Here is a 50733-nt window from a genome sequence, read left to right on the forward strand (position 1 = left end):
ACCGTTGTTGAATTTTAAAATTCCTCTTGAATTTTTTTCTGCCATGATTTGTAAATTTTAATGGTTAATATTTTTATGATTTTGTTTTTCTATATCACCAAATATAGATGTAATTACAGAACGTAAATGAAATTTATTATTAAATTTAAAAAAGTGTAGTAATTCTACGACTAACACTTGTTAGGTTTATTACATACTACAAATCAAGCGCTTGCAATTTATTTCAATTGCAAATTTTGTTATTTTACTGCTTGTTTAAGATCTTTTAAAACGGGAAAATAATTTTTATAATTTATCAGATCAAAGTAATTTTTCTATCATTAATAGAGTGTGACAGCAGTTTTTAGGACAGAAAATGAGTTTCAGTACTGAAAATACAATTATAGAAAGGCGTTAAAAATAATATTTTGAAAAAAATAAAAAAAATAAAAGCTACCAAATTACTGATGAACAAAGTATTGAAACTAAAAACAACTGACATCAGAAGGTTTCATCAAAAAAATAAAACAAAATACTTGCGTGGTATTATAAAATATTATACTTTTGCATCACTTTAAAACAACGAAGTAATAAACGAAAACATAAATGGTTTCTTAGCTCAGTTGGTAGAGCAATGGATTGAAAATCCATGTGTCCCTGGTTCGATTCCTGGAGAAACCACTTAAAACCTCTAATTCATTTTAGAGGTTTTTTTGTTGTTATATTACATGCCCCTTACCGATAAGAATCAAAAAATAACGTAAAGATTAGTATTTAGGTTAAAATTTTAAGAAAGCTTAGATAGGAATCAACTTCATTGATTCTTTCTAGGTATGTATTTCTATGCAGTTTTATTACTTGTTCAGCCAATTCAGGCACTCGGTAATCTGCATTTTACTGATAAAAATTTCGGCATTTACTTCCGGTTCTGGAGAAAGCCTAAGTTCTACTTTTTGACTGGAATGCTTGATAATTTCAGAAACAGCTTCTTTATTAATGATAAACTTACGGTTTATTTTAAAGAAAATCTCAGGATTCAGCTTCTGAATAATATCTTTAATGGTATCATCAAAAATATAGGTCTGATGATCTTTTGTGGTAAGGAAAAGGTATTTCCCGGAGGCAAAAAAATAAGCCGTGTTATGCTCGTCTATTGATTTGAGTTTATTTCCTTCTCTCACCATAAAACGTTTCATCACCTCATCTTCTGTCTGGCGCAGTGAGGAAATTGATTTGAGCACCGGTTCGGGATCAAAATTGTTTCTTATGGAAATAAATTTCTGTAAAGCTTTATGCAAATCCTCTTGTTCGAAAGGTTTCAGAAGGTAATCAATGGTAAAATGCCTGAAGACTCTCATGGCATATTCATCAAATGCAGTAATGAAAATAATAGGGGTAAAAAGCTCTACCTGCTCGAAAATTTCAAGGCTCATCCCATCACCAAGATGAATATCCATAAAGATAAGATCTGCCGAATCTTTCTCAAAAAAATCAATTGCCTGCTTTTTGGAACGAAGAATAACAGTCTCTGTAACAGGGACAATGCTCTGTGTATCCAAAAGATTTTTCAGATAATTCACAGCCAGCAGCTCATCTTCTATAATGGCAATTTTCATAACGGTGCAAAAGTACAAAAAAACCGCTAGAACGATTAAGTTCAAGCGGTTTCATCTGTATTGAATTTGATATGAAGTTCTATAGATTAGGGTTATTCTTCTTCGCACTCATTGGATATTCAATGGTATATCGCGGATCATTCTGCTGAAGAATATACTCTTTACCACTGATGGTGTGGCTAATTTTTTTCTGATTTGCTCTTCTTAAGTCGAACCATCTTTGTCCTTCCAAAGCAAATTCTCTGAATCTTTCATCCAGGATAAAGTTCATAAATGCTGCAGAATCCATTGAATTCACTGCATTTTGTACTGAAGTATATCCATCCGGAGTGTATCTGTTTTTTAATACTTTCAGAAGGGTTTCTTTAGCTTCATTAAGTTTATTCAACTTTAATAATGCTTCAGATTTTATAAAGTACTGCTCTGCTGTTCTGAAAGAAACTTTGAACTCTAAGCTTCCTCCTTTAATAACTTTATACTTACTTCCATTTTTCTCAAAATACATGCCAAACCTCTTGTCTGTAATATTATTGTATGAAGAAATCAATTCCGGTGCTGCAAAAGATAAATTCTTTATAGAGTTATCCCATGTATTATCCAAAGCCATGATAGATTCCGGAGAAGCATAATGGTTTGGGGGGGTATTTACCGTGTTTAAATTGCTCAAATCTCCTTTTACCACCAGTACCTGATCTGCATAGTTTAAAGCTTTATTCCAGTCTCCTTCATATAGAGCTGCTCTTGCTTCAAAAGCCAGCAATGCTATTTTTGAGAATCTGTAGTTGACTCCTATTGCCTGCTTCTGTTCTATCATCAGATCTTCTGCTTTCTTAAGGTCTGCATGAACCTGATTGTATACTTCCTGTACTGAAGATGGTTTCAAAACCTGTTCCAGATCAATTTCAAGACTAATTGGAACTCCTCTGTCTGTAGAAGCTGTTGCACTGTTGTAGGGTTTTCCATATAGATTCACCATATCGAAATACAGGTAAGCACGAAGAGCATATGCTTCTGCTAAAATCTGATTCTTCTCCGGAGAATCCTGCATTGTTTTGCTTCCTTCATTGATGATCTGATTCAGATAGAAGTTTACGGAATAAAAGCTTAACCAGGGAAGCTCCGCAGAGTTAGAGTCATAGTTCGAATCTTTCCACATCGCAATTTCACGATAAGAAATAAAATCTACTCCATTATCATCAATACTGGTCTCATCGGTACGAAGGGCTACCAGCGACTTGTGAACGGGATATTTTGAATAGGCAGATGTAAGTACTTTCCGGTAATCTTCAGTGGTAACAGGAATGATTTTTCCTTCAGGCTGAATATCTAAAAATCTATCACATCCGATATTGATAAAGCTGATTGCTGTAAGCGCTATGATTGCTGTAATTTTTCTCATTTTTCTCAAGTTTTAAAAAGAAACATTAAATCCTACGGTCACCGACTTGGTGATAGGCTGTGCATAAATATTACCATACGTTTCCGGATCAAAATATCCTTTATATCCGTTACTGAATACAAACAGGTTACGCCCTTCAACGCTTAGTCTCAAACTACTGATTCCCATAGGATTTGTAAATTCTTTCGGAAGTGTATAGCCTAAACGGATGCTGCTGATTCTGATATAGCTGATCTCTTTTGCCCATATATCAAGCAGATTGTATGCGCTTGAGCGGTTTCCGGCAAACCATTTATTCGCCATCCATCCGTCCGGATTAGCATCCATATCAGGACTTGTAATTCCCGGAAGCGAACCCCCTGCTTCATAGATATCTCTTGTATAATTTCTTCCTCTGTCCAGCTCCATTCCGCGGTAAGAAGGTGTTCTCATTACGGTTTGCTTCAGATTGAATGTTGCCGAGATTGTAAGATCAAAATTACTTACCTTAAATGTGTTGATAATCCCTCCGGTAAACTTCGGATCTCTGTCTCCCACATAAGTAAACAGGCTTCTAAGTTCAGCGTTTGAGAGTTTCGTATCTACAAGCTGCCCTGGAAGGAAATCTGCATATACATCATACAATTTAAAGAATTCTGCTGCGGAAATCTTTTGATCCCCTTTCCAGAACAATGGATTTCCGTGTTCATCCATTCCTGCAGTTTTCAAAGCAAAAACCGCATTCACAGGCAGACCTTCTCTTGAAGGAAGGAAAGCATTCTCACGGGGCTGCTCGCTCAATACTCTACTCTTGTTGTGAGCAAAGTTGATGGTAGTCGTCCATTTGAAATTATCATGATTGATGTTTCTGGTAGACAATGCCAGTTCAAAACCTTTGTTGGTCAAACTTCCCCAGTTCATCATTGTATATTCAAAACCTGTTTCAAGGGGAGTTTCTCTCATACTGATCATATCCGTTCCTTTTCTGCTATAGACATCAGCGGTAAGGCTTACACGGTTATTGAACAATCCTAAGTCTAGTCCTAAGTTGGTATTGGTTGTTTTCTCCCATCTCAGTTTATCGTTCGGAGGACTGATAACATTGATAACTCCTTCTTTTACACCTGGAAGAATCGTTGTATCATTATATTCCCCGATAAAGAATGGCGATGTATTTCTGTCAATATTTCCCTGAAGACCATAAGAGGCTCTCAGTCTAAGGTTAGATACCGCAGAAATATTTTTCATAAAATCTTCCTTCGTTACCAGCCATGATCCTGAAACTGCCCATATCGGAAGATATTTATACTTTTTATTCACCCCAAAAAGGTTGGTTCCGTCATATCTCACACTTCCGAAGAATGTATATTTCTGATCATAAGTATAAGATGCTGTAGCAAACATAGAAGCATATGCATTCTCTATAGGAGCTGCTTCACGATACGTTTCATATCTTTTATCTGCTGCAAAACCTGAATTCGGGAAAACAATTGCCGTAGCTCTTCTGGTCTTTGGATCGTACCCAAAGGCTCTGGTAACGGTAGTATTATCCTCTGTTTTACGGATTTCAGTTCCAGCCATCAAATCAATTTCATGTTTTGAATTGATCTTCGTGCTATACGCCGCCTGCAATTTCCAGTTGTACTGGAAGAAATCATTATCCCAGTTTTGTTTCACAGCACCAGCCGGTAGAAAATAATTGTATTTACCGTCTTTGTAATAACGGGTATTTTCTTTCATTTTTCTGGTGAAATACGTATTCTCTGCAGCAAATTTTTCTGTTTTATTGGTATCATACTGGATCCCTAACTGAGAGGTAAATTTTAAACTTTTTGAAGCTTTATATTCTAAATCTAAAATCGCTTTCAAAGAGTTATTTTTCAGCGAATAGTTTGTATTTTCTCTTTCTTCAAGGAAATTGAAAGGAATATAGCGGTCCTCAAAACCATCCATATCTTTATCATAATTGTAGCTTCCGTCTGCATTGAAAGGTTTCAGATAAGGATTGGCATTTCTTGAATAATTAACAGGGTTTATTGAAGCATCAGCATCCGTTACAAAAGATTCACGTTCACTTTGCGTTCCGAAAATAGAGATTCCTGCATTTAACTTATCGCTTAATTTATAGTTGTTTTTTAAAGTCAGGTTATAACGTTTAAAACCTGTCCCGATAGTTGTTCCTTCTTCATCATAATATCCCAGGGAGAAATAATAATCTGCACGATCGCTTCCTCCGGAAACACTTAATCCATATTGTTTGTTGATAGCATTTCTGTACAACAGTTTGCCCCAGTCTGTGTTATTGTTTCTTAAACCGTTGATTTGCTGTCGTGTGAATGAATTCAGCGCATCAAAACCTCCGTTTCTGAAAGCATCAAGCTGACTATTCTGAGTCAGAATTCTCATTACTTCTCCTTTATCAGTACGGTAAGTAAGATCGGTACGCTTGGCAAGCATCAGTTCCAGATCTACTTTTTCAGAAGCATTCAGAAGATTCAGTTTATCAAAATCAGGTCGTGATGTCACGAAAGTATCTGCTGAGAAGTTCAGTCTAAGACTCCCCTTTTTTCCTTTTTTCGTGGTAATGGAGATTACTCCATTTGCTGCTCTTGCTCCATAAATGGCTGTTGCAGCTGCATCTTTAAGAATGGTAATATCTTCAATATCATTAGGGTTGAGCCCTGCAATAGAGAAGTTCTGAAGCTGGTCAATATTATCTTTATCTGTAAAGTTCGGAACATCATTTCCTTCTAACGGAAGACCGTCGATTACCCATAGCGGATCCTGAGGACCGGAAAGAGAAGCTGTACCTCTGATTCTGATCTTTGCCGGGCTTCCCGGAGCCCCTGTTTCAGGAGTTACTGCCACACCGGCAATCTGACCTGCCAACATTTGGTCTACACTGGCAACACCAGCCTGGCTGATGTTGTCCATTTTTACTGTAGAAACTGCTGAGGTCTGCTTACGTTTTTCAATTTTCTGATATCCAGTGATGATTACTTCCTGGATTTTATTTTTGTCTGTAACTTCAGAAGTTAGTCTTATTGTATAGTTGGTCTGTCCTTCATTCAACTGAATTACCCGGGATTCATAACCTGGATAGCTTACTGATACAGATTTGGTATCTGCAGGAATTTCTAATATAAATTTCCCGTCCTTATCGGCTACTGTACCTACAGATACACTTTCGATAATTCCTTCCAATTCTGTTTTTGTTGAAACAGATTGCGTCTCTATTTTTATAGATGCACCGGCAATTATATGAGAAGTATTTCCGTCTTCTATTTTCCCGGTGATGGTTTTCTTTTGCTGGGCCATTGCTATATTAGCAGCCAAAAGAGGTAAAAGTATTAGAGTTTTTTTCATTGCCGTTTATTTGTTTAAAGCCTCTTGTATACGAATGATTAAATCTGTGTAATGTGCTCTGGAAGCATCATCACCTCTGTATCTTGTCCTGTTTAGTAAGTCCAGAACCTTCTGAAGTTCCGCTCTCTTGTACGTAGTGACTTCAGATACTCTTTTCATGGATGAATAATTGATATTCCTCAAACCGTGATCATCTTCATGGAAATTACAGATGGTTGGAATATTCAGGGTATCGTCAACTTTCAATCCTTTCACTGCTGTTTTCTCAAATAACTTGTTCACAGAGACAATCAAGGCATCCACATAGTTTTTCTGAGTCATTTTTTCAAGCATTGTAAGGCTTCCTTTTTTACTGAAAATAGGAGTTCTTACCTGATCAAATAATTTCTCAACAGTATAGATCTCTTCTTTTGAACCTGACATCTGATGCTTCAGCTCATTTTCAAGCAACCTCAATAATCGGTCATCCATAAACAGGGAATAGATATTTGCATACTGCATTCCTCTCGCCATGGTATATGGTGTCTGCTCAAATGGTCCCATTGGTGAATCTTTAACCGGATACGTTTTTTCTGTAATCGGATTGAAGAATAACCATTCCGGAAGGTTGATTGCATTTTTAACAAGATAATCAACAGCTCTTGTCTGTATTTCAACAGGAACTGCTTCGTAAGCTTTCTTCTTGTTGCCAAAAACAGTATTGTTCAGATAAATTCCTCCCACATTCGCCATCACATGACCTGTGTACAGATCCCATTGTCCGATAGCTCCCATATACAGTTTTCCAGCATCCGTATATTCCTTACCATCTTCATAGGTCCATTTCAAAAGGTTGTTGAGAACTACTTTCAGGTTTTTCATTCCGTACTCACTGGCTTTCATGGCATCATCTCCTAAATCTTCAGACTGTGAGCGTGGATCAATAGTTTCCAGGTAGCTCTGCTGCTCGCCATAGAAATACATCGGGTCATCCTCATGTTTTTCAATTAAATTTCTCAGCGCTTTTTTCTCAACAAATTCATCCGGATACCAACGGTAACCCCAGTCTATAGCATATTTGTCATAAAGACCAATTTTCGGAGTGATGGCTGTAACCCCATCTTCCGGCTGTGCTACGTAGTTGTAACGTGCATAATCCATAATGGAAGGTGCTGTACCACCCATTTTGTCTGTAAATTCTTTGGAACGAAGCGACTCTACAGGGAATGCAAAGGATGCTCCCATATTGTGCTTCAGTCCGAAAGTGTGTCCAACTTCATGAGATGAAACAAAACGAATCGCTTCCCCCATGTGCTCATCACTGAATTTATTTCCTCTTGCTTTCGGGTCGATAGGCCCTGTCTGAATTCTCATCCAGTCATGAAGAGAAGTCATGACATTATGCCACCAGATGATATCTGCTTCGATAATTTCACCACTTCTCGGGTCTACTACAGAGGGTCCCATTGCATTTGACTTTGGCGAAGCGGCGTAAGTAATCACAGAATATCTTACATCATCAATATCAAAATCTTCATCTTTTTCGTCCGGCATTTTCGCAATCACTGCATTTTTGAATCCTGCCTGCTCAAACGCCGCCTGCCAGTCATGTACTCCGGCAATGATTTTTTCACGCCATTGTTTTGGTGTTGCCGGATCGATATAATAAACAATCGGTTTCTTAGGCTCTACCAGCTCACCTCTTAAGTATTTTTCTTTATCCTCGTCCTTCGGTTCAAGATTCCATTTGGTAATGAAGAATTTTTCATCCATTTTCTGCTGATTGTCATTAAACGACCAGTGCTTTTCGGAGAAAAATCCTACTCTTGAATCTGCGACTCTCGGTTTCATCGGTATTTTAGAAAGCAGTACCAGATTTGTAGTAACACCAAGGGTTACCGGAAGATCTACCCCACCTTCATTTACAGAAGTAGACAATTGAGACTTCACCACAAGGTTCCTGGGGAAAGTTTTCACTCCTTCTATATAAGAAAGGCTTGATTTCACAGATCCTCCCAATCCTACATTGGCCAGAACATCATTGAAGCTCTTCTGATTTCCATCAAAAACTTTATTGACTTTAATGGCTACTGCTGTAGAATCGCTATTTTGTGCTTCAATATCAAAGACTTCAATCACAGATTCCGAAAAGTTGTCTTTCACCGATTTTGTAATCGCATCATTTTTTGGGGATGATACTTTAGGCACCACCGTTTTTACCCATACTTTTTTAGCTACGGGATCACGATGGAAAGAAATGACCTTATTTTCATAATTCATTCCTTTGTTCAAACCTGCCTCATTCACCTGCATTGGTACCTGAGAAAGTTTGTTCACCACCAAAAACTGACGTCCCATCAGACTGTCAGGAATTTCAAAATAAATATCCGTTTTTACCTGTATCGTATTAAAAAGTCCTTTTTTATAAGTCCCTTTTTTGATCAGATCTTCAATTTTCTTTGTTTTCTTTGATGAGGAAGTCTCTGTCTTATCAGTTTTGTCTTTGTTGACCTTTACTGTATCTTTTTTCTGTGCTATTGCCATTGGTGAGGCCATAGCAAGACCTAAATACAGTGCCAGCCTGTAATTCTTCATTAAAATAGTCCGATTCATTCCAAATAGTAAATATCTTAGTTTCAGCCAGCAAAGCTATAGGTATCGTGAATCATATATATAATATTAGGGAGTGAATGGTGATTTTTCGGGAGTGAATGGATTTTTATTTTCACTTCATTAATGGTAAAAAACATATGAAATATTCACCATCTACAGAAATATGAAGAAGATTATTCTTAAAATACTCATAAACTTGATTCAAATAATCAATTCCGAATTTTTCTCCCTGCACTGGTTCAGTTTTTGGCTGCCAGGTGTTCTTCACAGTAATCCCATTTTCGTCAATAATAATGATAATTTCCAAAGGCTGATCTATGGTCGCAATATTGTGTTTGATTGCATTCTCAGTAACAATCTGCAGTGATAAATACGGAATGCGCTTTTCCAGACTTGCAGAATCATTAATAATCAGTTCAAAACTCATTTCTTCATCAAACCTGCTTTTCAGGAGTTCCATATACTGCTGTATAAATTTTACTTCCTGCAAAACCGGAACTATATTCTCCTTCGGAGGTACTATAAGATACCTATAAATCTTGGAGAGATTCATGGTAAACTTCTGCGCATTTTCTTTATTGATCCCAATCAGCATGTAAAGGGAATTCAAAGAATTGAAGAGAAAATGTGGATTGATGTTATTCTTAAGTTGCTGCAGCTGGTTGATCACTTCTGCTTTGTGCATCTTTTCGTTCTCTACTAACAATAAATTCTTTTCAGACTGTATTTTTTCTTTTTCCTGATAAGCCAGATTGGTCGCCCTCTGGAATAAGATAAAAACCGTTACAATAAGAAACAGAGCTGCCAGAAAAATATACACAGTATAGGTTTTTATCTTGCTTATATTTTCATCAATGATGAAATTAACATGGTTCACAACCGTATATCCGTCAAAATTGTCTGTTTTTAATGGTTTTATGAAGCGGGTTACTTCAACTCCAAGATATTCCGAGACCGCTGTTCCTTTGGTATATCCTGCTTCAGAGCTGCCAGACAACGTATCTTTAGCCTTAATATCTGTAAAATCAAAAATATTCTTTCCGATGTATTTTTTCTCCGGATGGGTAATACAAATTCCTTCTTTGGTAAAGACATACGCATACGTATTAGAACTTTTATCTACATTGATAAAGTACTGATGGAGATCATCCAGGCTTACAGTAGAACCATAATACAATTTGTTTTTATCAGGCAGCATCAGGGAATCATAACTCACCCAATACATACTGTCTTTTTTAGTTATCAAAAGATCCCTGAAATGTCCGGACCCGTTGTTTTTTAAAACAATAGCTTTCTCTTTATGATCTGTATTTTTGAAGATATCGGATAACGGATTATTACTTTCTGTTTTTCCGGAAGCAGTATTTTCATAATAATACCAGCTGTAAGGCAGCAGATTTCTTTTTTTGTTTAAATCATTTAAAACCAAAGAATAATCTTTATAATTCTTCAGACCGTCTTTCTGAATCAATGCGCGAAGCAGATACTGATAGTCCTCAATATTTCTGAATTCATGTTCCACAGATTCATATTTACGGAAGAAGGTTTTCTTTGCAAAATCATCAGTGTTTTTACGGCTGTCTTCAGTAATTAAAAGGCTCAGAACAGCAAATGCTGCCACTGCAATCAAGCAGGCAGATAGAGCGGTGATGTAAATGTATTTTTGGGATAAGGTGTGTTTAAAATTAATACTCAAGTCTCTCTGAATTGTTGTTCTCCTACATATAAATTATTCGTTTGCAAAGATATAACAAAGATTCCAGTACCATAAAGTGAATTATTTTTATATTTAAAACCATCGATAAACAAGCCTATTTTTTGAACCAAAACATATATTATTAACTATATGTAATAAAAAAACCACCAAAAATATGACAGTTTCAATATGTTCAGATTATCGTTCTTCTACAACTTTTTTAATAATTCTTCAGTATTCAGTATCGTGGCAAATTCTTCACTCAGATTGGCCAATGCCATGAGATGAACCAGTTCTGCTTCATATTTTTCTCCGTGTATCCCTACTCTGTCAAAAGCTGCTGTAGCATCAGAAATCACGTAGGTTTCAAATCCAAAGTTTCCAGCCATTCTTGCCGTAGTTGAAACACAATGATTGGTCGTAATTCCCAGAATCACCAGAGTATCTATTTTTTGAAGATCTAATTTTTCTTTTAAATCAGTTCCAATAAAAGCGCTGTTCACATTTTTTGTAATAATAGGTTCATTATTTTGAGGTAAAACATTTTCATTAAATTCAAATCCCGGATCAGATTCATGCAGTTTTGAATTAATGTCTGTTGAGCTATGTCGGATGTGAAATATAGGCAAATTCAAGCTTCTCCATTTTTGCAGTATTTTTCCGCTTAATTTTTCTGCTTCCTTATTATTTCTGTTTCCTCCCCAATAGTTTTCATCAAGAAATCCTTTTTGAATATCAATAAGAAGCAATGCCGATTTTTTGTTTTGTAATTTCATCTGTTTTTATTTTATCATTATTTGAAAAGTCTGTTCATAAGAAACGTATTATATTCATCCTTTACAGGAGAATCGAAGAGATCAAATACATGCAGTGCACCGGGAATTACCCACAATTCAGTTTTCACTCCTGCTTTATATAAAAGCTGAGCATATTCTACATCCTCATCTCTTAAAGGATCCAACTCACAGGCAACAATGGTGGTTTGCGGTAACCTTGAAAAAGCATTATAACAGGTAAGATCCGAATATTGAATGCTTTTATCCTCATTTCCTTCACCCAGAAAATGCAGCCACGCTATCTTTGCGTAGCTTTTATTCCATAGTGGAATATCAGTAAACTCTTCCATTGAAGGAGTATTCAGCCTGTTGTGAATCACAGGATATAGTAAGAACTGATGTTCTATATTTTTAATATTATGGTGTGCTGCCATTTGAGTTACAGCCGCTGCAAGATGTCCACCTGCACTTGCTCCAAAAACGGTAATACGGTCAGAATTAATTCCCAACTTTGACTCACCGTGTTCAATAGTCCATCGTAGAGCATCAAAACCATCTAAAACAGGAATAGGAAACCGATATTGGGGAGAAAGCCTGTAATCAACAGAAATAATGATTGCTTTGAGTGTATCTGCTATTCCAAACATCTGGTCATCCACCTGTTCCGGTAACCCGAAAACATATCCTCCTCCATGAAAGTAAAGCAGAATCCTGTCCCGGTTGAAACCTTCAGGTTGATAAATGTGAAGTCTGATCTCATATCCATCTTCTGAACTTGGTATAAAAATATCTTTTACAGCAATATGATCAGGCTTTTTAAAAGGATTCGCTTTCGTAAATTCTATTCTTTCCTGTTGAATAATTTCCGGGGCATTCAAAAATAAATTTTCATCAATTTCTAATGAATAAGGAACATTTTCAATACTATTTTTTAAATCAATGTTAATTCTATTAAAATCCATTTTTTTCTAAATATTTTATTCTACATCGGCGATAAAACCATTTTCCGACAGGATATTTCCTGTTTTTATTTGTAAATTTAACCTATCAACATCGTCCTTTCCAAGTTGACAAATGATTGTCTGGAACGAACAAAAATGTAAGTATGAGTATTAAAGAATCATCCACCAATAATGAAAATAAGAAAACGCTGGAGTACAGCTGTTCTGAAATATATGCTGTAAATCTGATCAGTGGCCGCTGGATTCTTTCCATCTGTTACCATCTTAAACATGGGAAACTTAGATTTTTTGAACTGAAAGATAAAATCCACAATATTTCTGAAAGAATGCTTACCCTGCAGCTGAAAAAAATGGAACAGGAGGGGCTCATCGCCAAGAAAGTATATGCAGAAGTACCTATAAAAGTAGAATATGAGCTTACAGAAATTGGCAGAAAGCTGATTCCGGTTTTGAATCAGCTGGAAGTATGGGGTAACGAACATAAACAGATGAAGAAAAAATAATCTAAATTCTCACTCATTTAAAAAAAGCCCAAAGGATAACTCTTTTTTTTTACATAAACTGAAAGATCAGAAAAATAGGTATAAATCTTAAAATTAGTTAATATCAACGTTCAATCAGCAGATTCAGTATTTTATATTTTTGAAATTAATTATCTTCGCCTACAAATCTTATTTGAAAATGAAGAAGATCATCTCCGGGATATCTATATTTTGTGCCATTGCTATCTCAGCTCAGGAAGCCATCCAGTTTCAGGAGCTCCCTTTCAAGGACATTATTGCTAAAGCCAAGAAGGAAAAGAAATTGGTTTTTATTGATGCATATGCTTCCTGGTGTGGTCCATGTAAAATGATGGAGAGAAATGTTTTCACCCAAAAATCTGTCAGTGATTATTACAATACCAACTTCATCAATGCAAGATTTGATATGGAAAAAGGAGAAGGCAGAGACATCGCTTCTAAATTCGGAGTACGTTCCTATCCTACTTATCTTTTCCTGAACGGTGAAGGAGAACTTGTTTCCAGAAATACCGGTTATATGGAAGAGAGCATGTTTGTGGCTATGGCTCAGGATATCAATTCACCAGGAAACAAAAAAGGATCCCTGAAAGATCGTTTTGCCAGTGGTGATAAAGATCCGGAATTCCTGATCAATATTATGAAGCTGAACGCCAATACAGATTATGATTTTGCTAAAAAGGCTTCCGAAAGATATTTTCAGAATAAAAAGAAAACCGAGGAACTTACAAAAGATGAAATCGGCTTTCTTCTCTATTTCGTAAAGTCGTCAGAAGATATCAATTATACTGTTTTCGCATCCAGAAAAGCAGAGATCATTAAATTTCTTCCTGAAGAAACCTACAACGAATTTGATGCTCAGCTGAAATTAGGAAAAATAGTAGAACAGTCTATTGATGATAAAAATAAAAAGATCAACGATGACTATTTTTTAAAAACAGCTGAACCATTGGTAGGAAAAGAAGCTGCTCTTAAAAAACTGAATCAGACTAAACTCAGCTATTATGAGCAGAACAGTAATTTTCCTGAATACGAAAAAGCCGCTTTAGAATATTATAAAAATTCTGATTCATTTGACCCTAATGAGCTTTTAAGAGCTGCCTGGGTATTTGTAGATCATGTGAAAACCCCATCTTCATTAAAAAAAGCGACAGAATGGGCAGAAAAATCTGTCATGAGAAGCGAAACCTCAGAAAACACTTACATTCTTGCTAAACTCTATTACCTTACCGGAAATAAAGAAATGGCAAAAAACTATGCTGAAATGGCAAAAAATATAGCAGTTCAGGGCAATAAAGATTCTCAACTTGCAGATGAATTATTAAAGCAAATAAAATAAACATTACATACCGGATGAAATATAAATTATTAGCAGCAGGCATTTTAGCTTTCCTGTCAGCAAGCACAGTAAGTGCTCAGGAACAGGAACAAGGAGGACAGGAGAAAAGTTTATACATAAAGGGAAATGCTTTATTTGCTCCGATAGGAATTTTAAACCTGGGAATAGAAAAACAGATCAGTCCAAGATATACCCTTCAGGGCGATGTTTTCATTTCACCATGGAAATCTTTTGCAGGTCACAAATTACAGTTTTATTCCGTATCCGCTGAAGGAAGATACTATTTCGACGAAGCTTTCAAACATTGGTATGTAGGGGCAAACGTTTCCGTTGCCGCTTACAATGCATCAAAATGGAGCTATTGGAATGACAATACCACCGAAAACTGGAATAAGGAAATTCTTGTTAATTCCAATCTTTATCAGAAAGGATATTCTATAATGCTGGGTGTTACGGCAGGATATCAATTCCAGCTATCTGAACGATGGAATCTTGATATTTATGGAACAATAGGAACCTCTCAGGGATTTTATAAAGGCTATGATAAATCCACTGGGAGACGTTATGATCGTGCAGAAAAATTCAATAAAAGTGGCGAGATCATCCCATACAGAGGAGGCGTAATGATTTCCTATAAATTAAAATAAGACAATGAAGCTATTCGGAAAAAATCATATTATCATTTTAGTGATCACTTTTGTGATTCTTTTTTTAATGAACTATATCGGAAACGATCTGCCTGATAAACTGCAGAGAGCTTTATTAACTGCTTTTGCGGGAGTTGTTGGATTAACAATCGGGCTCTTTATATTAAATAAGGGCAGAAATGATAAAAATCCGCCCCAAAATTTTGATTAAATTAATCTTTATATACCACATACCGGGTTCTGATCTTTTCGAAACTTTCCAGATCTTTTTTCCAGGAATCTTTAATTTCCTGAATTGATTTTCCGGCTATAATCTGTTTTCTGAAATCATCAGTTCCTGACAAGGTATCAAACCAAAGATTTTTAAGGAAGAAATCCTGCTGAGGATTCTTATAATTCTGATAAGCTTTGATCACCCATTCAAGGTTAAGCGCTCTTAAGTCTTTAGGATATTCTGAAAGATTTTCACCATAACACAATTTCCCGTTCAGAAACGGATCTTTAGCACCATAACTTGGCTTCGGCGTAAACTGGTAAGGAAGATTTTCCGTCCATGGGGAACCATAAATCTGAAAAGGAAGATCTGTTCCTCTTCCTACAGAAACCTGAGTTCCTTCAAAAAAGCACAGACTTGGATATAAATTGATTGCTTTATCATTGGGTAAATTCGGGGAAGGTTTATCAAGTATTGAATAGCGCTGCTTTTTATGATAATTCTTCATCTGAATAAGCGTATATTTAACCTGGATGCCATTTTTCAGCCATTTTTCTCCGTTCACCATCTTTCCATACTCTCCTATGGTAAGCCCATAAACTACAGGAACTTCATGCATCCCTACAAAGCTGGCCCATTTTTTTCTCAATACAGGTCCATCAGTATATCCGTCATGCGGATTGGGACGATCCAATACCATGATCTCGATATTATTTTCAGCACCTGCTTCCATCAGATAAGACAGAGTGGAAATATAGGTATAGAATCTCACCCCAACATCCTGGATATCAAAAACAACAATATCAATTCCTGCCAGTTGCTCCGACTTTGGTTTTTTATTATTGCCATACAGGGAAACAATTGGGATTCCTGTTTTTATGTCTACACCATTTTTCACTTTTGCACCCGCATCTGCATCTCCTCTGAAACCATGTTCAGGAGCAAAAATCGACTTGATCTTTATTCCGTTTTTTACCAGAAAATCTACCAAATGAGTTCTGTCACTCATCAAACCCGTCTGATTGGTTACTACCCCTATTGTCTTATCTTTTAAGAGTGGCAAATACATTTCAGGCTGGTCTGCCCCGGTTTTAAAATCCGATTGAACATGAGTCTGAGAATAATATTGATTGAATACTCCTAAAAAAATTAGGCAAATCAGAAGTAAATTTTTAATTTTGAAATCTAAATTCATAAGCTTGAAATTTCCTTTATATTTCTCTAGAAAAATAGCATTTTCCAAAGATAACAAAAATAACCTTTCAAGGGTTATCATCTTCATTGGCAGGCTTTCCGTAGCATTGGGGATTATTGTTTCCTTAATTACTGTAGCCACCGGTTTTGGTTCAAAAAAAGCTATCAAAGAGAGGCTGGCAGATTTCAGCGGACATATTACTGTAAGATCAACACGTTCAAATTCCTCTTATAATACTTCCGTACTTGATAATCAGGGACTCAATATCGCAAAAATAAAAGAACTTCCCGATGTGGAAAGTATTCAGAAATATGTGATGGTTACCGGAATTATGCGTAATGAGCACAATTTTGCGGGAATTATATTTAAGGGAATCGGAAAAGATTTTGACAGTTTAAGGTTTAAAAAATTCCTTATTGCCGGCACCACCCCGAAAGTTACCGAGAAAGGCTTCAACAATGATGTTGCTATTTCGCAAAAAGTAGCCAATGATCTTCATCTTAAGGTGAATGACAGTATTGTTACCGTATTTTTAAAGGCTGATCAAAAACCACTTTATCGTAAATTCAAGATTATAGGGATTTACAGAACTGATATTAAGTTGATTGATGAACAGTTTGTTATCGGTGGAATCAACCATGCCAGAAAAATTCAGGATATGAAGTCTGATGAAATTGGCGGAATAGATATCTTTCTGAAAAATGTAAACGATATCGACAAGGATTTTCCTGAAATTGAAAAACAGATCGGCTATAAAAATTATGCTGAAAAAGCTACTGAAAAATTTCCGCAGATTACGGACTGGATCAGTATTTTTGATACCAATATAGCATTGATCATTATCATCATGCTGATTGTAGTGGTTATTAATATCATCATGGTTCTTCTGATTCTTATTATTGAAAGAACAAATTCCATCGGTCTCCTTAAAACATTGGGTGCAAGCAATTCACAGATAAGAGCCACCTTCATCAATTATACCCTGATTATTATGATTCCGGGACTTTTGTATGGAAATGCTATCGGATTGGGACTTATTTTAATTCAGAAATTCTTTGGAATAATAAAACTTAACCCGGAAAACTATTATGTAAGTACAGTTCCGGTAGACCTTAATCCTATCGCAATTATTTCTATCTCATTGGGAATTCTTCTTATTTCAGGATTGGCTTTAATTATTCCCAGCTACCTGATCAGTAAGATCTCTCCTGTGAAAGTTATTAAGTACAACTAAATTGATAATTGACAGGTATTCGTTTTTTTTCAAGGGATTTTTAATTTTACCCACAACTTATCCACATGTTATCCACAGCGCAGATAATTTTAAAAGCCTTATCTTTGCGCCGCATATAAAACATTTATGAAATACGCAAAAAATATCCTTGAAACTATAGGTAACACGCCGCTGGTAAAGCTTAACAAAGTATTAGGCGAAGATTTCCCAGCATTAGTATTAGCAAAAGTAGAGACCTTCAATCCTGGAAACTCAGTAAAGGACAGAATGGCTCTTAAAATGATAGAAGATGCCGAAAAAGACGGCAGATTAAAACCTGGAGGTACTATTATTGAAGGTACTTCCGGAAATACAGGAATGGGATTAGCATTGGCAGCGATCATCAAAGGCTACAAATGTATTTTTGTAACCAATTCTAAGCAGTCAAAAGAAAAATGTGATATCCTTCGTGCTGTAGGGGCTGAAGTAATCGTTTGTCCTACAGACGTAAAACCTACCGACCCACGTTCTTATTATTCAGTATCTAAAAGACTGGCAAAAGAAACGGAAAACGGATGGTATGTCAACCAATACGACAACTTATCCAACAGAGCGGCTCATTATGAATCTACAGCTCCGGAAATCTGGGAACAGACTGAAGGAAACCTGACGCACTTTGTCGTAGGAGCCGGAACAGGAGGTACAATCACGGGATGCGGAACGTTCTTTAAAGAAAAAAATCCGAACATCAAAGTAATTGGTGTTGATACATATGGTTCTATTCTGAAGGAATTCCACGAAACCGGAGAGCTGCACTACGACCATGCTTACACCTATATCACAGAAGGTATCGGGGAAGATATCATTCCTGAGAATTATGACATGTCTGTAATTGACCATTTTGAAAAGGTAACTGATAAAGACGGTGCTATCTATGCCAGAAAACTGGCTAAGGAAGAGGGAATTTTCTGTGGATATTCTGCAGGAAGCGCTATTGCTTCTTTGATCCAAATGAAAGATCAGTTTACTAAAGATGATGTGATAGTCGTTTTACTTCATGACCATGGTTCAAGATATGTAGGAAAAATTTACAATGACGAGTGGATGAAAGAAATGGGTTGGCTGGAAGAAAATAAAGAAGGTTAATAAACCACTTTACAGATCATAAAAAAACGGAGCAAAATTTTGTTCCGTTTTTTATTTTTATTGTTTGATATTTTCTTTTAATCTACTTTTAAGAATGCTGTATTCTTTCTCACTCATTGCTTTTCTGGGAAACATATAGCTGTATTTTCCTTCAAGGGAAATAAATTCATTATTGCTGTCAAAATATTCAAAATCTTTCCACTCACTGGTTTCTTTTTCTCCATCAATATTCACAGTGAAAAAATTCTGATCAAACCTGATTTCGTACACTTTACACTTTTCCAGAACATTTAAATAATGATTCACCTGTTTTTTCCATCTTGAAACTTTATTGACACTTACAGACAAAAAAATAGCACAAAGCAAAAATATAAAACTCAAAAAGTATAAAATACCTACACTTTCTTTGCTCAGATTATCTTTCAAAAGAAAAACAATAAAAACAATGATTGCTGCTGCAATGGTGACAATGGTTTTACTCTTCGTTGTAGGTGAAAAAAGCAGACTTCCCTGATTACCGCTAAAATAAATATCTTCAAAAATCTTTCTGTCCGGTTTTAATGTAATCACCTTTTCTTCATTCATAATTATAAAGTTTGCTTTAAAAAGCTACAAAACTAAACTAAATATCTTCATATTGATCACTTATTGCAGAAAGTTTATTCATCAGCTCCCTGTTTCTGCGGTTCAGTGCATCCAGCTTTTTCAGCATATTGTGGATCACTTCAAGACCGGGAAGATTGACTTCAAGATCATAATACCAGTTAGCAAATTTTTCTAGTTCTGGCAGATCATCATACATCAGATAATGGATATTGTCTTCAATATGTATATTCAACAGCCCATAGTCTACAAGCTCATCAAAAAAAGTGATTTCTATATTATAGATTCTTACGAGTTCTTCCCGTGATATTCTTTCACTCATAGCTTAGGAATTTTTTAGTTGTTCAAAAAGTTCTTTCTGCTTCTCGGTAAGGTTCGTTGGCAGTTTCACTTCATAGGTTACAAAAAGATCTCCATGTTCTCCTTCTTTTTTATAGACAGGAAAACCTTTTCCTTTCAGTCTTACAGTGATTCCCGTTTGGGTTTCCGGTTTTACTTTAAGCTTTACACTTCCTTCCAGGATATTAACGTTCACTTCTCCTCCTAAAACAGCAGTGTACAAATCGATCACGACTTTGGTTTTCAGATCATCCCCGATTCTTTCAAAATTCGGATCGGCCGGGATATTGAAAGTGATATACAAATCCCCGTGAGGGCCGCCATTGACACCTGGATTTCCATGTCCTTTCAGTTTGATTTGCTGCCCGTCATATACTCCTGCCGGAATAGTGATTCTGACTTTCTTCCCATTGATATCAAAGGTTTGCGGATGGGTTTTTGCAGCATCTCTCAGATTCAGATTCAATTCTGCTTTGATATCCTGCCCTTTGAATTTTCCGGAAGCTCTTCCTCGTGAGCTTTTACCAAACCCACTACCTGCTCCACCGAACATATTCTGGAAGAAATCTGAAAAATCTTCCCCTTCACCAAAATCAGCACCGGAGAATCCTCCGCCATAATTTTGTTGTTGATATTGTCTTTGCTGCTGCTGTTGGGCCTTTTCGTATTCTTCGCCGTGTTTCCAGTGTTCTCCGTACTTGTCGTATTTAGATCTGTTTTCCGGATTGCTGAGCACTTCGTTGGCTTCATTCAATTCTTTGAACTGTCTTTCTGCTTCCTTATCATCAGGATTCAGATCGGGATGAAGTTTCCTGGCCAGTTTTCGATAGGCCTTTTTAATATCATCCTGTGTTGCGCTTTTATCTACGCCTAAAATTTTATAGTAATCTATATAAGCCATAGAAATGAGGTTTACCCAAATTTATGAAATTTAGGTCTGAAAATTGTATAACAAAATGTTAAAAATAAACCTATCTTTGATAAAAAGCACCACATGAAAGAGGTACTGAAAAACTACTCCGGAATCATATTTTTACTTTTGGGAATCACTATTGGAAGCATCATTGGAATTGTTGCTCCCGGTTTTGTGGACTATATAAAACCTTTGGGAGATATTTTTCTTAATCTTCTTTTTGTAAGTGTAGTTCCTTTGGTATTTTTTGCCGTATCCAATTCTATTGCTTCTTTGGAACAGCAATCCAAATTTGGAAAAATCATCCTTGTGATGTCCCTTACCTTTTTATTCTTTATTCTCACAGCAGCTGTTTTTACCATCTGTGCAGTATATCTTTTCCCGGTTTCGGGAGTCTCAGGGAGTTCTGAGATCATTTCTGAAGCGGCGAGTGATGATACGTGGGGCAACAGGATTGTAAGCTTCTTTACGGTAGGTGAATTCACTGAGCTTTTCTCGAGAAGGAATATGCTGGCTCTTCTGGTATTTGCATTTCTGACAGGGTTTGCGGCCAGAAAAACAGGTGAAAAAGGGCAGCCTTTCAGGGTTTTTATTGCTTCAGGATATGAAGTGATGAAAGAACTTCTTTTACTGGTCATGAAACTGGCTCCCATTGGTTTGGGTGCTTACTTTGCCTATCAGGTAGCAACTTTAGGACCTCAGCTTTTTGGATTTTATGCTAAACCTTTAGGATTGTATTATGTTGCAGGAATCATTTACTTTCTGGTCTTCTTTTCTATCTATGCTTTTATGGCGAACGGGCAAAAAGGAGTTAAAAGTTTCTGGACCAACGCTATCTACCCAACTCTTACTGCAATAAGTACCTGCAGCAGCTTTGCAACCATGCCTGCTAATTTACAGGCAGCATCAAAAATAGGAATTCCCAACTCTATTGCCAATCTGGTCATTCCTATTGGGACTACTCTGCATAAAAACGGATCTTCCATGTCTTCAATCATCAAGATCTATGTAGCATTTTTAATCATTGGAAAAGATTTCTTTGATCCTGCCAACCTGCTTTTGGCATTGGGAATTACTGTATTTGTGAGCATTGTGGCTGGTGGTATTCCTAATGGTGGGTATATTGGTGAAATGCTGATGATTTCTGTTTATAAATTACCTCAGGAAGCAATCCCTGCTGTAATGATTATCGGAACTTTGGTAGATCCTTTAGCCACCGTATTGAATGCTGTAGGAGATATAGTTGCCGCCATGTTTGTCAACCGGTTTGTAAAGGTCTGATGGTCATTTAACTATTTTCTTTAAAAGATGAACTCATTTTTCAAAAGCATTGGCTTATATAACACCATTACTATTGATCTCAATATCAACAGTGCAGAGCTTATACAAAGACTATGGAAGGTAACTTACAAAACCAATACTACTTTCATATCCCTGGAAAAAGATTCTTCAATTCCTACCCGGTTTGAATATCGGGGAATGATTGCTGCAAACACTTTCACCATCAAAAGAAGAGCGAGGCTATTTGATATGAACAGAAATAATCCTGTCTTTCATGGAACTATTTCTGATAAAAATGGGCAATCTTCTGTCTCTGTAGAATTTTTCCCATCAGGATTTCAGATTTTTAATTGGGTGATGATTCTGTGTTTTTGCTTCGTGGCAGCTTTTGTCAATATACAAGGTGATCAAAAAGATCTTATGTTCGCAGGAGTAGCTTTGGTAATTGCTGTTGCTCAATATTTTATTTTAAAAAGAGGAATTTCAAGAGGCAAATACGAATTTGAAAGAGAGCTTATTTATATTGCACAAAAGCCTTAAGCCTATCTTAAATCCAATATTCTATTCACTGCGTTTTACAGATTCAAGGTTTTCATATTCTTCGGGAGTGAAAAGTCTGTAGTGAACTTTAAAGGTTTTTCCCAAAGGAGTTTCCAGAGAGAAACCGCCAGGTCCGAAACCGTCTGTAACATCTAATGTAAAATGTGAATATTTCCAGTATTCAAAAAGATCACGGTCTATCCAGAACTCATATCCATTGATGGTTCCGATCATTGCATCATTCATTCTGGGAAAAAATCCTCCTTTTTCAAAGCATTGTGGCTGTGTGCCTTCACAACATCCTCCTGCCTGATAAAACATAAGGGGGCCATATTGGTCTTCAAGTTTCCGGATCACTTCAAGAGCCTGCTCTGTTGCGGAGAGTCTGGATATTTTTGCTTCCATTGTTTTTATTTTAGCTTATTGCAAACTTTATCGTTATAAAAGATCCCGGCAAGTAATTCTAACCGGGATCAGCAACACATCATCAATTAATTTGAACCGGCAATATCCAAAACGATTCTGCCGTCAATCTGTCCTTTTTTCATTTTATCGAATACCTCATTGATATCTTCTAATTTCGCGGAAGTAACTGTGGCTTTTACCAATCCTTCATTGGCAAAATCCAACGCTTCCTGCATGTCTTTTCGGGTTCCTACGATAGAACCTCTCACCGTGATCCTTTTTAAAACCGTTTCAAAAATCGGAAGTTCAAAAGAGCCGGGAGGAAGTCCATTCAGAGCAATAGTACCTTTTCTTCTTAAAACGTCTATTCCCTGTTTGAAAGCAATAGGTGAAACAGCCGTAATCAATGCACCATGCATCCCACCGACTTCTTTATGTAAATATTTTCCGGGATCGGTATCTTTTGCATTGACAACAAGGTCTGCTCCTAATTTTTTTGCTAATTCAAGCTTATCATCTGCTACATCAATAGCAGCGACATGCATTCCCATTGCTTTGGCATACTGAACTGCTACGTGTCCCAACCCACCGATGCCTGAAATGGCTACCCATTCTCCAGGTTTCGTTTCCGTTTCCTTCAATCCTTTATAAACAGTTACTCCGGCACATAAAATAGGAGCAATTTCCAAAAAGTTGACATCAGACTTCAAATGACCTACGTATCTTGAGTCTGCGATAACGTATTCTGCAAAACCGCCGTCTACACTGTAACCTCCATTTTTCTGTGCTTCACAAAGGGTTTCCCATCCTGTGATACAGTAATCACAACATCCACATGCACTGTACAGCCAGGGAACTCCTACTGCATCTCCTTCTTTTACGAAAGCTTCAGGTCCGCAGGCTACCACAATACCTACTCCTTCATGTCCTGGAATAAGAGGCATCTTGGGTTTTGCCGGCCAATCGCCATCTACAGCATGTAGGTCTGTATGACAAACCCCGCAGGCGATTACTTTAACAAGGACTTCATATCTTCCGGGTTCTCTTACGGGTACCTCTTCTATTTTTAGAGGCTGGCCGTAGCCCTGAACTACTGCCGCTTTCATTGTTTTTGGAATCATATTTTATTTTTTGGATAGAGTTATCTGGGATTATTAGTTTTTATCTCCACATCTGAAAAGGTAATTTCTCTGCGTGAGGGATAGTAAGGGCGGCGAGGAACGAGCCGGTGCGAAATGCAATGAAGCACCGAAACGAAGTGCAGCCCTGCATAGCCCGACCGTTGCCCTGGATAAAGCCAAGGCAATCGGGCACGTCCTAAATAATATTAAAAGAAACCTAACTTATTCTTGTTATAAGAAATCAGCATGTTTTTGGTTTGGCGGTAATGATCAAGCATCATTTTATGATTTTCTCTTCCGATTCCGGATTGTTTGTAACCTCCGAAAGGCGCTCCTGCAGGGTAAGAGTGATATTGGTTTACCCATACTCTTCCCGCTTCTATCTGACGGGGAATATTGTACAGTTGGTGTGCATCTCTTGTCCACACTCCTGCGCCAAGCCCATAGATGGTATCATTGGCAATCTTCACTGCGTCTTCTTCATCCTTGAAAGTGGTAAATGCCAGCACCGGACCGAAAATTTCTTCCTGGAAGATTCTCATTCGGTTGTTTCCTTTGAAAATCGTCGGCTGAATGTAGTATCCGTCTTCCAGATCTTCTCCAAGATGGTTGACTTCTCCTCCTACCAGAACTTCAGCTCCTTCTTCTATTCCCAACTGGATATAGGAAAGGATTTTATCTTTCTGAATCTTTGAAGCCTGCGCTCCCATCATCACGGTTTTGTCCAGTGGATTTCCTACTTTGATCGCTTTTACTCTTTCGACTACCTTCTCAATAAAGGCATCTGCGATATCTTCCTGAACGAGTAATCTTGAGGGACATGTACAAATTTCTCCTTGATTGAGGGCAAAAAGAACGGCTCCTTCTATCGCTTTATCTAAAAACTCATCATCGGCATCCATTACAGAATTGAAGAAAACATTCGGGGATTTCCCACCCAATTCCAATGTCACAGGAATGATATTTTCTGTTGCATACTGCATCACCAGACGTCCTGTAGCGGTAGATCCTGTAAATGCGGCTTTTGCTACTTTCGGATTGGTAACCAAAGCTCTTCCAAGTTCTGCTCCAAATCCGTTAACAATATTGATAACGCCAGCTGGTAACAGATCTCCAATAAGCTCCATCAAAACCATGATGGAAACAGGAGTACTTTCTGCGGGTTTCAAAACCACACAGTTTCCTGCTGCCAATGCCGGAGCCAGTTTCCAGACAGCCATGAGTATCGGGAAATTCCATGGGATGATTTGTGCGATTACTCCAAGAGGTTCATGAACGATCAGCGATACGGTATCTTTATCCAGTTCGTTATGAGACCCTTCATCTGCCCGGATTACGGAGGCAAAATACCTGAAATGGTCAATTGCCAAAGGTAAATCTGCAGCCAGCGTTTCTCTCACTGCTTTTCCGTTATCTATCGTTTCTACGGTAGCAAGATATTCCAGATTCTGCTCTATTCTGTCGGCAATTTTATTCAGGATGATACTTCTTTCCGTAGAGGAAGTATTTTTCCAGGTTCGGAATGCTTTTTCTGCGGCATCTACAGCCAGTTCCAAATCTTCTTTGGAAGAATGGGCAACCTGAGTAAAGTTCTTCCCATCTACGGGCGAGACAACGTCAAAATACTTCCCTTTAACGGGTGGCGTGAATTTCCCGTCGATATAGTTATCATATCTGCTTTTGAACTCCGGACGCTGTAAAAGCGTAGTTGATCTTGGTTCTGTAATAGTGCTCATATTAGTATTGTTTTTATTTTTCGATAAAGCCAAATTACACTGAGATGTCCAAAAGAGTATAGCACAATCCTATAAAAAAAGTGTAAAATAGTGCAAAGTGTTCAATTTTAGTATTTTATTAACAGCAACGTACTCTCAAATTTTCTATATTTGAGTTACCTCCTTTTCAAAAAAAATTAGAAATGAATAACAATAGTAAGATTTTATTAAATACTCCTGAATTACGTAAGGAAAGCCAACTATTGAGTCTTGTTGAACACCAGACGAAATTCAATCTAAACAACTGTGAATTCAGTATTTATGAGACTCACAAGGCTGCTTTTGATGTAAAACTTCATTTTGAAAACATTGCATTTACAGCCATGCTGAGAGGTAAGAAACATATGAAGCTGGATAATAAGACCAATTATTTTGATTATTATCCGGGAGAAAGTATTCTGGTAGCGCCGGGGGAAACGATGGTTATTGATTTTCCTGAAGCGGATGAAACCCCTACCCAATGTATTTCTTTAAGTCTTAACCCTGATTTTATAGAAGATTCTCTTAATTATCTCAATTATCATCTTCCAAAAGTGGATGAAACTTCGCAATGGAATATTCAGCTGGATGAATATTTTCTGTTTAATAATAAAGCGCTGGCTTCAGCGACCAATAATATTATGAGAATTGCCATGGATGATAATTCTCAAAAGGATATTATGGCTGATTTTGCATTGAAAGAGCTTCTGATAAGACTGATGCAGACCCAGGCAAGAAGCATGGTAGAAAAAAATATTGTTAAAAATAAATCCAGAATAGGTTTTGTAGTAGATTACATTAAAAGAAACCTGCATCAGAAATTGTCTATTGATAGTATCGCAAAGCTGGCTTATGTAAGCAAGTCGAATTTCTTTAAAATGTTCAAAGACGAGCTGGGAACTTCACCGAATGATTTTATTCTGCAGGAAAGGATCACCCGTGCGAAAGAATTATTAGCCAGTCAGATCAGCATTAAGGAAACGGCTTTTCAAACCGGGTTTTCAGATACAAACTATTTCACCAGAGTATTTAAACAATTGGAAGGGGTAACTCCAAAAAGTTATCAGGACAGAATGGTTCTGAGATAATCTATCTATAAATTTATATAAAAAAAGAGCCCCATTTCTGGGACTCTTCTTAAAAAATATATTAAAATTAAATCTTAATACTTGTCATTCTGCTTAATATTCGGATTTGCCTGAATAGCAGTAATAGGAATTGGCCATTGCCATTTGAAATTTCCAGCTGGAAGATTCTGTGCTACGGGAGGTGTACCTGTACCGTCAAAAAGATCTCCTTTACCTGATCTCTGAACAGCAAGCCCCAATCTCTTCAAGGTATACCATCTGTCATTTTCAAATGCAAGCTCAAGTCTTCTCTCTTTCAGGATAGCATCTAAAAGTGCCTGTCCTGTTTCTGTACCAGGAGTAAATGAAGAATGTCTTTCTGCTCTTAATTTGTTTAATAAAACAAGAGCTTGTGCACCATTGCCTGATCTGTAATAAGCTTCTGCAACGTTTAACAGTACTTCAGCTCCTCTTAAATATCTTACTGGAACTATATTAGATGGCAAACCAGTAATACCTGCATATTTTGTAACGTGGTTATATTTTTGTCCGCTATACGTACCCGTAGTGAAGTAAGCCCCTTTTCTAACGTCATCTGATGTATAGGCTGTATATAAATCGTAATCTACAACAAATTCTGATCTTAATGCTGGAACAGATTGATTGTAAGCAACTCCTACAGTATTTTGCTCAGCTGCAGAATTCGATACCTGAAATAAAACTCCATCATTAATGTCTCCTTCTTTTTCTTTCCAGATCTTGTAGAAATTAGATTTTTGAGTAATACTTGGTGAAATTCCCAATGCCAATTCACCATATTTGATAGTATTCGCATAGTCACCTTTATAAAGGTTTACTCTTGATAATAATCCATATATAGCAGCTTTGCTTAATCTCCCTTTATCAACATCGTTCTGAGTGATATTATCAACAGCAAATAATAGATCCGCTATAATTTTATCATATACCTGATCAACCGTCAGGTTTCGGGATGATGTATTATTTAAAGGAGCATATGTTTCTGAATAATAAATCCCGATAGAGTTTTTAGCTTCTGCAGATTGAGTTGGGATTTGTGAATATGCTCTTACGATATCAAAATGAGCAATTGCTCTAAGCGCTCTTGCCTCAGCTTCAATGTTTGCTTTCTCTGTTCCAGATAATACACCGTTATTGATATATTTCAAAACAAAGTTAGCTCTGCTAACTACAAGATAAGCTGCACTAAACAAACCTGTTGTTTGTGAGTTATCTGATGAGAATTCGAAGTTTGATGCAGCAAAATTGGTATTTCTTCCTGTTGTTGTACGAACCAGGTTATCAGTGGTAAGATCACCCATGATAAGTTGGTTTCCTGTATCACTTGTATAATACCCACCTCCTTTAAGAGCTGTATAGGCACCATCCATAGCCTGTCTGAAGGTCTCAGGTCTAGTCATTGCCTGCTCCTGATCTTCATTGATTGATGAGATTTGATCTAAATTTCTGTCGCAAGACGTTAACGAAACAAACATGGTTAACGCAGCTAAACTTATTTTTATTATATTCTTTTTCATAAAGCTATTCAATATTAAAATTCTAATTGCAATCCTACCAGGATTGTTCTTACAGCAGGGTAAGTATAAAGATTGTATGATCCAGGAACAAATAGAGATGTTGAATCAGCAGATCCTACAGAAACTTCAGGTTCTCCGTGGAATTTAGTTACTGTAAATAAATTCTGTCCCTGTACATATGCTCTAAGCTTATTGATAGGTGATCCTTCTCCAAGAAATGCTTTATCAAATGTATATCCTAATGTAAGTGATCTTAATCTTAAATAATCTGATTTTTCAATCCATTGATCGGAATCACGCATCCCATTTGAATCAACTTTCTGGAATACTCCTGTGTCTCCTGGATTTTGCCAAACCTGAGCTGCAGACTGAGCCATATTTCTACCTGCAACAGCCAAAGTTGGGTCAACAGCAGCAGCATACATGTTGTTATAAGTATATCCACCTAACTTGAATGCGAAATCAGCACTGAAATCAAGCCCTTTGTATTGAACTGTAGTTCCAAATCCACCAAAGCTCTTTGGGAAAGGAGATTTATCTGTTAAAGGAACAGCATTTGAAGCACTGTAAACATCAGTAACATTTCCTGCTTTATCATAATATAATGCTTTTCCGTTACTTGGATCTACTCCAGCAAATCTAACATTATAGAATACATAAGGAGTTTCTCCTACTTTTAGATAAGTATCCCCTAAGTTTCTTTCAGTCTGGCTATCTGCTAATCTATCAAGAATTGACTTCTGGAAAGATATATTAGCATGTAAATTCCACTGGAAATCTTTCTGTTTGATTACATCTACACTAAGTTCAACCTCAAGACCTTTCTGAGACATATCTCCTGCATTGATATACTGATAGTATCCTCCTTCTTGTTTATCCAAAGGCACAAGCTGTACGAAATCTTTTCTCTTATTCTTATATACTTCTACGGATCCACGAACTCTTCTGTTCCACATAGTGAAATCTACCCCTAGGTTGGTAATTGCATTAGATTCCCATTTCAGATTACTGTTACCAATAATATAATTACCTAGTGAAGCTGTTCCAGGGTAAGAAGTACCATTAGGACCATATAATCCATAGCTGATATTATTAACATTATAATAATCCGGTAAAGTACCATCATTACCTGTTGTACCGTAAGATCCTCTAAGTTTTAAATCATTAATAAAACCACCTTTCATAAAGTCTTCCTTCGCGATATTCCAAGCTGCACTTGCAGACCAGAAGACACCACTTTGGTTATTGGCACCAAACCTTGATGAAGCATCTCTTCTCAATGATCCTGTTACCAAATATCTACCTTCATAGTCATAGTTTAGTAAACCTGCTAAACTGAACAAAGTATTTCTTACTTTAACCCCAGTAAATGTATTTCTGTCAGATGGTGTCGTAATAGATGGAACATTTATTACCGGAGATTTCAAACCGTAAGCCCCACCGTTCATTGTTTCGTTATAGTTATCGTTATATTCAATAAATCCTAAGAAATCGAAGTTGTGGCTTCCGAATGACTTTTTATAATTAATGGAGTTATTCCAAGTATAATTAAATGTGTAGAATGAATTTTTATTCAATGAACCGGTTGGAACTTTGTTAACTGTAATATCAAGGTTTGAACCTTTTTTCAACCACTGAGTTCCCATGTACCAATCATAAAGACCATTGAAATTAGTTTTAAATTTCAGTCCATCAATAATTTTATATTCAGCGAATAGAGTTACCGGAATTCTCAGTCTCTGATCATCTAGTCTATAAGTATTGATCTGCTCAACAACGTTAGATCCAGCTCTCATTGTCTGATTATAACTTCCGTCAGCATTATAAATCGGCTCATATGGAGCATATTTATACATTGCTCCAAATGGGTTCTGAGTATTGTTTCGGTCTCTAAAATTCTGTGTGACCTGGTACTGGAATCCAAGATTGATTCCAACGTTCAGTTTTTCACTCAACTTATTGGTAAATCCGAAGTTACCTGTGTATCTCTTAAGGCCATCTATATCTCTGATAATCCCATTGTCAGAGTCATAACCTAATGAGTAATAGAAAGTACTTTCTCTGGATCCACCTTGAGCACTGAATAAGTAAGACTGGATACTTGAAGGCTTCAACAGATCTTTCTGCCAATTGTGATCATAGGCAGCAAGCCTATCCATTTCCTGTTGAGATCTTGGCTTAAATCCAAGGTATCCCAACTGATTCTGGAAGTTCATTAACTCCCTAGAGTTCATCATGGTATAGTTGTTGTCCTTCAATCTCTCACTGAAACCGAATTTGGTCTCAAATGAGTAATGAGTTTTACCGGCTTTTCCGGCTTTAGTAGTAACTACCACGACTCCGTTCGCTCCTCTAGCACCATATTGTGCAGTAGCAGCAGCATCTTTAAGAATTGAAATAGATTCTACATCTGCAGGGTTGATTGCACTAAACTGTCTTGCAGTCATATACATTCCATTTACTACATAAGTAGGTTCTGAAGAACCACCAACACCGGCAACACCTCTTACCTGAATTGTAGCAGCAGCACCTGGCTGCCCAGTAGTACTTTGTACAAATACCCCTGAAGCTCTACCTTGTAAAGAGTTACCAATAGATGTTGTAGGAGAGTTTCTTCTGATTTCATCACCACCAACAACAGCCTGAGCCTGGGTAATTTCATCTGCTTTTTTCTTCTGGTATCCAGTAACGATTACTTCATCGATCTTATTCTCCTTCAGAACAGAATCATTCTTAGATTTTTGTGCAAAAGCAGCTTGTCCTAAAAAAAACAAAGCTCCAGCACTTAATACATGTAACTTCACATTCATATTAACAGATTTTAATATATTCAAGGGACAAATATGTCGATAAATATCTATAACATCAATTTGCTAAACGCTGAAAACAGGCTTCCAGAAAGGAGAGATTCACATTCATACTCAAAAAATGATGGAGAATCATTTTAATTGTATTTAAAAAATTAACAAAAAATAAGTCAATTTAAACATTAACGGAATTTTAATAAATTTTAAAATTAAAATCAATTTAAACTCATTTAAAACAAATAGTTAAAAAAATAAACATAAAACATTATTATCAACGAAAATAATAAAAGAAATAAATTCTTAATTGTATTGAAAATGGAGAAAAAAACACCTTATTTTCTTAAATTTTACATAAAAAAGGCACTTTAAAAGGCAGACAACCCCTATTTCAAGACAGGGTTATTCAGATTAAAATAAAAAACCGTTAATATACCATATAGAGAATTCGATTAAAACCAGTAAAATTTTCTATGATAATACATGTAATTTATTAACCATTTCTCACTTAAAATTAAAAATAATTCAACCTCATAAATTTTAAAAACATTCCCCCGTTTTTTGCATTTATAAAAAAGTAAAGCACCCCAAAAGAGAGGTGCTTTGTATGATAAATAAGGATAATCTTACTTCTGATAACTGTAATATCTCGCTCCGACTAAAACCGGATTTTCAGTCTCAACAGAGACAAGCCCAAAACCATTATACTGTTTGTTTACAGATTCCTTCTTCTGTTTTCTGTGAAGTTTCTCATAAGTATCAAAGTCTACAGCGGTTCTTTGATTCAAATTTTCAAATAAGTTCCATTTCTCCACTATCTTGTTCCAGTTTCCGGATACTTTTCCAGCAAAAACTTTTGATTTTGAACCGCTTCCATATCCTATAAAACCAATTTCTTTCCCAGATAAGTCTTCATTTTCATTAAAAGAGGTTTGTAATGCCGAAAGAAATGCCATAAAGACAGAAGCTGTATACATATTTCCTATTTCGGAAGAAGCTCTCTGTGTCTTTTCTATCTTATCATTGATTAATTTTAGATAGTCTTCAGATTTTGCAACAGCTTTCTGTTCCTCTGCTGTTTCATAGGACAGACCATTCTCCAAACTGTAGATTTCAGTAAAAACCCTTTTCCCATGAAATGCATAAGGAAGGTGGAAGATAATATACTTCCAGTCTTCGTAAGGTTTTTCCTTGCCTGTGATCTCTTTATAATGATGATAAGCTTCTTTTATTCTATCCTGATAACATTGGTTAGAATATTGTCCATCAAATACAGGTTCATCTGTAAAAATTTCAATTTTTTCAGGATATGTTTCCGGAGCACCATTCAGATCTTCCTTATTATAAGTTCTTCTTGGTTTGAAAAAATCAAAAACACTTTCTGAAGCTACTCCCCAGTTATTTTCAATTTCAAGAAGGTCCGGCTGTGAAGAAATCAAAAGAGCTACCGCTCCTCCACCCTGCGTATATTCACCTGAAGAAGCCAATTCATATTTAGCATAGTCACTGGCAATCACTACTGCTTTTTTATCAGGATTCACCCTTACAAAATCCAGGGCATTATGCAGTGCGTCTACACCTCCTACACACGCAAAAGTCATATCCAGCACATCACAATTTCTGAAACATCTTGCTCCAAATTTTTCTTCCAACACCTGTTCTACCATCTGAACAGCATAAGATGCCGTAGGTTTTGCTGCATCCACCGCACTTTCTGTTCCCAGATATACTCTTGCTATTTCCTTAGGATTGATATTATAATCTTGTATAAGCTTCAGTAATGCTTCTGCGGCAAAGGTTGCTGCATCTTCGTGAACATCAGAAAGCCCCATTTTATGAAGACCTAAACCTTTTTCCAACTTCGCCGGTTCTATTCCTCTTTTTTCTGCTAAATCCTTAATCTCCAAATATAAACCAGGCACATAATAGCCCGCTGCCTCAATTCCAAAACTCATAATTGTCTAAATTTTAAACGAATTTATGAAAGATAATGCAAAAAACAGTGGTAAAAAATGCTGATTTTTGTAATATTATTAAAACCCAATCTACTTTATATTATATTTTGACAAATTGGTATTCAGTCATGATAAAATAAAGCCGGCAGATTTGCCGGCTTTATTTATTATTTATAGTTTTCAATTGCTTTATTGATCACATCAATCTGCTTATTAATACTTGCAGCATTTTGTGGATTCTGTTTCAGCAGTTCCATTTTTTTGCTCAAGCCATCTTTCAGCATCTGGACGATCATCATTTTAGCCTGTGGATTATCTGCCATCTGATTCTTGGCATATCCTGCTATTTTCGTAATGCTTTCCGTAGCTTTCAGATTATCGGAAGTCATGATCCAGTTGAAACCATCTTCTGCTGCTTTTCCTAATTCCGGGTTCTGGAATTTAATAAATGGATAAAAGGTGGCAAGAGGAGCAATATTCTCTATCTGAGAGGTAATTTTATTCTTTACAATAATCGGAAGCAATTGTGCCTGCAATTCATCTGAAGCGCCCTTCATATCAATTTTATCGGCCAGATTGTTTGCTTTTGATGGATCAATGGAAAGAAGTGCACCCATAGAACTTCCTTTCACGGCATTTGAAACGGCATTTACTCCTTTTTCAAATAACGGAAGGTATTTTTTGTCTTTTGTTTTTCCTAAAGCAGCAATAGCAGCTGCCTGAGTTAATGTTTTAGGATCGCTAGATGCCAGCTTTTCAACATCAGCGCCTAATGCCTTCATTTGTTCAGGATTAGCGAGGTCTATTAAATTCAAAGCTTTTATTCTTACTCTGAAGAAAGGATCTTTCAATGCAGCAGCCAATAATTTTACTGCTGCTGGACTTTTCCCAGCCTGATCTTTGATTCCGGTTAGAGCCAGGTATCTGCTTTTAAACTCCTTAGAATTTGTAAACTGCATCAGGTTCTGTTCAGGAGTTTTGGTCTCTGTAATATCTGCCAGTAAAACTCCATCAGCATTGATATTAACCAGATCAGGAGTTTTGGAAACATCAAAACTAAATGTATTTTTTGCTTCTGCATTTACCCAGACACTGTATCTTTTAGGTTTTCCGTTGTCATATACATCTATAACCAGAGGAAATTCAAATGGCTTTTCCTGAGTTTGATTAATGGTTACCGCCACTTGTTTTTTAACAGGCTCAAATGTAAATGAATAATTAAGTTTCGGATTTCCGCTACCAAAATACCATTGGTTGAAGAACCAGTTTAAATCTTTACCAGATACTTTTTCAAAAGATAGTCTTAGTTGATGTGCTTCAGCATTCTGATATTCGTTGGTTTTAAGATAGTCGTTCATTCCTGCAAAGAAGGCATCATCTCCAAGATAATTTCTCAGCATATTTAAAATTCCACCTCCTTTCTGGTACGTTACCAGATCAAAAACATCTTCACGGGATTCATAATTGAACCTTACCAGATTTTTATTAAAGTCGGATGGGTTGTGAAGGTAGTTATTCACATCGGTCATCAGGTGATAATCTGCCTGATCTTTCCCGTATTTATATTCATTCCAAAGGTATTCGGAATAGTTGGCGAAGGATTCATTGACTGTAAGATTGCTCCAGCTTTCTGCTGTAACCAGATCTCCAAACCAGTGATGGAACAATTCATGCGCAATAGTATCTTCCCATGTATTTTCATCAATAAGCTGGCCCGGCTTCTGAAGAATATCACTCCCATGAAGTGTTGCTGTGGTATTCTCCATCGCTCCACTTACATAATCTCTACCGGAAATCTGAGCATATTTAGCCCATGGATAATCATAGTTCAGTTTTTTGGAGAAAAAATCGATCATTTCCGGAGTATTTCCGTAGATCTGCTTAGCATAAGGTTCGTATTCTTTTTCAATATAATAATCAACCGGAATGTTTTTCCATTTGTCTTTTACAATGGCATATTCTCCTACTCCCATGAAGAAAAGATAGGTAGAATGTCTTTTGTCCATCACCCAGTGATCCGTTCTAAGCCCGTTAGATTCTTTTTTAGATTCTTTCAGAAGGCCATTGGAAAGGGTAACATATTTATCAGGAACCGTCATATAGATTTCCTGCGTTGTCTTTTGGTTGGGTTTGTCAATAGTCGGAAACCATGCCGAAGAGGATTCTGTTTCTCCCTGTGTCCAGATTTGTGTAGGCATATCCGGATCTGTTCCCTGAGGATTGATAAAATAAAGTCCTTTTGCATCATTGATGGCCATACTTCCCTGTTGTTTTACCTCATTCGGGCGGGATGTATATTTGATGTAGACTGTATACTCCTGATTTTTCTGGTATGTTTTATCAAGGCTGATTTTCAGAACATCATTTTTGTAATCATATTTCAAAGGAGATTTCTTCCCGTTATTATCAAGCGCTACTTCATGAATCAGCATTCCTTTTGCATCAAGTGTAAGTTCGTTTGCAGCATAAAAATAAGGGGAGGCAGTAAGCCATTCTTCCCCATTCATCTGTTCTTTCTGATAGTCGAAATTTACTTTAAGCTTTGTGTGTTTAAGTTCCGTTACTTTAGCGGGAGTTGCTCTGTATACTTTTTCTCTTCCTGAAGTTTCGGTTTGTGCTGATACATTGGCGGAAAATAAAATCCCGAGTATAGCAATTGATAAAATGGCCTTTCTCATCTGTCTACATTATTATTTTTAGAATTATTTTTTAATGATTATATCGAAAATATCATTCACCAGGGTCTCATAGTCCCCTTTTTGAAGCTGTTCCTTTGTCTTTGCAAAAGCTTTTTTAAGTTCACTTTCCGGATTTTCGTCATCCACTGTTTCAGCTGAAGCTACTCCTTTCAATTGAAGTATGGCGTTTTTCAACACTTCAATGTCTGCATTTTCTTCAATATTTATTTTTAAATACTTCATGATTTATTTTTAAGCATTTGAAATTTATGATCTGTAACCCAATCATCCACTCCTTTTTTCAAAGGGTTAAATGAGCCTGAGTTGTTCTTTCAAATTTAAGAAACAATTGCCAAAAGAAAGTGTACTAAAGGATTTATATTCTGATTCTCCAACTTATGAGCACAGGTAATGCCATCTATTAATGTTAAATTAATAGAAGTAAATAAAAAAATTAAAGTGATATAAGATTATTAAATAGCCACAGGAGCTTTGATTCCCGGATGCGGATCATAATTTTCCAGACTGAAGTCTTCAAAATCAAAATCAAAGATATCTTTAACTTCCGGATTCAGTTTCATCGTTGGAAGTGCTCTCGGCTCTCGTCCCAGCTGTCTGTTTACCTGCTCGAAGTGATTATTGTAGATATGAACATCTCCAAAACTGTGAACATAATCTCCCACTTCCAGATCACAAACCTGCGCTACCATCATCAACAGCAATGCATAGCTTGCAATATTGAATGGTACTCCAAGGAAAACGTCAGCACTTCTTTGGTACAGCTGTAGGGAAAGTTTACCATCTGCTACATAAAACTGGAATAGAGCATGACAAGGAGCCAAAGCCATATTCGGTATTTCCGCAACATTCCAGGCGGAGACAATCAGTCTTCTGGAATCCGGATTCTTTTTAATCTGGTCAATTACTTCTGTGATCTGATCTACAACTTTTCCGTCTGCACCGCTCCAGCTTCTCCACTGCGCTCCGTAAACCGGTCCTAAATCTCCATTTTCATTGGCCCATTCATCCCAGATGCTTACTCCGTTATCTTTAAGATACTTGATATTGGTATCTCCTTTCAGGAACCAAAGCAGCTCATAGATAATAGATTTCAAATGCACTTTTTTAGTTGTTACCAAAGGGAATCCTTTAGACAGATCATATCTCAGCTGATATCCGAAAACACTTCTTGTTCCAGTGCCTGTTCTGTCGGTTTTATCAGTTCCGTTATCTAAAATATGCTGTAAAAGATCCAGGTAGTTTTGCATTTTGAATGAGATTTTAAGTTCCAAATTTAGTAAAAACCATCAAAAAAAGCACTCATTTTTATGAATGCTTTTTATAAGCCTGATCTCTATTTTCTATTAAACAACTGTATATCTGCAATCTAACCTATATTAATTTTACCATATATTTTCAATTGTCTGATGAATAGTATTTACAGTGAATGACTCTCCTGTTTTTTTACCATACATCACTTTTACCAAGGGAGATTCTGCAGATACCGTCATGATTTTCTGATTTTCAAAAACAAGTTCACCCATTGAAACAGAGATATAGAACAATCCCTTATTGGTTTTCACCAATGCACCGTTCTGAACTTTTTCCGAAGGGTCGGAAGTTATTTTCTGCAGTACAGCCTGCTGATTCAAAACTTCGTTAAGCTGTCTTTGAAGATTATTAATTTCCTGCTGAAGCATTTCTCTTCCGGTTTCGTATTTGTCACCCATTGAGCTTTTTGTATCATTGTTGGAAGCTCGTGTTTCTGCAATAAGGTTTTCAAAATACTGGATTTTGTCGGCAGCTTTTGCTTTAATAATATTGATTATTTCCTGTTTGTTCATTCTAATAGTGGGATTTTATTGTGGATAGCTAAACCACCCGTCAAAATCTATGATTTTGACACCCCTCCAGCGGAGAGGAATTGAATACCGTTAAAGACTATTCTGTACTATTTTAAAATGTAAGTCAAAAATTTTAAGATTATTTTTCAAATACGGCATAATCAGAAACTTTAAAGCTAAAGTCTGTTCCGTTACTGAAATCTCTTTTCGTTTTATCAAAAACATTTCTGAATGTTCCGGATACATGTTCGTCTTCAATTGAAAAGTTAACAGGTTCTTTTGACATGTTCAAGACTACTAGCACTTCATCATTTCCATTTTTTCTTACATAAGCCAGGATTTTGTCATTGGCTGTAGTATTAAGAAGGTATGTAGTTACATTAGAATCACCTCCTCTTAAAGCTGGGTTGGAAGCTTTTAAATCCAATAATGTTTTATAGAAACCGGCAACCTGATAGGTATTGGTCCATTTGATGACATCTTTTTCGAAAAATTCCAGTCTCTTCATATTTGGAAGTTCCTGGCCTGAGTACAACAACGGAACTCCATTCCATGTTGCAGAGAATACTGCCATAGGTTTTGTGATGACTCCGTATTTTTCATATTCGGTTCCGTTCCATGAGTTTTCATCGTGGTTTGCAGTAAACCATGCTCTCATTGAAGCATCTCCGATATTAGAATATTGTCTCAGAAGATCTTTTAATTCCTGAAGAGGTTCATTTTTTTTATAATAATCTGCAGATTTGTGCATCCATTTCCAGGAATAGCTGGCATCAAAAACTTTCCCATATTCAGGACTTTCCAACTCATCAAATTCTCCCAGCCAGAAAAGAGGTTTTACTTTTTCTACTTCGGGACGGGCCTGAACCCAGAAATCTACCTCTACCCATGAAGCAAGATCACATCGAAAACCGTCAATATCAGTTTCCTGTACCCAGAATTTCATGGCATCAATCATGGCCTGACGCATCTCCTGGTTTTTATAGTCCAGTTCAATAATATCATCCATTCCGGAAGCGATATGAAATTTTCCGTCTGGATCTTTCAGATAAAATTCGGGATGTATTTTCGTCCATACATGATCCCATCCTGTATGATTGGCCACCCAATCTATAATTACTTTGAATCCCAATCTGTGTGCTTCATTCACCATATCTTTAAAATCCTGCAACGTTCCGAATTCGGGATTGATGGAAGTATAGTCTGCAGCAGCATATGGACTCCCCATACTTCCTTTTTTATTCTGCTGGGCAATGGGTGTGATAGGCATAAACCAAAGGGTTTTTATTCCCATAGATTTCAGGCGGGGCATTTCTTTTGCAAATGCTTTGAAAGTTCCTTCCTGAGTATATTGTCTTATGTTTACTTCGTAGATATTCGTATTATGTTTCCAATCTTTTGGCAGTTCTGTCATCTTCCGGGTATTTTTTTGAGTGGTACAGGAAACAATTCCCAGACCAATTACAGCTAACAAAATTAATTTTTTCATTAAACTATTTTTAACAAAAGTAAGAATTGTTTTTTTGAGAAAGGCAAAATTTACGGCTAGATAAATAGCATCTCCAACCCGTCAGTAGAACCTGAAAATCTTACTGAAGAATTTAAAGAACTCAAAATAGACTTACAAAAGCTCAGCTGATATATCTGAAACCTCAAATGAGGCTGTTTTTATTTAAATACCTACCTTCACACTTTTACAAAAAAAACCCCCGGATTAAAATCCAGGGCCAGTATATTGTGTTGACTATCTTTCGTCATCATTGTCATCTTCATCATCAAAGACATCGTCATTGTAGTCTTCTTCTTCCTCATCATCGAAGCTATCGTCTTCATCTGCAAAGTTTCCTCCTGATCCGAAATCTTCATCGAAACCAAACTCATCATCTGCCAAAGGCATTGCTGATTTCTTTTTAGATCCTCCGGCACTTCCATTTTTGCTAGGTGCCTTCAATGGAACGTTTCCGAATCTGTATACCGTGATAGGATAATTAACCCCTTTTGTTTCTTCAATAACTTCTACAAGTTCACAGAAGAATTCCCAAAGGTCAAGAAGCCCGTATTGGAACTGTGCTTTGTCACCTACACTTTCAAAAGCTTCATCAATGTAAACATCTGACATAATCTCACCATCACCATCATCACTCATATCTTCCAATGGGACACTTTTTACAATTGTTCCGTCATCTTCTAACAGATTAAAAGTAGAAAGCTCATCTCCCTGCAGACTGAATGCACTTTTAATTCCTAAATGTAAGTTCCATAACGTTTGTTTTCCCTTAACTTCGATATCACGGAAAATATCTTCTTTCGCATCTAATATTACGCGGATTTTGTAAACCATATCAGTTTCTTAAATTACTTTTTTGCCTTTATAATTATGATAAATCTCTGGTGCAAATATATAATAAATGACATGTGACAAAAAAATATTTCAGGATTTTTTAAAATATTTTTTTTCCTTACATTTTACCGGAATTATTTACTTTTTTCGAGCATAAAACTAAACTTCGTCCCTTCAAGGTACACGCTTTCTACGGTGATATTTTCGTTATGTGCTTCAAGAATATGTTTTACGATGGCCAATCCCAGCCCGGAACCTCCTTCTCTCCTGCTTCTGCTGGTTTCTACACGGTAAAATCTTTCGAAAATCCTTGGAAGAATTTCAGATTTGATTCCCATCCCATTATCTATCACTTCTATCAGCACCTTATTTTTGAGTACACTGGTCTTTACGATCACTTTTGCTTCCTGTCTGTTGGCATAATGGATCGCATTGGAAATAAGATTAATGAAAACCTGGGAAATTTTCTGTTTATCAGCCTCCACAAAAATCTGTGGATGAAGGGTCTGGATCTGTAATGTTGTATTTCGTTTTTCGGCTTCAAGATCAAGAAGATCGAAAATCTCTTTAATCAGAAGATTGACATCAAATTTTGAAACGTTAAGATTGATTTCGCCTGCTTCCAGCCTGTTGATCATATCAAGATCTGTTACAATGGCGATAAGTCTTTCGACAGATTTATCAATTCTTTCCAGATATTTATCCCGAATGGTAAGATTGTCTACTCCGCCATCTCTTAAAGTTTCTACATATCCCTGAATAGAAAACAAAGGCGTTTTCAGTTCGTGGGACACATTACCGATGTATTCTTTACGGTAGCTTTCCATCTCTTTCATCATATCAATTTCTGATACCTGCTGCTGATTGAGATCTGAAAACCTTTCTCCTAATTCTTTGATGGTAATATTTTCATCCTGATTCTGAACTATTTCCTGTGGCAGAAATCCTGAAAGTCCTTTTACCTGTTTTCTGCTGTAATAATTGAAAAGAAGTTCCAATACCACACAGTTGATCAGAAAGATCAGGACAATACAGATGAAAAGACCCGTTTTAAACAAAGGGGTCTCATAATAGATATCTTTCAGTGAATCGAAGACGACTACTAAAAGAAGCATTACCAATGTCAGCAGACAGGAGGCAACGAGGGTAAGTCTGTAAAATTTCAATTTTACAACGTTTTAATGATTGAACGTAAAGTTAAGATTCTAAAATAATTAAACGATCAGTTTATATCCAATCCCTTTTAATGTCTGAATCGTATTGATTCCTAGTTTTTCTCTCAACCTTCTGATATGTACATCGATTGTTCTTTCACCAACAATCACATCATTACCCCAAACCTTTTCAAGAATTTCTTCTCTTTTGAAAACCTTTTCAGTATTGGAAGCCAAAAGGTAAAGCAAGTCAAATTCTTTTTTAGGAAGAAGAAACTGCTGTCCGCTTTTGGAAACTCTGAAATTATCTTTGTCGATAATAAGGTCTCCGATTTCGATTAGTTTTGCATTGTCAGAAACCTGTGAGGTCAGCTGTAATAATGCATTCACCTTAGAAATAAGGATTTTCGGTTTGATTAGTTTTACGATGTAGTCATTGGCACCCGCCTGAAAACCTGCTAACTGAGAAAACTCTTCGCTTCTTGCAGAAAGGAACACGATAAGTGTTTTCTGAAGTTCTTTCACTTTACGAAGTTCCTGACAGGTTTCTATACCATCTTTTTCAGGCATCATGACATCTAATAAGATAAGGTCCGGAACAATCTCCTTTGCTTTTTCTATACCTTCGTTACCGTTGGTAGCTGTATAGATATCATACCCTTCCTTTTCCAAATTGTAAGACAGAATCTCTAAAATGTCCAGTTCATCGTCTATTAAAAGAATTTTTTTGCTCATCTTCTAGTTTAAGAATTCCCACAAAATTAATTATTTCCATTGATTTCATCTATCTGCCAAATGTTAACTAATTATTAAAAAAACATATCGCAGTATAAAATTACAAAATCAATAAAAAAATTAAACAATAAATACACATAAATCAAATATAGGGAATAATATTTAAAATTAAAACAAAAATTATAATTATATAAATTAAACATCAATAACTATAAATTTCTCTCATCTGTTAATACAAATTTCACAATTAATTAAGATTCTCCTAAAGTTTTCTTAAAAACTTAGCCCTTATTTTGCCCTTGAAAAAGAAGTAAAAGAAGTAAAATGAAAAAACAACTCCACAAGAGCATCATGCTACTTGCCTTGTTTTCTGCTGGCTATGCTTTTGCACAAAGTCAGATTTTGGAAGGTAGGGTATTGGACGAGAAAGATAACACTCCTATAGAAGGGGTAAAGGTAAAAGTAAATGGACAGGAAGTAATGACTGACATTTCCGGATACTACTCTATCAACCTGTCCCCCGGCACCAATTACATTGTAACGGTAAGCTCCAATGGGTATAACAGAAAAGAGATCAGTGAGGTTATTATCAAAAATGAAGGTAATACTCATCTTGATATCGTAATGGACAAGCCCTCTACCAAAGAAAAAGAAATTGAGGGAGTTGTCATCAAATCAAACGCAAGAAAAGAAACCATAGCCTCTACTATCGGACTACAGAAAAATGCCGGTGTAGTTTCTCAGGTTATTGGTGTTGAAGCTATTAAAAGAAGTCCGGACAGAAACACAGGGGAAGTTCTGAAGAGAGTTTCCGGAGTGAGTTTATCTGAAGGAAAATATATTGTAGTAAGAGGTTTATCAGACCGTTATAACCAGGCAATGCTGAATGGTATTCAGTTATCCAGCACGGAGCCTGACAGAAAGACTTTCTCTTTCGACCTTTTCCCTGCCAACGTTATCGAAACCCTTGTTATCAACAAAACTTTCATTCCAGAATATACAGGTGAATGGGGAGGAGCTTTGATCCAGGTAAATACAAAGGATATTCCTAATAAAAATTTCTTCAATGTACAGGTAGGTGTAGGAGGAAATACGGCGACTATGGGACAGGAATTCCATATGCAGAAAGGTGGAAAATGGGACTTTCTAGGAATTGATGACGGTTACAGAAAGCTGCCAACCAATATGCCTGCAAAAAATGCGTTCAGTATTTTAGATGAAGGTCAGAAAACCAACATTGGTAAAGGGTTTACAAAGAATTTAGGATACAACAGTATTGGTTATCCTGAAAACTTAAGTTTACAACTTGACGGAGGTTTCAACACCAAATTATTCGGAAAAGATTTAGGGGTAATTGCTGTTTTAAACTATAGTAACAACAAAAGAAGAACTGAATCTACCAACCGTTTCTTTACCATCAACGACCAACTTGCCGATACCAACTTCGATTATTTTACAGAAAAATACAGCAATGATATTATCTTAGGAGGAATGTTGAACCTTTCTTTAAAGCTCAACAGCAACAATAAAATCTCCTTAAAGAATATCATCACCAACAATACGGTGAACCACATGTCCTTCAGAACAGGAAAGGACTTTGAATTTGACCCGATCAACGGGACAAACATTATGGCAAGGGAAATAGGTTTTAAAGAAACTACTTTCTACAACTCTACCCTTACCGGTACTCATAAAATAGATGCTCTGGGTGGATTTACCGTAAACTGGTACGGAAGCTTCGGGATCCTGGATCAGTATATTCCTTTGCTGCAGCGTTTGCAGTATAACCAATACACCAATATAGAAGGAAGCCCATATTTAGCATTGATTTCTAATGGTCTTTCTCAAAAGTCAGGAAGTGTATTCTATTCTACCCTAAGTGATTATCTATATAATGCAGGGGGTGATATCTCCAAAACATTTACGATGTTTGGACAAAAACAAACGATCAAAGGAGGTTATTTGTTCCAGGTAAAAGACAGAATCTACAACTCAAGACCGTTCTCTGTAAGACTTGAGAAATTCAACCAGGGATTACTTTCTCAGCCTTTCGAAACAATCTTCAATCCTGAGAATTTCGGAGGTAACGGTGGATTTACATTTGATGAAATTGCAGGAAACCAGTACAGATATATTGCCAACACGATCCTTAACGCGGGGTATTTACAGTTTGACAACAACTTTACACCATGGTTAAGAGCAGTTTGGGGATTAAGAGTTGAAAACTTTGATCAATTGGTTGGAAGCACGAAGAAAAGTGATGACCGTTTTGTGAACACCCGTGTTACAGATTTCTTACCTGCTGTAAACTTAACATTCAAGGTAAACCCTAAAATGAACATCCGTGTTGCAGGTTCACAAACTGTTGTTAGACCGGAGTTTAGAGAAGTTTCTCCTTTAGCATATTATGATTTTGATCTTGGAGCTACTGTAATTGGTAACAAATCAATTGAAAGAACCAAAATTACGAGTGCCGATGTTCGTTGGGAATATTACCCAAGAAACGGAGAAATTATATCTGTAGCAGGTTTCTATAAAAACTTCAAAAAGCCAATCGAATTATACTTCAACCAATCAGGGGTAGGAACGAGTAATACCTTCAACTACCTTAACGTAGATAAAGCTGATGCTTATGGAGTGGAACTAGAAGTAAGAAAAAAACTTGATTTTGTAAGCGCTCTTAAAAACTTCACCCTGGGTGGAAACGTAGCTTTAATCAAAAACAAAGTAACAGACGAGGCTACTAAGATTGACAGACCAATGCAGGGGCAGTCTCCTTATACTGTCAACGTAAGTCTTCAGTATGATACTGAAAAATCAGGATGGTCTTCTACAGTACTATTCAACATGATCGGAAGAAGAATCCTTTATGTAGGAAACGATCAGGTACCACCAATCTGGGAAGCACCAAGACCTCTTTTGGATTTCCAGCTTGCTAAAAAAATATGGAGCAACAAAGGAGAAATCAAGCTGAATGTTTCAGATATTCTGAACCGTCGTGCTAAATTCTACCATGACCTGAACGACAACGGTAAGTATGACAGCAAAGATGCTCTTGCTATCGAAAGACTTTCAGGAACCAATATCAGTTTAACACTGGGATACAATTTTTAATTCATTCAACAAATAATCTAATAAATAATTTAATTCTTTATAACATGAAAAAGTTCGTTTTATATTCTTTAATGCTTGGCGCTCTAGTATCAACTACCGCATGTAGAAATATAGAAGAAGATGGACCTACCATTATTCAAAATGGAGGTAATGGAAACGGAGAAACTGAAAACCTTATTCTTTCAGGAAAGATCACTTCCAGCCTTACGCTTAAAGCAAATAAAATCTATAAGCTAAGAGGACTAGTATATGTAACTAACGGAGCTACTTTAACTATCGAGCCAGGTACAAAGATTGTAGGTGAAGCTGATAAAAACGGAGCTTTGATCATTACAAAAGGAAGTAAAATCATGGCAGAAGGAACTGCTGCCAACCCAATTATCTTCACTTCTGAAAAACCAAGTCCTAAAAGAGGAGACTGGGCAGGTGTAGTAATTTTAGGAAATGCTCCTACTAATGCTTCTTTCGGTGGGGCAAACGGAGTTGGAGAGATTGAAGGAGGAATCAACAACTCTGAAGGTCTTGGACTTTACGGTGGAAACAATGCTGCTGACAACAGTGGTATATTAAAATATGTAAGAATAGAATATGCAGGATATGCATTCTTACCGGATAAAGAGATCAACGGACTTACATTCGGTGGTGTAGGTAGCGGAACTACAGTAGATTACGTAGAAGTTGCTTATGCTAATGATGACAGTTTTGAATGGTTCGGAGGAACGGTAAACTGTTCTCACCTTATCTCTTACAAAGGTCTTGATGATGATTTCGATACAGATAACGGTTTCTCAGGAAAGGTACAGTTTGGTATCGCAGTAAGAGATTCTCAGGTAGCAGACGTTTCCGGTTCTAACGCATTTGAATCTGATAATGATGCTAACGGTTCTACTTTGACACCTCAGACATCAGCTACATTCTCTAACATGACGATTATCGGACCAATCAACTCTGCAGCTCCAGGATCAATCAACGCGTTATTCCAGAATGCATTACAGATCAGAAGAAACTCTTCTATCTCTGTATTCAACTCTGTATTTACAGGATTCCCTGTTGGTTTATTCATTGATGCTACAAAAGGTGCTCCAACAGATAACAATATTGTAGGTAATAAGCTGTTCTTTGAAAATAACGTTTTAGCAGGAATGCAAACTCCTTTAAAATTCGGACCATCTACTTCTACTCCTACAACGTATACATTGAACGATCTTACAACTTGGTTTAATGCTAAAGGAAATACCATCCTTGCTTCTACTGCTGATGTAAAACTTGCCGGTGCATGGGCTCCTGCAGGAACTACACCAAACTTTACGCCTAGCGCAGGTTCTCCTTTATTAACAGGAGGTGCATTTACTAACCCTAAATTAGCTACTTGGTTTACACAGGTAACTTACAAAGGTGCTGTAAAAGATGCTACAGATACTTGGTACGCAGGATGGACAAACTTCAACTTATAATAATACATAAGTACTTAGATTTAATTTCAAATAGAAGGCCTTCGGAAGTATTTTCCGAGGGCTTTTTTTTATTGTTATCATCAGATATTATAACGGTCCGCTGAAATCAATATTAAGCGGTGTTCATATTGTAAAAAACAGAAAATGACAATTTGAACAGTTGTTATTTTTGTTTAAAAGTAGATTTTTATAAGGGTTTGTTAAAAAATTTTGGCTAAAACCAGGGAAATATATTCTATTGATAGAGAAGAGAGAAAAGAGAAGAGAGAAGAGACCCGAAACCCATAACTCATAATTTATAATTTATAATTTATCATTCAATAAAAAGCCACCAGGAAACTCCCGATGGCATTCACAAAAAACAAGTGTATAAAAATATATATACTTCAATTAATTTCTCCAAAATAAATTCCCGTCATTCATCAGGGCTTTTATTTCAGACATTCTGGAAACAGCTTCTGCAGAACACGAAGCGTCTGCCAGAACAACTGCAGCTTCATCACCAGCTTTAGGCCATTGCTGTTTTCCTTTCTCATCCAATGGAAGAATACTTTGAGTGGCAAACTGCAAAGCTCTTGATAGTGCATATTCTGTAGCATAACCATATAACTCAGCAATGAGATTCGCTTTCTGGAGCATACTTCCTGAACCAAAAGTACTCCAGTAATCCTGTACATTATCATTTCCGATCAATACATTGACCCCATATTTTTTCAGGGTTGGAATCGGCATTACCGTTCCTTTAAAAGGTACTGAAGAAGCGATTCCCACTTTTCCTTCAGCCAGTTTTTCTGCAATCTGCTCTGTTTCTTTTGGTGAAAGATGAGCCAGGGCAAATGCATGACTTACAAATGTTTTCCCCTGCAGTGCCGGATTTTCAATTGCTTTATCAATCAGGTAATTGATTGTTTTCATTCCAGACTCTCCTACTTCATGCAGGTGAATATCAATTCCTTTGTGGTGATCTAAAGCCAGCTCAACGGTAAAATCCATTACTTTTTCTATGCTTCCGTCAATACTTAAAGGATCCAATCCACCGATAAATCCTACACTTTTAAGCTGTGCTGCTTCCTTCATCAAAGGAACAGTATCTGTATAGTAAACTCCATGTTGCGGAAAAGCAACTAATTCTGCTTTGAAAGAGTCCTTTTTATTTTCAAGAGCCTGCTCAAGATGCTCCAGAGATTTCAGTCCCGAAGTAGTATCAATATTGAAATGAGTTCTTACGAAATGAGTTCCATAATGCTGCTGCAGACTGATCAGCTGTTCTGCTCTGCTTACAGAAGTTTTCAACAGTTCAGGAATGATTTCCTGCTCATAAGCAATCATATCTTTCACTGTTCTTCTCTTAGGAGAAAGAGCCTGCCATGGAAGACCGTACAATGTTTTATCCAGATGGATGTGCATATCTCTGAACGCCGGAAGCATCAGATATCCTTTAGCATCTATTGCTTCTGAAGCGGGATCATTTGCTTTTACTGTTTTTATTTTTCCATCTTCAATTTCAATACTGAAAAGATCAGTTTTTGTTCCGGTTACCTCTTCATTTTCGTATTCAAAACCTGTTTCCAGGCGGACATTTTTAAGGGAATATTTTCCTTTTGCAGTTAATTGATAGGGAAATTGCATGATTCTAAGATTTTAACAATACAAAATTAGCCCTACTTCAGGGTAAAACAGGTGTATCAATTATGTCTTGTTTTGTACAGATTATTCTTTGAATTGGGTAGGTGTCATTCCCGTCTGTGCTTTAAAGAATTTGGAAAAACTTGCATGATCGTAGAAACCGAGATCATACACAATGTCTTTTACTGACATTTCAGAAACTTTTAAAAGTCTTTTGGCTTCCAGTAAAATACGGTCCTGAATGAGAGATGAAGCCGAAGCATTAAGATTTTTCTTGCAGACAATATTCAGGTAGTTGGCCGAAATATTCAGTTTATCCGCATAAAAAGAAACTGATCTTTCTGTTTTAAAATGTTCATCAATAAGATGGAGAAATTTTGAAATAATAGGATTTGAGTTATAGACTTCAAAGTCTTTGAAAGCTCCTTCCACAGATTTACTTACCAACAGCCCAATCAGCTCACTCCTTTTTTGAATAAGCTCCCAAAATACTTTTTCACCACTAAGTTCTTTCTGGATAGATTGAAATTCATATAGAAAAGTTTTAAAAATTTCCGGGGAAAGATTGATAACCGGATGGTTCTGATAATAAGAGGCAGAAAACCTTAATGACGGCAGGAAACTTTCAAACCAGTCCCGGCTGATCATCAGCTGATAACCGATGGTTTCTTTTTCAATCACCCATTGATGTACCTGATCCGGAAAAACAAGGTGGATCTGATGGTCTTTTACCGGATATTCTGTAAAATCTATAGTATGTGAACCAACTCCATGCTCAAAAAGATTGATGATAAAAAAATCATGCTTATGGGGATCATCAATGGAACGTGCCCCATAAAGTTCATTAAACAGCAGATTACAGCCCTTCAGCTGATTCTCACTAAATTCCTGAATTCCTAAAATTGGAAAATGATCCGTATGATAGCCCACTCTGCCTGATTTTCTCCTAAAATTACTAAAATTTGTGAGAAAAAACTAAAATAACCACAAAAGGGACAAAAGCTTTACATACACCACTCCTACTTCAGTTTCTATCTGCATTCAGTGACTATTTCCGAAAATCAATAATATATTCCCAGGCTTTCCTTTAGTAAAACTTTTATACCCTTTGTGGTTAAAAAAACACAACTAAATTATATATATAAATTTATAAGCAATTATATTGTTCAAATCTTATCTGCAAGACTTTTTTACTTTTCATTTAAGTTCAAAAAAGTTTAAAAGACAACATTTCCATCATGCACCAATGATTCAACTTCTGAAATTCTTGATACAGTTTCTGCAGAACAGCTTGCATTCATCAGAACAAAGTCTGCTTTATCACCTGATTTTGGCCATTGCTGAGTTCCTTTGTCATCCAGCGGAAGAATATTTCCTGTGGCCAGTTTTAAACTTCTTGACAATAAAAACTCTGTTGAATATCCATACAGTTGAGCCATTAAGTTGGCTTTCTGAAGCACACTTCCCGTTCCGAAAGTATTCCAATGGTCTATGATGCTGTCATTTCCTGTCAGAACGGTTACATTATGTTTGTAAAGCGTTGGTATTGGCATGATCAGCCTTCCGAAAGGGATTGTAGAAACAATTCCGATCTGTGCCTCACCTAATTTTTCTGCGATTTCTTCCTGTTTTGCAGCTTCTAGTTTAGCCAGAATAAAACAATGGCTTAAATAGGTTTTCCCTTTCAGAGAAGGGTTTTCATTTACTTTTTTAATAAGATATTCTACAGTTTTCAATCCGGAATCACCGGTTTCATGCAGGTGAATATCGATTCCTTTTTTATTGTCCAAAGCAAGCTGAACGGTAAAGTCTACCACTTTTTCAATATCACCATCAATGTTGAAAGGGTCTACACCACCAATAAAGTCAATATCCATCTTTGCTGCTTCTTTCAGATAAGGTACAGAATCTGTATAGAACACGCCATGCTGCGGAAAGGCTACCAGCTCAGCTCCAAAACCCTTCTTTTTATTTTCTAAAGCTTTCTGCAGATTTTTTAATGACTGCAGTTTGGAAGTGGGTTCAATATTCACATGGCTTCTCGCATAGGAAGTTCCTTTTGACTGTAATAATTCGATCAGTTTCTCTGCCTTGAAGGTTGAATTCTTCAGCATCTCCGGAAGCATTTTCTGCTCCAGCTCTATCATTCCTTTGATCCCTCCGGTTCTTTTTCTAACGGCCTGCCATTGATCTCCATAAAAGGTTTTATCAAGGTGAATATGCATATCCTTGAATGCAGGAAGCATCAATAGTCCTTTTGCATCTGTCGCTTTAGCATTAGGCTGGTTCGGAGCAATCTTTATAATTTTTCCGTTTTCAACTTCTATATAGAACAGATCTGTTTTGGTAGAAGCCACTTCTCCATCCTGATATTCAAAACCTGTTTCCAGACGGACATTTTTCAGAATCATTTTTCCTTTTGCCGAACTGTTATTTTCATCCAGGAAAGGTGATGCAGTCATGATATTAGGTACTAAAGTTAATCCCGCTACAGCCAAAGCTGAATTTCGGATAAAGTCTTTGCGGGAGATGGTATTGTCAGAAGTCTTCATTTCCAATCTATTTATGACAAAATTAAAAAGAAGTCTGGTGAACAAAGTGTATCGTTTATTACAAAATCTGTATGATTTATGCTTTGTTCTGATTGTTTTTTAAATACCCTGTTATTCATTACAGCAATAAACAACTTTATCCATAACGCTGTTATTCCTTAGGAACATATATCATAATACCCGCATTACTAAGACTCCTACGGAGTGACAAACTTTGCGGATATTTTTAGACGTAAAAATTACTTACAATTTATAAAAAT

General features: G+C 36.6%; 40 protein-coding genes and 1 tRNA gene (1 of these 41 cut by a window edge). 12 read left to right on the forward strand and 29 right to left on the reverse strand.

Annotation, left to right across the window (positions count from 1 at the left end):
* Positions 1-45, reverse strand: the 5' end (the start) of a protein-coding gene (gene tssD, locus ACTJIP_RS02980) for a type VI secretion system tube protein TssD (protein ID WP_077418293.1). The gene continues 360 nt to the left of window position 1, outside the view; 45 of the gene's 405 nt are visible here — the first part of the coding sequence; it begins with the start codon at positions 43-45; the stop codon falls past the left edge of the window.
* 542 nt (positions 46-587) lie between these two features.
* Here tssD and ACTJIP_RS02985 point away from each other — a divergent pair.
* A tRNA-Phe gene (locus ACTJIP_RS02985) sits at positions 588-660 on the forward strand.
* A 173-nt stretch (positions 661-833) separates the two neighbouring features.
* Here ACTJIP_RS02985 and ACTJIP_RS02990 read toward each other — a convergent pair.
* From ACTJIP_RS02990 to ACTJIP_RS03020, 7 genes are all read right to left on the reverse strand, one after another.
* On the reverse strand, positions 834-1595 hold the full coding sequence (locus tag ACTJIP_RS02990; RefSeq protein ID WP_077418290.1) for a LytR/AlgR family response regulator transcription factor: 762 nt from the start codon (positions 1593-1595) through the stop codon (positions 834-836).
* Between the two features lie 79 nt (positions 1596-1674).
* Positions 1675-2994, reverse strand: a complete 1320-nt coding sequence (locus ACTJIP_RS02995; RefSeq protein ID WP_180564344.1) for a RagB/SusD family nutrient uptake outer membrane protein — start codon at positions 2992-2994, stop codon at positions 1675-1677.
* A 12-nt stretch (positions 2995-3006) separates the two neighbouring features.
* Positions 3007-6339 (reverse strand): SusC/RagA family TonB-linked outer membrane protein, encoded by a 3333-nt coding sequence (locus ACTJIP_RS03000; RefSeq protein WP_440704100.1) that lies wholly within the window; start codon positions 6337-6339, stop codon positions 3007-3009.
* Between the two features lie 6 nt (positions 6340-6345).
* Positions 6346-8931 carry a zinc-dependent metalloprotease gene (locus ACTJIP_RS03005; RefSeq protein ID WP_440704101.1) on the reverse strand — a complete coding sequence of 862 codons (2586 nt, stop codon included), beginning with the start codon at positions 8929-8931 and terminating at the stop codon, positions 6346-6348.
* Positions 8932-9043: 112 nt separating this feature from the next.
* On the reverse strand, positions 9044-10627 hold the full coding sequence (locus ACTJIP_RS03010; RefSeq protein ID WP_077418279.1) for a histidine kinase: 1584 nt from the start codon (positions 10625-10627) through the stop codon (positions 9044-9046).
* Between the two features lie 209 nt (positions 10628-10836).
* Complete coding sequence (locus tag ACTJIP_RS03015; protein WP_077418276.1) at positions 10837-11403, reverse strand: cysteine hydrolase family protein; 567 nt, start codon at positions 11401-11403, stop codon at positions 10837-10839.
* A gap of 17 nt (positions 11404-11420) precedes the next feature.
* Positions 11421-12365 carry an alpha/beta hydrolase gene (locus ACTJIP_RS03020; RefSeq protein WP_440704102.1) on the reverse strand — a complete coding sequence of 315 codons (945 nt, stop codon included), beginning with the start codon at positions 12363-12365 and terminating at the stop codon, positions 11421-11423.
* Between the two features lie 143 nt (positions 12366-12508).
* Here ACTJIP_RS03020 and ACTJIP_RS03025 point away from each other — a divergent pair, with 143 nt between their 5' ends.
* From ACTJIP_RS03025 to ACTJIP_RS03040, 4 genes are all read left to right on the forward strand, one after another.
* Positions 12509-12868 (forward strand): winged helix-turn-helix transcriptional regulator, encoded by a 360-nt coding sequence (locus ACTJIP_RS03025; protein WP_077418271.1) that lies wholly within the window; start codon positions 12509-12511, stop codon positions 12866-12868.
* Positions 12869-13046: 178 nt separating this feature from the next.
* On the forward strand, positions 13047-14222 hold the full coding sequence (locus tag ACTJIP_RS03030; protein WP_077418268.1) for a thioredoxin family protein: 1176 nt from the start codon (positions 13047-13049) through the stop codon (positions 14220-14222).
* 14 nt (positions 14223-14236) lie between these two features.
* Positions 14237-14869, forward strand: a complete 633-nt coding sequence (locus ACTJIP_RS03035) for a DUF3575 domain-containing protein (RefSeq protein WP_440704103.1) — start codon at positions 14237-14239, stop codon at positions 14867-14869.
* Between the two features lie 4 nt (positions 14870-14873).
* Entirely contained in the window at positions 14874-15080 is a 207-nt protein-coding gene (locus tag ACTJIP_RS03040; protein WP_077418263.1) for a hypothetical protein, read from the forward strand.
* Position 15081: 1 nt separating this feature from the next.
* Here ACTJIP_RS03040 and ACTJIP_RS03045 read toward each other — a convergent pair whose 3' ends face one another.
* Complete coding sequence (locus ACTJIP_RS03045; RefSeq protein ID WP_440704104.1) at positions 15082-16278, reverse strand: exo-beta-N-acetylmuramidase NamZ family protein; 1197 nt, start codon at positions 16276-16278, stop codon at positions 15082-15084.
* A gap of 4 nt (positions 16279-16282) precedes the next feature.
* On the opposite strand from ACTJIP_RS03045, the gene ACTJIP_RS03050 reads away from it, so the two are divergent.
* Both ACTJIP_RS03050 and ACTJIP_RS03055 read left to right on the forward strand, forming a co-directional pair.
* A complete protein-coding gene (locus ACTJIP_RS03050; protein WP_077418260.1) occupies positions 16283-17512 on the forward strand; it encodes an ABC transporter permease in 1230 nt (409 codons plus the stop codon).
* 126 nt (positions 17513-17638) lie between these two features.
* Positions 17639-18637, forward strand: a complete 999-nt coding sequence (locus tag ACTJIP_RS03055) for a PLP-dependent cysteine synthase family protein (protein ID WP_047387369.1) — start codon at positions 17639-17641, stop codon at positions 18635-18637.
* A 57-nt stretch (positions 18638-18694) separates the two neighbouring features.
* Here the strand turns inward: ACTJIP_RS03055 and ACTJIP_RS03060 are convergent, their stop codons facing one another.
* From ACTJIP_RS03060 to ACTJIP_RS03070, 3 genes are read right to left on the reverse strand one after another with little or no spacing between them, the layout of a single operon-like run.
* Complete coding sequence (locus ACTJIP_RS03060) at positions 18695-19222, reverse strand: hypothetical protein (protein ID WP_180564351.1); 528 nt, start codon at positions 19220-19222, stop codon at positions 18695-18697.
* Between the two features lie 37 nt (positions 19223-19259).
* On the reverse strand, positions 19260-19562 hold the full coding sequence (locus ACTJIP_RS03065; protein ID WP_180564352.1) for a chaperone modulator CbpM: 303 nt from the start codon (positions 19560-19562) through the stop codon (positions 19260-19262).
* Between the two features lie 3 nt (positions 19563-19565).
* Positions 19566-20480, reverse strand: a complete 915-nt coding sequence (locus ACTJIP_RS03070; protein ID WP_440704105.1) for a DnaJ C-terminal domain-containing protein — start codon at positions 20478-20480, stop codon at positions 19566-19568.
* 93 nt (positions 20481-20573) lie between these two features.
* Between ACTJIP_RS03070 and ACTJIP_RS03075 the strand changes: the two genes are divergently transcribed.
* Both ACTJIP_RS03075 and ACTJIP_RS03080 read left to right on the forward strand, forming a co-directional pair.
* Positions 20574-21773 carry a dicarboxylate/amino acid:cation symporter gene (locus tag ACTJIP_RS03075; RefSeq protein WP_077418249.1) on the forward strand — a complete coding sequence of 400 codons (1200 nt, stop codon included), beginning with the start codon at positions 20574-20576 and terminating at the stop codon, positions 21771-21773.
* Positions 21774-21800: 27 nt separating this feature from the next.
* A complete protein-coding gene (locus ACTJIP_RS03080) occupies positions 21801-22313 on the forward strand; it encodes a hypothetical protein (protein ID WP_219073106.1) in 513 nt (170 codons plus the stop codon).
* A 21-nt stretch (positions 22314-22334) separates the two neighbouring features.
* On the opposite strand, the gene ACTJIP_RS03085 is transcribed toward ACTJIP_RS03080, so the two are convergent.
* From ACTJIP_RS03085 to ACTJIP_RS03095, 3 genes are all read right to left on the reverse strand, one after another.
* Positions 22335-22718, reverse strand: a complete 384-nt coding sequence (locus ACTJIP_RS03085) for a DUF779 domain-containing protein (protein ID WP_047387354.1) — start codon at positions 22716-22718, stop codon at positions 22335-22337.
* A gap of 86 nt (positions 22719-22804) precedes the next feature.
* Positions 22805-23839: an alcohol dehydrogenase AdhP gene (adhP, locus tag ACTJIP_RS03090; protein ID WP_180564353.1), complete on the reverse strand. Its 1035-nt coding sequence runs from the start codon at positions 23837-23839 to the stop codon at positions 22805-22807.
* Positions 23840-24045: 206 nt separating this feature from the next.
* Entirely contained in the window at positions 24046-25575 is a 1530-nt protein-coding gene (locus ACTJIP_RS03095; RefSeq protein WP_180564354.1) for an aldehyde dehydrogenase family protein, read from the reverse strand.
* A gap of 182 nt (positions 25576-25757) precedes the next feature.
* Here ACTJIP_RS03095 and ACTJIP_RS03100 point away from each other — a divergent pair, with 182 nt between their 5' ends.
* Positions 25758-26681 (forward strand): AraC family transcriptional regulator, encoded by a 924-nt coding sequence (locus tag ACTJIP_RS03100; protein ID WP_428167999.1) that lies wholly within the window; start codon positions 25758-25760, stop codon positions 26679-26681.
* A 74-nt stretch (positions 26682-26755) separates the two neighbouring features.
* Here the strand turns inward: ACTJIP_RS03100 and ACTJIP_RS03105 are convergent, their stop codons facing one another.
* From ACTJIP_RS03105 to ACTJIP_RS03155, 11 genes are all read right to left on the reverse strand, one after another.
* Complete coding sequence (locus tag ACTJIP_RS03105; RefSeq protein ID WP_077418233.1) at positions 26756-28216, reverse strand: RagB/SusD family nutrient uptake outer membrane protein; 1461 nt, start codon at positions 28214-28216, stop codon at positions 26756-26758.
* Positions 28217-28230: 14 nt separating this feature from the next.
* Positions 28231-31026, reverse strand: coding sequence for a SusC/RagA family TonB-linked outer membrane protein (locus tag ACTJIP_RS03110; RefSeq protein ID WP_077418230.1), 2796 nt, complete (start codon positions 31024-31026; stop codon positions 28231-28233).
* Between the two features lie 620 nt (positions 31027-31646).
* The gene (locus ACTJIP_RS03115; protein ID WP_077418227.1) at positions 31647-32975 is read right to left on the reverse strand and encodes a hydroxymethylglutaryl-CoA synthase family protein; all 1329 of its coding nucleotides are present in this window, start codon (positions 32973-32975) and stop codon (positions 31647-31649) included.
* Between the two features lie 167 nt (positions 32976-33142).
* Positions 33143-35653, reverse strand: coding sequence for a M1 family metallopeptidase (locus ACTJIP_RS03120; RefSeq protein WP_077418224.1), 2511 nt, complete (start codon positions 35651-35653; stop codon positions 33143-33145).
* Between the two features lie 24 nt (positions 35654-35677).
* Positions 35678-35896, reverse strand: coding sequence for a hypothetical protein (locus tag ACTJIP_RS03125; RefSeq protein WP_180564360.1), 219 nt, complete (start codon positions 35894-35896; stop codon positions 35678-35680).
* A gap of 230 nt (positions 35897-36126) precedes the next feature.
* Positions 36127-36921, reverse strand: coding sequence for a thymidylate synthase (locus ACTJIP_RS03130; protein ID WP_149386689.1), 795 nt, complete (start codon positions 36919-36921; stop codon positions 36127-36129).
* Between the two features lie 135 nt (positions 36922-37056).
* On the reverse strand, positions 37057-37497 hold the full coding sequence (locus ACTJIP_RS03135; RefSeq protein ID WP_077418216.1) for a hypothetical protein: 441 nt from the start codon (positions 37495-37497) through the stop codon (positions 37057-37059).
* A 139-nt stretch (positions 37498-37636) separates the two neighbouring features.
* Positions 37637-38986: an alpha-amylase family glycosyl hydrolase gene (locus tag ACTJIP_RS03140; RefSeq protein ID WP_077418214.1), complete on the reverse strand. Its 1350-nt coding sequence runs from the start codon at positions 38984-38986 to the stop codon at positions 37637-37639.
* A gap of 255 nt (positions 38987-39241) precedes the next feature.
* Positions 39242-39838 carry an IS1096 element passenger TnpR family protein gene (locus ACTJIP_RS03145; RefSeq protein WP_077418212.1) on the reverse strand — a complete coding sequence of 199 codons (597 nt, stop codon included), beginning with the start codon at positions 39836-39838 and terminating at the stop codon, positions 39242-39244.
* Between the two features lie 134 nt (positions 39839-39972).
* Entirely contained in the window at positions 39973-41004 is a 1032-nt protein-coding gene (locus ACTJIP_RS03150; protein ID WP_077418210.1) for a sensor histidine kinase, read from the reverse strand.
* Between the two features lie 48 nt (positions 41005-41052).
* Positions 41053-41727 carry a response regulator gene (locus tag ACTJIP_RS03155; RefSeq protein WP_077418208.1) on the reverse strand — a complete coding sequence of 225 codons (675 nt, stop codon included), beginning with the start codon at positions 41725-41727 and terminating at the stop codon, positions 41053-41055.
* A 324-nt stretch (positions 41728-42051) separates the two neighbouring features.
* Between ACTJIP_RS03155 and ACTJIP_RS03160 the strand changes: the two genes are divergently transcribed.
* Together ACTJIP_RS03160 and ACTJIP_RS03165 are read left to right on the forward strand one after the other, a co-directional pair.
* Complete coding sequence (locus ACTJIP_RS03160) at positions 42052-44841, forward strand: TonB-dependent receptor domain-containing protein (protein WP_440704106.1); 2790 nt, start codon at positions 42052-42054, stop codon at positions 44839-44841.
* Positions 44842-44885: 44 nt separating this feature from the next.
* On the forward strand, positions 44886-46295 hold the full coding sequence (locus ACTJIP_RS03165; protein ID WP_077418204.1) for a hypothetical protein: 1410 nt from the start codon (positions 44886-44888) through the stop codon (positions 46293-46295).
* 390 nt (positions 46296-46685) lie between these two features.
* Here ACTJIP_RS03165 and ACTJIP_RS03170 read toward each other — a convergent pair whose 3' ends face one another.
* The 3 genes from ACTJIP_RS03170 to ACTJIP_RS03180 form a co-directional block, all read right to left on the reverse strand.
* Entirely contained in the window at positions 46686-47924 is a 1239-nt protein-coding gene (locus ACTJIP_RS03170) for an amidohydrolase (protein ID WP_180564362.1), read from the reverse strand.
* An 81-nt stretch (positions 47925-48005) separates the two neighbouring features.
* Positions 48006-48851, reverse strand: coding sequence for a helix-turn-helix domain-containing protein (locus tag ACTJIP_RS03175; protein ID WP_077418200.1), 846 nt, complete (start codon positions 48849-48851; stop codon positions 48006-48008).
* Positions 48852-49138: 287 nt separating this feature from the next.
* Positions 49139-50473, reverse strand: a complete 1335-nt coding sequence (locus ACTJIP_RS03180) for an amidohydrolase (RefSeq protein ID WP_440704107.1) — start codon at positions 50471-50473, stop codon at positions 49139-49141.
* Positions 50474-50733: the final 260 nt, after the last annotated feature.

Origin of the sequence: Chryseobacterium sp. 22543 (assembly GCF_052044565.1) — a bacterium.
Lineage (GTDB): Bacteria > Bacteroidota > Bacteroidia > Flavobacteriales > Weeksellaceae > Chryseobacterium.

Bases quoted from the DNA above. Each gene is read 5' to 3' on its own strand.
- ACTJIP_RS03030 (WP_077418268.1), top strand. From the start codon at position 13,047: ATGAAGAAGATCATCTCCGGGATATCTATATTTTGTGCCATTGCTATC.
- ACTJIP_RS03100 (WP_428167999.1), top strand. From the start codon at position 25,758: ATGAATAACAATAGTAAGATTTTATTAAATACTCCTGAATTACGTAAG.
- adhP (WP_180564353.1), bottom strand. From the start codon at position 23,839: ATGATTCCAAAAACAATGAAAGCGGCAGTAGTTCAGGGCTACGGCCAG.
- ACTJIP_RS03085 (WP_047387354.1), bottom strand. From the start codon at position 22,718: ATGGAAGCAAAAATATCCAGACTCTCCGCAACAGAGCAGGCTCTTGAA.
- ACTJIP_RS03055 (WP_047387369.1), top strand. From the start codon at position 17,639: ATGAAATACGCAAAAAATATCCTTGAAACTATAGGTAACACGCCGCTG.
- ACTJIP_RS03105 (WP_077418233.1), bottom strand. From the start codon at position 28,216: ATGAAAAAGAATATAATAAAAATAAGTTTAGCTGCGTTAACCATGTTT.
- ACTJIP_RS03115 (WP_077418227.1), bottom strand. From the start codon at position 32,975: ATGAGTTTTGGAATTGAGGCAGCGGGCTATTATGTGCCTGGTTTATAT.
- ACTJIP_RS03080 (WP_219073106.1), top strand. From the start codon at position 21,801: ATGAACTCATTTTTCAAAAGCATTGGCTTATATAACACCATTACTATT.
- ACTJIP_RS03065 (WP_180564352.1), bottom strand. From the start codon at position 19,562: ATGAGTGAAAGAATATCACGGGAAGAACTCGTAAGAATCTATAATATA.
- ACTJIP_RS02995 (WP_180564344.1), bottom strand. From the start codon at position 2,994: ATGAGAAAAATTACAGCAATCATAGCGCTTACAGCAATCAGCTTTATC.
- ACTJIP_RS03015 (WP_077418276.1), bottom strand. From the start codon at position 11,403: ATGAAATTACAAAACAAAAAATCGGCATTGCTTCTTATTGATATTCAA.
- ACTJIP_RS03110 (WP_077418230.1), bottom strand. From the start codon at position 31,026: ATGAATGTGAAGTTACATGTATTAAGTGCTGGAGCTTTGTTTTTTTTA.
- ACTJIP_RS03135 (WP_077418216.1), bottom strand. From the start codon at position 37,497: ATGAACAAACAGGAAATAATCAATATTATTAAAGCAAAAGCTGCCGAC.
- ACTJIP_RS03060 (WP_180564351.1), bottom strand. From the start codon at position 19,222: ATGAATGAAGAAAAGGTGATTACATTAAAACCGGACAGAAAGATTTTT.
- ACTJIP_RS03120 (WP_077418224.1), bottom strand. From the start codon at position 35,653: ATGAGAAAGGCCATTTTATCAATTGCTATACTCGGGATTTTATTTTCC.
- ACTJIP_RS03070 (WP_440704105.1), bottom strand. From the start codon at position 20,480: ATGGCTTATATAGATTACTATAAAATTTTAGGCGTAGATAAAAGCGCA.
- ACTJIP_RS03000 (WP_440704100.1), bottom strand. From the start codon at position 6,339: ATGAAAAAAACTCTAATACTTTTACCTCTTTTGGCTGCTAATATAGCA.
- ACTJIP_RS03160 (WP_440704106.1), top strand. From the start codon at position 42,052: ATGAAAAAACAACTCCACAAGAGCATCATGCTACTTGCCTTGTTTTCT.
- ACTJIP_RS03025 (WP_077418271.1), top strand. From the start codon at position 12,509: ATGAGTATTAAAGAATCATCCACCAATAATGAAAATAAGAAAACGCTG.
- ACTJIP_RS03180 (WP_440704107.1), bottom strand. From the start codon at position 50,473: ATGAAGACTTCTGACAATACCATCTCCCGCAAAGACTTTATCCGAAAT.
- ACTJIP_RS03170 (WP_180564362.1), bottom strand. From the start codon at position 47,924: ATGCAATTTCCCTATCAATTAACTGCAAAAGGAAAATATTCCCTTAAA.
- ACTJIP_RS03075 (WP_077418249.1), top strand. From the start codon at position 20,574: ATGAAAGAGGTACTGAAAAACTACTCCGGAATCATATTTTTACTTTTG.
- ACTJIP_RS03155 (WP_077418208.1), bottom strand. From the start codon at position 41,727: ATGAGCAAAAAAATTCTTTTAATAGACGATGAACTGGACATTTTAGAG.
- ACTJIP_RS03130 (WP_149386689.1), bottom strand. From the start codon at position 36,921: ATGCAAAACTACCTGGATCTTTTACAGCATATTTTAGATAACGGAACT.
- ACTJIP_RS03020 (WP_440704102.1), bottom strand. From the start codon at position 12,365: ATGGATTTTAATAGAATTAACATTGATTTAAAAAATAGTATTGAAAAT.
- ACTJIP_RS02990 (WP_077418290.1), bottom strand. From the start codon at position 1,595: ATGAAAATTGCCATTATAGAAGATGAGCTGCTGGCTGTGAATTATCTG.
- ACTJIP_RS03125 (WP_180564360.1), bottom strand. From the start codon at position 35,896: ATGAAGTATTTAAAAATAAATATTGAAGAAAATGCAGACATTGAAGTG.
- ACTJIP_RS03040 (WP_077418263.1), top strand. From the start codon at position 14,874: ATGAAGCTATTCGGAAAAAATCATATTATCATTTTAGTGATCACTTTT.
- ACTJIP_RS03005 (WP_440704101.1), bottom strand. From the start codon at position 8,931: ATGAATCGGACTATTTTAATGAAGAATTACAGGCTGGCACTGTATTTA.
- ACTJIP_RS03035 (WP_440704103.1), top strand. From the start codon at position 14,237: ATGAAATATAAATTATTAGCAGCAGGCATTTTAGCTTTCCTGTCAGCA.
- ACTJIP_RS03095 (WP_180564354.1), bottom strand. From the start codon at position 25,575: ATGAGCACTATTACAGAACCAAGATCAACTACGCTTTTACAGCGTCCG.
- ACTJIP_RS03145 (WP_077418212.1), bottom strand. From the start codon at position 39,838: ATGGTTTACAAAATCCGCGTAATATTAGATGCGAAAGAAGATATTTTC.
- ACTJIP_RS03165 (WP_077418204.1), top strand. From the start codon at position 44,886: ATGAAAAAGTTCGTTTTATATTCTTTAATGCTTGGCGCTCTAGTATCA.
- ACTJIP_RS03045 (WP_440704104.1), bottom strand. From the start codon at position 16,278: ATGAATTTAGATTTCAAAATTAAAAATTTACTTCTGATTTGCCTAATT.
- ACTJIP_RS03140 (WP_077418214.1), bottom strand. From the start codon at position 38,986: ATGAAAAAATTAATTTTGTTAGCTGTAATTGGTCTGGGAATTGTTTCC.